The organism is Pseudomonas sp. P2S-1 (assembly GCF_057197725.1).
Genome location: NZ_CM170068.1, coordinates 4,972,310 through 5,027,769, shown reverse-complemented (window position 1 = coordinate 5,027,769; position 55,460 = coordinate 4,972,310). Strand labels below are relative to the sequence as shown.

Below are 55,460 nucleotides of genomic sequence, written 5' to 3'. Positions count from 1 at the left end.
CCGATTGCGTCGTGCTGAACATGGTCCTGCACCACTTCAGCGACCCGGCCGCCGCCCTCGGGCAACTGGCCGAACGCGTCAAACCAGGCGGCAGCCTGTTGCTTACCGAGTTATGCAGCCACGACCAGGGGTGGGCCCGCGAAGCCTGCGGCGACCTCTGGCTGGGCTTTGAACAGGACGACCTGCTTCGTTGGGCGTGCGCTGCGGGACTGGCTCCCGGAGACAGCCTCTATGTGGGCCTACGTAATGGTTTCCAGCTCCAGGTTCGCCATTTCCAGCGACCGACTGGCAACACTCACCATCAGTAAATTCAGGAACCCGTCGAGATGAGCGAATACTCCCTTTTCACCTCCGAGTCCGTATCTGAAGGGCATCCGGACAAAATCGCCGACCAGATTTCTGACGCGGTGCTGGACGCCATCATCGCGCAAGACAAATACGCCCGCGTGGCCTGCGAAACCCTGGTCAAGACCGGTGTCGCCATCATCGCCGGCGAAGTCACCACCTCGGCCTGGGTCGACCTGGAAGACATCGTCCGCAACGTCATCACCGACATCGGCTACAACAGCTCCGACGTCGGTTTCGACGGCGCCACCTGCGCGGTGATGAACATCATCGGCAAGCAGTCCGTGGACATCGCCCAGGGCGTTGACCGCAGCAAGCCTGAAGACCAGGGCGCCGGCGACCAGGGCCTGATGTTCGGCTACGCCAGCAACGAGACCGACGTGCTGATGCCAGCACCGATCTGCTTCTCCCACCGCCTGGTCGAGCGCCAGGCCGAAGCGCGCAAGTCCGGCCTGCTGCCGTGGCTGCGTCCGGACGCCAAGTCCCAGGTCACCTGCCGCTACGAAGGCGGCAAGGTCGTGGGGATCGACGCGGTCGTCCTGTCGACCCAGCACAACCCTGAGGTCTCGCAAAAAGACCTGCAGGAAGCGGTGATGGAGCTGATCGTCAAGCACACCCTGCCGGCCGAACTGCTGCACAAGGGCACCCAGTTCCACATCAACCCGACCGGCCAGTTCATCATCGGCGGCCCGGTGGGCGACTGCGGCCTGACCGGTCGCAAGATCATCGTCGACAGCTACGGCGGCATGGCCCGTCACGGTGGCGGCGCGTTCTCCGGCAAGGACCCGTCCAAGGTTGACCGTTCGGCCGCCTACGCCGGTCGCTACGTGGCCAAGAACATCGTCGCCGCCGGCCTGGCCGAGCGTTGCGAAATCCAGGTCTCCTACGCCATCGGCGTGGCCCAGCCGACCTCGATCTCGCTGAACACCTTCGGCACCGGCAAGATCTCCGACGAGAAGATCGTCCAGCTGGTGCGCGAGTGCTTCGACCTGCGTCCGTACGCGATCACCACCATGCTCGACCTGCTGCATCCGATGTACCAGGAAACCGCGGCCTACGGTCACTTCGGCCGTACCCCGCAGCAGAAGACCGTCGGCGACGACACCTTCACCACCTTCACCTGGGAACGTACCGACCGCGTTGACGCCCTGCGCGCCGCTGCTGGCCTGTAATACCCGGTAAAGGCTTCAGGAAAGCCCCGGCCAGTGCTCTGGCCGGGGCTTTTTCGTGGCTGCGAAACACCGCCTGACAAAGCTGGGCGAGCCAGTTCGGGCGTGCCTTCCTAGGCTGTGGCGACCTTTCCGAAGAGCAAGGACGCTCCAGATGTCACGACTCACTGCCCTGCTGTTGTGCTGCTTCACCCCCTTCGTCTTCGCCAGCGACTGCCCCGACTGGTCCGAAGCCACTGCCACCCTGCGCATTGCTGAACTGCAAGCACGCGTTGCCGAGTGGGACCGCCAGTACCACGGCACTGGCCAATCACCGATCAGCGACGAACTGTACGACCAGTACGCGGCTCGCCTGCGCCAACTGCACGAGTGTTTTCCGCAAACCAGCCTTGCCCCGGCCAACCCACTGGCTGCAGCGGCCGGACCGGTCCGTCATCCGGTGCCACATACCGGGCTCGACAAGCTCGCCGACGAACAGGCCGTTGCCGCCTGGCTGCAAGGGCGCACGGACCTGTGGGTCCAGCCCAAGGTCGATGGCGTGGCCGTGACCCTGGTGTACCGCAGCGGCAGGCTGATCCAGTTGACCAGCCGCGGCGACGGCCTTCACGGGCATGACTGGAGCCGGCATATCCCGGCCTTGCCTGCCGGCCTGCGCGAACTCGCCAGCCCGCGCCACCTGACCCTGCAAGGGGAGCTGTTCTGGCGCCAGGACGGCCATGTCCAGGCCCAGGCCGGCAGCCTCAACCTGCGCAGCCGGGTGGCCGGACTGATGGCGCGCCAGGCGATCGACGCGGCGGAGGCCGACGGCCTGGACCTGTTCATCTGGGCCTGGCCGGATGGCCCGAAGGATCCCCGCCAGCGCTTTGCCTTGCTCACCGCCCTCGGCCTGGCCAATACCGAAAGGTTCAGCCAGCCGGTCGCCGACCTTGCCCAGCTCGCTCATTGGCGCCAGCACTGGTACCGCTCGCCGCTGCCTTTCGCCAGCGACGGCGTGGTCCTGCAACAGAGCCGGCAGCCACCAGCGGCGCGCTGGCAGGTCGGTTCATCGCATTGGAGCGCCGCCTGGAAATACCCCTTTGCCCAGGCCCTGGCGGAGGTGCGCGGGGTGGAGTTCCGTGTCGGGCGGACCGGGCGCATCACCCCGGTAGTCCAGCTCGACCCGGTGCGCCTCGATGATCGCCTGGTCCGCCAGGTCAGCGCCGGCTCGTTGCAGCGCTGGCAGGCGTTGGACGTCCAGCCCGGCGACCAGGTTGTCCTGAGCCTGGCCGGGCTGACCATTCCCCGTCTCGATCGCGTGGCGCAACGCGGGCCACGGCAAAACGTGGTACAGCCGCCTCAGGCGGACAGCTATCACCCGTTGAGCTGCTGGCAGCCGACAGCCGGTTGCGAAGGGCAATTCGTCGAGCGCCTGGAGTGGCTGGCGGGCAAGGGCGGCCTGAACCTGCGCGGCGTCGGCCCCGGAACCTGGCGCAAACTGGTGGAGGACGGGCAACTGAACAGCCTGGTGGACTGGATCATCCTGCAGCCGGAGGACCTGCTGGGGGTCGACGGCATCGCCGGGCGTCGCAGCGGGCAGTTGCACCAGGCCTTCCAGCAAGGCAGGGAAAAGCCCTTCCAGTACTGGGTGCGGGCACTCGGTGTACCCGCCCCCCGCGGACTGGACCTGGGCGCTTCATGGGCCGAACTGGCAGTGCGGGACGCGTCGCAATGGCAGCAGGAGGCGGGTATCGGACCGCTGCGGGCGCAGCAGTTGGTGGCGTTTTTCCAGCATCCACAGGTCAGAAGCCTTGCCGCCAATCTGGGTGAGGAAGCAATCCAGGGTTTCTAAATCCACAGGATCAGGGCAGCATCACGGGTTCTGCATGCCCGATAACGGAGCTTTTCATGAAATCGATTTCCCCATTGGCCCTGTTCGCCCTCTGCGCCGTAATGGCCGCACCTGTCATGGCCATCGAGGACCAACCGGGCCTGACCGGCTGCGCCGCCAAGCAGCAGAGCATCACTGCCCAGATCGAGCAGGCCCGCCTGCATGGCAATGCCGAACAGCAGGCCGGCCTGGAGCGGGCCCTGAGCGAAGTGCAGGCCCACTGCACCGACGCCGGGCTGCGCAAGGAGCGGGAACAGAAGGTGCTGGATGCCCGCCATGAAGTGGCCCAGCGCAAGAAGGACCTGGACAAGGCCATGAAGAAAGGCGACGCCGAGAAGATCAACAAGCGCAAGGACAAGCTGGCCGAGGCGAACAGGGAGCTTCAGGCGGCTGTTGAAGAATTGGAGAAATAGGCTGGTCTTCAGGGCCCTATCGCTGGCAAGCCAGCTCCCACAGTGACCGCGTGCACCGCCGGACCTGTGGGAGCTGGCTTGCCAGCGATGAGGCCCTCAGAAACAAAAGGAATCAATGATTCCTGAACTCGGTATGACAGGCTTTGCAAGCCGCCTCCACCTTGTCCATCGGCGCTTGCACCGCCGCAGCCTGCAAAGGCTGGGCCCTGCTCGCCTCGACCAATTCCCCCGTCGCCCCTTCCAACTGTCGCGCCAGCTCCTGGAATCGCGCCTGTTTCTCCCAGACATCCGCCCGCGCGCTGGTATCATCCGTCTCCTTGACCTGTGGGAAATGTTTCCACGGCTCGTGGGACAACGCATCGAGCTTGACCGCCCCTTCCGCGAATTTCTGTCCGTCGAATGCCAGGCGGCCACGCAGCATGCCGCCCATGTCCTCGCTGGTCTTGAGCATCTGTTTGAAAATGGCCTTGCGCTGGCCCAGCGGCGAGTTCGGATCGACACCGCCACAGGCGGTCAGGGTCAGGCAGGCCAGCAGTACGACGGAACAACGTTTGAGCAACATGGTCATTCGGCTCACGGGAAAAAAGGCGGCCAGTATCCTCGCCTGACCGGCAAAGACCAATACCCTCAAGAAAACCAAGGTTGTTCGCCCGCCGTCAGCACCGCGACCAACACCAAGGAAATACTGCATGAAACTGCCCCTGCGCCGCCTCGGCTGGACCCTTTCCCTTTGCGCCCTGCTCGCCGGTTGCAACGGCAGCGCCCCGGAACAGTCCAGGCCGCACCCGATCGCCACCTACACCCACGCCACCTGGAAAGACCTGCCGACCGTCAGCGACAGCGACCTGGTGGCCGGCTTCGAATCCTGGCGCAGCGCCTGCGAGCGGCTCAAGCGCGATCCGGTCTGGGCCGAGACCTGCGCCGCCGCCGCCAACGTGCCGGCGGATGCCCGGCAGATCGGCGAATTCCTCGGAGCCCGGCTGGAGGTCTACAGCCTGCGCAACGGCGACAACAACGCCAGCGGCCTGATCACCGGCTATTACGAACCGGTCTATCCGGGCAGCGTCACCCGCACCGAGCAGGCGCATGTGCCGGTCTATGGCATTCCTGACGACCTGATCGTGGTCAACCTCGACAGCATCTACCCGGAACTCAAGGGCAAGCGCCTGCGCGGTCGTCTCGAAGGCCGGGTGCTCAAGCCCTACGACACCGCCGAAGTGATCCAGCGCCAGGGCGTAAAAGCACCGGTAGTGGCCTGGCTGACCGACCCGATGGACCTGCAGTTCCTGCAGATCCAGGGCTCGGGCCGGGTGCAACTGGAGGATGGCCGGCAACTGCGCCTGGGTTATGCCGACCAGAACGGACACCCCTATCGTCCGATCGGGCGCTGGCTGGTGGAGCAGGGTCAGTTGAAGAAGGAAGACGTGACCATGGGCGCCATCCATGCCTGGGCCATGGCCAATCCGGCGCGGGTGCCGGAACTGCTGGCGAGCAACCCGAGCTATGTGTTCTTCGGCGCGCGGCCGGACAGCAACGAAGGGCCGCGTGGGTCGCTGAACGTGCCGCTGACGGCGGGCTACAGCGTGGCGATCGACCGCAAGGTGATTCCGCTGGGCAGCCTGCTGTGGCTGTCCACCACCCGTCCCGATGGCAGCCCGGTGGTGCGGCCGGTGGCGGCGCAGGACACTGGCGGGGCGATTACCGGCGAGGTGCGCGCGGACCTGTTCTGGGGAACGGGTGAAGCGGCGGGCAAGCTGGCCGGGGATATGAAGCAGGCGGGGCAGATCTGGTTGTTGTGGCCGAAGGGGGCGGCGTTGCCTGCTGTTCCTCAGACTGAAGCCAAGTAATAGGTTGCTCTTTAGGGCCCTATCGCTGGCAAGCCAGCTCCCACAGGGTTCGCGGTGCCTGTGGGAGCTGGCTTGCCAGCGATAGGGCCCTAAAGATCACACAGAAGCGATAAAGAACCCCGCAATCAGCCCGATCCCCACGAACCACACCAACGACCTCAGCGCCGCCCAGTCCGCCAGGTAGCAGATGATGAACAGCAACCGGCTGGTGATGAACAACACCGCCAGCACATCCTGGGTCACCTGCTCGGCATTGCCGACGATATCCGCGATCAGCACCGCCGCGATAAACGCCGGGAGAATCTCGAAACTGTTCATCTGCGCCGCATTGGCGCGCTTCGGCAAACCCTCCAGCCCGGCCAGATAGGTACGCGGATCATGGTTGTCGCGCAGATTGAAGCCAGTGGTGAACTTGGCAATGCTCACGCAGACGTAAGGCAGGATCAGGGCGATCAGCACGCACCAGAAAGCGACGGTCATGGGTTCAGGTCCTTGTCAGGGTCGAAAAAAATTAGGGTCAGAGCTTCATCACCAGCATGCCGACCAGCACCAGCGCACAGGCTAAGAGCCTGGGGCCGCCGAAAGGTTCTTTGAGGTAGCGCATGCCCATCAGCACCACGAGGATCACGCTGACCTCGCGCAACGCCGCCGCCTCCGCCACCGAGCCCAGTTGCATGGCCCACAGCACCAGAGCGTAGCTGAGCAAAACGCACACGCCGACCGTCAGCCCGAGCTTCCACTGGGTACGCCAGAACGCCACGAAGGGCGCGCGGCGGGCAACGCCGGCAATCACCGGGAACGGCAGGGAACAGGCCAGGGTCAGCCACACCAGGTAATCCAGTGGCTGGGCCCAGCGGCGGATTGCCTGGCCATCGAGCCAGGTGTAGCAACCGATGCACAGGCCGATCAGCGCCACCACCGGCAACATGCTCCAGGGCAGGCGATCACCACCGCCACCCCGCCACAACAGGCAGGCCATGCCGCAGGGGATCAGGAGAATGCCGATGATCTGCTGGCTGCTCAGGTCCTCGCCGGCAAACACCAGGGTCAGGGCCAGCACCACCAGCGGCGACAAACCGCGCATCAGCGGGTAGACCAGGCCGAGGTCGCCGACCTTGTAGGCCTGGATCAGCAGGAAGCGATAGACCAGTTCGAAAAACGCCGACGCCAGCAACCAGGGCCAGATTTCAGCAGGCGGAGGCTGCACGAACCCCACCATGACCAGGGCGAACAGCAACGCCACGCTGTCCATGCTGGCGATCATCAGCAGGCGCTCGCCGCTGAACTTGACCAGGGTGTTCCAGGTTGCATGCAACAGTGCCGCGACAAGCACCAGGGAGGTCGCTACCACGTCTCGATTCCTTCGCCTTCCACGGACCGGGTCCGCTCACCAGAGGGCGGAGTTTCAACCACCCGCAACAAAACAGCCAGCGCGCTGTCAATCGCGGCATTGAAAAAAACTGTGTCTTGAGGCAATCAAAAAGCCATCAAACATTGTGCCCGTCGTGAGCGGGCACCGACATTGGAAGCTGTTACAGGAATCAGGATGCTCGAATTAGTTGCCGCGTTTATCTGCCTCACCACCCTCCTCACCTACGTGAACTACCGCTTCATCGGCCTGCCCCCGGCCATCGGCGTGATGGTCACCGCCCTGCTGTTCTCCCTGATGCTCCAGGGCTTGAGCCTGATCGGCTTCCCCGGCCTGGAAGAGCGGGTCGAAGGCCTGATGAACCAGATCGATTTCAATGACCTGCTGATGCACTGGATGCTGTCGTTCCTGCTGTTCGCCGGCGCCCTGCACGTCAACCTCACCGACCTGCGCAGCTACCGCTGGCCGATCGGCCTGCTGGCCACCCTTGGCGTGCTGATCGCCACCGTGGTGATCGGCTTCCTGGCCCACTGGGTCTTTGCCATGTTCGGCTGGAACGTCAGCCTGATCTACTGCCTGCTGTTCGGCGCGCTCATCTCGCCGACCGACCCGATCGCGGTGCTCGGCGCCCTGCGTACCGCCAATGCCTCGAAACCGCTGAAGACCACCATCGTTGGCGAGTCGCTGTTCAACGACGGCACGGCGGTGGTGGTGTTCACCGTATTGCTCGGCATCATCCAGCTCGGCGAGACCCCGAGCGTGTCCGACACCGCCCTCCTGTTCGCTCGCGAGGCGGTCGGCGGCGTGGTCTTCGGCGCGGTGATCGGCTATGCCACCTACCGCATGATCAAGAGCATCGAGCAGTACCAGGTGGAAGTGATGCTGACCCTGGCCCTGGTCATCGGTGGCTCGGCGATGTGCTACGAACTGCACGTGTCGGCGCCGATCGCCATGGTGGTGGCCGGCCTGATCATCGGTAACCTGGGGCGCAACCTGGCGATGAACGACATGACCCGGCGCTACATGGACGGTTTCTGGGAACTGATCGACGACATGCTCAACGCCCTGCTGTTCGCCCTGATCGGGCTGGAACTGTTGCTGCTGCCGTTCAACTGGTTGCACCTGGCGGCGGGTGGCGTGCTGGCGGTGGCGGTGCTGGCGTCGCGGCTGCTGACCGTGGCCCCGGCGATCGTCCTGTTGCGGCGCTGGCGCAGCGTGCCGAAAGGCACCATCCGGGTACTGACCTGGGGTGGGTTGCGCGGAGGTGTTTCGGTGGCCCTGGCGCTGTCGCTGCCGGTGGGTGAGGAGCGCGACCTGCTGCTGTCGATCACCTACATCGTGGTGCTGTCGTCGATCCTGGTGCAGGGGTTGACGGTGGGTCGGGTCGTGAAGGGTGTCAGCGAGCAACCCGCAACCTGATAGACCGCAATCGCTGGCAAGCCAGCTCCCACAGGGTCCGAGTCGCTGCAAAACCCTGTGGGAGCTGGCTTGCCAGCGATGAGGCCCTCAAGTCAGTCACTCGACGGCGCTGTCCGGAAACTGGTCCTGGATATACTTGATCTCGGTCCGCCCATGAGCCGCCGGCAGTCCATCCTCACCGAGGTTGACGAAGACCATCTTGTCCACGGTCAGGATCGCCTTGCGGGTAATCTTGTTGCGCACTTCGCAGCTGAGGGTGATGGACGTGCGCCCGAACTCGGTGGCAGTGATGCCCAGTTCGATGATGTCGCCCTGGCGCGAGGCACTGACGAAGTTGATCTCGGAAATGTACTTGGTCACCACACGCTGGTTGCCCAGCTGGACGATCGCGTAGATCGCCGCTTCCTCGTCGATCCAGCGCAGCAGGCTGCCACCGAACAGGGTGCCGTTGGGGTTGAGGTCTTCGGGTTTTACCCACTTGCGGGTATGGAAATTCATGCGTGCTCCTGGAACGGCCTGGCGTGTCAAGAATGGGCCCTGGCGGCCCTGCCTGTACATCCTAGACCTATTTGCCAGCACCTTGACCATGAGCTTTGTAGGCCCATTTCCCCGTCACCGGTCGCGCACGCCGTTTTTGTCCTTGGGCCGACACAAAAGCCCGGCTATAATCCCCGCGTTTTTACCCGGCGAGGGTCCACTGCGGCCGTCGCTCCCGCCACCCGACCGAGGGGCGCTGCAGCAGGTTCGATCCTGTCAGGCTCGGTCGGGGCGTTGTCCGCAGGCAGCCTTGCGGACTCTCAACGCACAACGGCGCCCATTCGCACACTACGAATGGAGGCTCTCAATGAGCGCTGTAAACACGCCTGCAGGTTTTAACGACTACAAGGTCGCCGACATCTCCCTGGCCGCCTGGGGCCGTCGCGAAACCATCATCGCCGAGTCGGAAATGCCTGCGCTGATGGGCCTGCGCCGCAAGTACCAGGAAGAGCAGCCTCTGAAGGGCGCGAAAATCCTCGGCTGCATCCACATGACCATCCAGACCGCCGTGCTGATCGAAACCCTGGTTGCCCTGGGTGCCGAAGTGCGCTGGTCGTCCTGCAACATCTTCTCCACCCAGGACCAGGCCGCAGCCGCCATCGCCGCCGCCGGCATTCCTGTGTTCGCCTGGAAAGGTGAAACCGAGGAAGAGTACGAGTGGTGCATCGAGCAGACCATCCTCAAGGACGGTCAGCCATGGGACGCCAACATGATCCTCGACGACGGCGGCGACCTGACCGAAATCCTGCACAAGAAATACCCGGCAATGCTGGACAAGATCCATGGCGTCACCGAAGAGACCACCACCGGCGTGCACCGCCTGCTGGACATGCTGGCCAAGGGCGAGCTGAAGATCCCGGCGATCAACGTCAACGACTCGGTCACCAAGAGCAAGAACGACAACAAGTACGGCTGCCGTCACAGCCTGAACGATGCCATCAAGCGCGGCACCGACCACCTGCTGTCGGGCAAGCAGGCCCTGGTGATCGGCTACGGTGACGTGGGCAAGGGCTCGGCCCAGTCCCTGCGTCAGGAAGGCATGATCGTCAAGGTCACCGAAGTCGACCCGATCTGCGCCATGCAGGCCTGCATGGACGGTTTCGAAGTGGTCTCGCCGTTCAAGGACGGTATCAACGACGGTACCGAAGCCAGCATCGACGCCGCCCTGCTGGGCAAGATCGACCTGATCGTGACCACCACCGGCAACGTCAACGTCTGTGACGCGAACATGCTCAAAGCGCTGAAAAAACGCGCCGTGGTCTGCAACATCGGTCACTTCGACAACGAAATCGACACCGCCTTCATGCGCAAGAACTGGGCATGGGAAGAGGTCAAGCCGCAGGTCCACAAGATCCACCGTACCGGTGCCGGTGACTTCGATCCGCAGAACGACGACTACCTGATCCTGCTGGCCGAAGGCCGCCTGGTGAACCTGGGCAACGCCACCGGTCACCCGAGCCGGATCATGGACGGTTCCTTCGCCAACCAGGTACTGGCGCAGATCTTCCTGTTCGCCCAGAAGTTCGCCGACCTGAGCGCCGAGAAGAAAGCCGAGCGCCTGACCGTCGAAGTCCTGCCGAAGAAACTCGACGAAGAAGTGGCCCTGGAAATGGTTCGCGGCTTCGGCGGCGTGATCACCCAGCTGACCCCGAAACAGGCCGAGTACATCGGCGTGACCGTCGAAGGTCCGTTCAAGCCTCACGCCTACCGCTACTAACAGCAGCTGCAAGCGGCCAGTAGCAAGGTTCAAGCAGAAGCGGTTCGCGCCGCTCCTGCTTTTTTCTTGCCGCTTGCCGCTTGAGGCTTGCGGCTGAAAGGAACGTCAAATGACTCAGGAACGCCGTTACAGCTTCGAGTTCTTCCCGACCAAGACCGACGCTGGACATGAAAAACTGCTCGCCACCGCTCGCACGCTGGCCAGCTACAACCCGGATTTCTTCTCCTGCACCTACGGGGCCGGCGGTTCGACCCGTGACCGCACCCTGAACACCGTGCTGCAGCTGGAAAGCGAAGTGAAGGTCCCGGCTGCGCCGCACCTGTCCTGCGTCGGCGACAGCAAGGAAGACCTGCGCGCCCTGCTGGCCCAGTACAAGGCCGCCGGGATCAAGCGCATCGTCGCCCTGCGCGGTGACCTGCCCTCCGGCATGGGCATGGCCAGCGGCGAGCTGCGCTACGCCAACGAGCTGGTGGAATTCATCCGCGCCGAAACCGCCGACCAGTTCCATATCGAAATTGCCGCCTACCCGGAGATGCATCCGCAGGCGCACAACTTCGAGGACGACCTGGCGAACTTCGTGCGCAAGGCCAAGGCCGGCGCCGACAGCGCCATCACCCAGTACTTCTTCAACGCCGAAAGCTACTTCTACTTCGTCGAACGCGTGCAGAAGCTGGGGGTGAAGATCCCGGTGGTCCCGGGGATCATGCCGATCACCAACTACAGCAAGTTGGCACGCTTCTCCGACGCCTGTGGCGCCGAGATCCCGCGCTGGATCCGCAAGCAACTGGAAGCCTACGGCGACGACGCCAAGAGCATCCAGGCGTTTGGCGAAGAGGTCATCACCCGCATGTGCGAACAACTGCTGCAAGGCGGCGCACCGGGCCTGCACTTCTACACCCTGAACCAGGCCGAACCTAGCCTGGCGATCTGGAACAACCTCAAGCTGCCCCGTTGATCCAGATGGCGATGGTGTCCATGCGTTGTGGCACCATCGCCTTCTTTTTGCCCCTCCGGCCTGTCCGCCAATGCCCAGATTCGCCTACCTGCTGACCGCCCTGCTGTTGAGCTGCATGAGCCTGCTGGCCCGTGCGGAACAGTTGCGCATCGTCAGCGACCCCTGGGCGCCCTATGTCTATGAGGAAAACGGCGAGGCCAAGGGCATCGATTACGAAGTCACCGCCGAGGTGTTCAAGCGCCTGGGCGTGGAAGTGCGCTGGGAGTTCATGCCGTGGAAGCGCTGCATGCTGATGGTCGACCAGGGCCTGGCCGACGGCGTGATCGACATTTTCCAGAACGCAGCACGCAGCAGCCAGCTGTATTACCCCAGCGAGCCGCTGTCGGTGGTGGAGTTCGTGCTGTTCCAGGCCAATGACCGGCCCCACGACGTCGAGTCGCTGGAAGACCTGAAGGACCTGACCGTCGGCACCTCCGCCGGCTACGACTATGGCGCCGGTTTCCTGCAATCGCCGCTGTTCCGCCGCGAGGCGGCGCCGACCCAGGAAGCCAACTTCGGCAAGCTGCTGCGCGGGCGCATCGACCTGCTGATCACCGACCGCCGGGTTGGCCGCTACATGCTCGACCAGCTGGGCCTGCAGGACCGCATCAGCGAGCTGCCGCTGGTGGTCAGCCGGCAGAAACAGTACCTGGCGGTGCGCCGCAACGCCGGCATGGACCTTTTGGCCCAGCGTTTCGCCGCCGAACTGCGGCGTTTCAAGCAGGAACCGGCCTACGCCGAGCTGCAGGCGCGCTATGGCCATGTAATAACGACGAATACAGAAGCCGTTGAGCAGCAGGAACGCAGCACTCCCTGATTGCTCTGTTATACTCGGGCCTTTCCGCCAGGCTTACGCCCGGACGCTGGCCCCTGAACAACGCATCCCGACCTTCGAATGCACAGGCAGACCAGCAGGACCGGACGCGACAGCATCGCCCCCGATGCCCTTCGCGCCAGGCACGATCATCCCATCGGGCACAGCCCTTACTAGAACAGGATTTCTCATGTCCTTTGCTTCCCTCGGTCTCTCCGAGGCTCTAGTCCGCGCTATCGAGGCTGCGGGCTACACCCAGCCGACTCCGGTGCAACAGCGGGCGATTCCCGCCGTGTTGCAAGGACGCGACCTGATGGTCGCGGCACAGACAGGTACTGGCAAGACCGGCGGTTTCGCCCTGCCGATCCTCGAGCGCCTGTTCCCGGGTGGTCACCCGGACAAGTCGCAGCGTCACGGCCCGCGCCAGCCGCGCGTACTGGTCCTGACCCCGACCCGCGAACTGGCTGCCCAGGTCCACGACAGCTTCAAGATCTACGCCCGTGACCTGAAATTCGTCAGCGCCTGCATCTTCGGCGGCGTCGGCATGAACCCGCAGGTCCAGGCCATGTCCCGTGGTGTCGACGTGCTCGTCGCCTGCCCGGGTCGCCTGCTGGACCTGGCCGGCCAGGGTAGCGTCGACCTCAGCCACGTCGAGATCCTGGTGCTGGACGAAGCCGACCGCATGCTCGACATGGGCTTCATCCACGATGTGAAGAAGGTCCTCGCCCGCCTCCCGGCCAAGCGCCAGAACCTGCTGTTCTCGGCGACCTTCTCGAAAGACATCACCGACCTCGCCGACAAGCTCCTGCACAACCCCGAACGCATCGAAGTCACCCCGCCGAACACCACGGTGGAGCGTATCGAGCAGCGCGTGTTCCGCCTCCCGGCCAGCCACAAGCGCGCCCTGCTGGCGCACCTGATCACCGCTGGCGCCTGGGAACAGGTGCTGGTCTTCACCCGCACCAAGCACGGCGCCAACCGCCTGGCCGAGTACCTGGAAAAGCACGGCCTGACCGCCGCCGCGATCCACGGCAACAAGAGCCAGAACGCCCGCACCAAGGCCCTGGCCGACTTCAAGTCGGGCGCCGTGCGGATCATGGTCGCCACCGATATCGCCGCCCGCGGCCTGGATATCGACCAACTGCCGCACGTGGTCAACTTCGAGCTGCCGAACGTCGAGGAAGACTACGTCCACCGTATCGGCCGTACCGGTCGTGCGGGCCGCTCCGGCGAGGCCATCTCGCTGGTCGCGCCGGATGAAGAAAAACTGCTCAAGAGCATCGAGCGCGTCACTCGCCAGAAGATCCCGGATGGCGACCTGATGGGCTTCGACATCTCCGCCGTCGAGGCCGAGAAGCCGGAAGTGCGCGAGCCACGCCCGCAGAACAACCAGCGCCGTGGCCAGCGCGCCGACGGCAGCAATGCCGGTGGCCGCAAGGACAAAGGCAAGGACAAGGGCAAAGAGAAAGACAGCAACAAGGACGCCAGGCCGGCGGGCGAGAAGCCTGCCGAGAAGTCCGCTGGCGGCCGCCAGGAACAGCGCAAGCCACGGGATCGCAAGCCGCGCCAGCAGCAGAACGCCCAGCAGGGCGCACCGGCTGCTCCGGCCAATCGTGATCCGGAAGAGTTCCTGGATGACGACGTGGACAACTTCGGCAACCGCGCCGACTACGTCAGCCCCTACCAGAACAAGGGCGGCCAGGGTCGCAATCGTCGTCCGGGCGCCCAGGCCGGTGCCGGCAACGGTGGCGGCCAGGCTCGTGGTGGTCAGCCGCGCAGCAATGGCGGTGGTTCGGGTCAGCCGCGCAGCAACAACGGCGGCGGTGCCAATGGCGAGAAACGTGGCGGCGCGCGCAGCAATGGTGGCGGCCAGGCGCGTCGCGATGGCAGCAACAACCGCCGTCCGGCCCGTGACGATCGTCAGGAGCCGGCCGTACGCAGCCCGCGTGAAGGCCAGCCGCAGCAGAACCAGCCGAAGATCATGCACAAGGAATCGAAGATCGATCGTTTCCCGTCCATGGAACAGCTGGAGCAACTGCCGAGCCGTCCTCGGGGTGAGAAGCCAGCGTTGCTGACCCGCAATCGCTGACTCACAGCCCCAAGCTCCAAGCTCCAAGCTTCAAGCTGCAAGAAAAAGCAGGCAAGCATCACGCCCGCTCTTACTTGCAGCTTATGACTTGCAGCTTACAGCTAAAAAAAACGCCGCCCCTGAGGGCGGCGTTTTTGTTGGCAAGGCAGAAATTACTTCTGCTTCACACCTTCGACCGAGATATCCAGGTCCAGGGTCTGGGAGGACGGGCCTGGGCCTTTGATGCCGAAGTCGTTCAGGTTCAGGGTGGTGGTGGCGTTGAAGCCGGCACGCTCGCCGCCCCATGGATCCTTGCCTTCACCGTTGAAGGTGGCCTTGAAGGTGACCGGCTTGGTCACGCCGTGCAGGGTCAGGTCGCCGGTGACGTCAGCGGTTTTCTCGCCGGTGGATTTCACCGCGGTGGAGACGAACTTGGCGTCCGGGTATTTCTTCACGTCGAGGAAGTCGGCGCTGGCGATGTGCTTGTCACGCTCGGCGTGGTTCGACCAGACGCTGGCGGTCTTCAGGTCGACGCTGATCTTGCTCGCTTCAGGCTTGGCGGCATCCCAGGAGAAGGAACCGTCGAAGTCCTTGAAGGTACCGTGGATGAAGCTGTAGCCCAGGTGGCTGATCTTCCAGTCGACGAATGCGTGCTGGCCTTCCTTGTCGATCTTGTAGTCGGCGGCCATTGCCTGGCCAGCCGAGAGCAGAGCGGTACCCAGTGCCAGAGCGGCAAAAGTCTTTTTCAACATTCTTTCGATTCCTTTGAGTGGAGGTTGAACATCAAGCCTTGCGGCCCAGCATGCGCGTCAGGGTCGCATCACGGTCGATAAAGTGGTGTTTCACAGCGGCCAGCCCGTGCAGGACGGCGAACACCACCAGTCCCCAGGCCAGATAGAGATGAATCACGCCAGCGATATCAGCCTGATCGGGCAGGCCGGAAACCAGTGCTGGCACTTCGAACAGACCGAATACCGGGATTCCCGCGCCATCGGCGGTGGAAATCAGGTAGCCGGCGATCAAAACGGCGAACAGACCGACATACAGCAGCAGGTGCCCAAGCTTGGCGGCCACGCGGGTCAGCGTGCCGTGGTTGGCCGGCGCCGGTGGCGGCGGGCTGACGAAACGCCAGACCACCCGCAGCAGCATCAGCGCCAGCACGGTCAGGCCGATGCCCTTGTGCAGTTCCGGCGCGGTGTGGCGCCAGGTGCTGTAGTAATCCAGACCGACCATCCAGAGCCCCAGCCCGAACAGCCCGAACACTGCCAGGGCAATGCCCCAATGCAGGAACATGCTGATCAGGCCATAGCGAGAAGATGAATTGCGAAGCTGCATTTGCCGGGATCCCCGTAAGAATTGCTGCCAAGACTAACCGGTTATTTATCGATAGGAAGCGGAAAATTTCGCTATTAACTATCGGAAAAATAGATGCTTAGTCTGAGCAAGAGGCGTTAAGGAAACATTAAGGCCGGGGGGAAGACTGTAGACGGGGTTTTGGAGGATTGCGAAGGGCTTTGGAAATGAGGTGTTGCAGAGGGCCTCATCGCTGGCAAGCCAGCTCCCACAGGTACTGCACAAGTCTTGAGGCCTGTGCTGAACCTGTGGGAGCTGGCTTGCCAGCGATTGCGGCAGTCAGCCCGCCTTGGCCTTAGTGTCAGCCGCCGGTTTCTTGGCCGGCGCTGCTTTCGCTTCAGTCTTCTTGGCTGGCGCATGAGTAGCAGCAGGCTTCTTCGGAGCCGGCTTGGTCTCAGCCTTCTTCACCGGCGCCGGTTTGGCCGCCGGAGCAACCTTGACCGGCTCTTCCTTCACCACCGGAGCCGGAGCAACGGGAGCCGCCGGGGCCGGGGCTGGAGCAACAGGCGCCACCGCCGTTTCCGCCGCTTTGGCCGTTTCCGCAGCAGGCTTCTCATCCCCACCACCGAACAGCCGCGAGAAGAACCCGCCCTTCTCTTCCTTGCCCTTGCCCGCCGCCGCTACCGCAGCACCCGCCGCCGCAGCCGCCACGACCGGCTTGGCATCGAACGACTTGCCCGCCGCCAGGTCCTGCACCTGCCCCGCCGCGCGCTGGCCGCTGCGCAGCGCGCCTTCCAGGGTGCCGGGATACAGGGCGTCGGTGTGCTCGCCGGCAAAGGCGATGCGCTGCACCGGCGTCTCCCACAGGCGCCAGTACTTGCTGATCTGGCCGGGGCCGTAGGCCAGGTAGGAACCGCCGGTACCGGCATCGGTGCTGTAGCGGCGAATCTCGTAGCCGCTGAACGAGCCTCGCGCCTGTGGATAGAAGGCATGCAGGCGGATCAGTACCTGGTCGACCATCTGCTTGTCACCGAACGCCTGCATCACCCGGGCGTTGTCGCCGGACAGGTTGATCACCACGTTGGCGCCACCCTTGAGCGCCGGTTCGATCCACAGCATGCCGAGGCCGGCGTTGCTGTAGATCTCGCCGGACATGCGCGCGCGGCTTTCCCAGACCGGGGTCTTGAACTTCAGCATCAACTGGTCGCGCCAGCCGTAGTTGGTGCCCTTGAGGGCCGCAAGGTGCTTGTCGTCCAGGCCCGGGGTCAGCTGGATCTTCGCCAGCGCACGCAGCGGCACGGCCAGTACCAGGTAGTCGGCCTGGTAGCCAACGCCACCGACCTTGACGGTCACGCCGTCCTTGTCCTGGCTGATGGCGGTGACCGGCGAACTGGTCTTGATGGTTTTCAGTTGCTTGACGAAGGCCTGGGCCAGTACCGGGCTGCCGCCGGGCAGACGGGCGGCGCGCAGGTCACGGTCATTGACGCCACGGTAGACGCGGCTCTGCTGGGCGAAATACAACAGCGACAGGCGCGACGGCTCGTCATAGCGGGTACGGATCTGCTGGTTGACCAGTTGCCGCGCGGTGGCCGGCAGTTGCAGCTTGTCCAGCCAGGCGGAAACGGTGATCTGGTCGAGGGCGAACAGGGTGCTGGTCGCCTTCGGGTTTTCCGGGTCGCTGACGGACGCGGCGAGGTCATCGAGGGTTTTCTCGTAGCGTTTCAGCGCCTCGGCGGTGGCCGGCTGCTTGGTCGCCAGGTCGGCGGCGCTGAAATATTCGCCGTCGATCAGGTAGCTCGGGGTCCGCACGAACTCCGGCGCCGGCAGGGTGGTGAGCTTGAAGTTGTCCAGGTACTTGTTCAGTACCGGCTGCACCTTGCTGTTGCCGATCCACTCGCTGGTGGCCAGGCCCGAGCGCCCGCCGATGCCGGGCTTGGCCTCCAGCAGGGTGACCTGCCAGCCCTTGTTCTGCAGCTCATAGGCCGCCGTGAGCCCCGCCAGTCCGCCGCCGACCACGATGGCCGTGGGGGTCTTGGTCGCCGCCATCGCCCCCGCGCTGAACAACCCGATAAACACCAGCGCGCAGCCGCGCAGCCAACCAGCAGACATTCGTCGAACTCCGGATTTCAAGGCAGAAAAAAACGGGGAAGAATCCCCGCTGAACATGACGCCGAAGAATACGTCACGCCACGTAGGCCCGCCAGCAGCAGGGGCCGAACTGTCTTGCTGCGAAACGGCAGAAAACCTAAACCGACATTGTCCTGATCCCATCCTTTGCTTAGGCTTGTCCGGGTTTCCCACCCCGCGACGCCAGGAGTACAAGCCGATGGGCCTCAATCAACAGTGGATGGACCGCGACCTCAAGGTCCTGTGGCATCCCTGCACCCAGATGAAAGACCACGAGCAGCTGCCGCTGATCCCGATCAAGCGCGGCGAAGGCGTGTGGCTGGAGGACTTCGAGGGCAACCGCTACCTGGATGCGGTGAGCTCCTGGTGGGTGAACGTGTTCGGCCACGCCAATCCGCGGATCAACCAGCGCATCAAGGACCAGGTTGACCAACTGGAACACGTGATCCTTGCCGGTTTCAGCCACCAGCCGGTGATCGAGCTGTCCGAACGCCTGGTGAAGATCACTCCGGATGGCCTGAACCGGGTGTTCTACGCCGATAACGGTTCGTCGTGCATCGAAGTGGCGCTGAAGATGAGCTTCCACTACTGGCTGAACAAGGGCCGCCCGGAGAAGAAGCGCTTCGTCACCCTGAGCAACAGCTACCACGGCGAGACCATCGCGGCGATGTCGGTGGGCGATGTGCCGCTGTTCACCGAGACCTACAAGGCGCTGCTGCTGGACACCCTCAAGGTGCCGAGCCCGGACTGCTACCTGCGCCCCGAGGGCGTGAGCTGGGAAGAACACTCGCGGACAATGTTCGCGGCCATGGAACAAACCCTGGCGGAACACCACGAAAGCATCGCTGCGGTGATCGTCGAGCCGCTGATCCAGGGCGCCGGCGGCATGCGCATGTATCACCCGGTGTACCTCAAGCTGCTGCGCGAGGCCTGCGACCGCTATGAGGTGCACCTGATCCACGACGAGATCGCCGTGGGCTTCGGCCGTACCGGGACCATGTTCGCCTGCGAGCAGGCCGGCATCCGTCCGGACTTCCTGTGCCTGTCCAAGGCCCTGACCGGCGGTTACCTGCCCCTGGCCGCCTGCCTGACCACCGACGAGGTGTACGGCGCCTTCTACGACGATTACCCGACCCTGCGCGCCTTCCTGCACTCCCACAGCTACACCGGCAACCCGCTGGCCTGTGCGGCGGCGCTGGCGACCCTGGATATCTTCGAGCAGGACAACGTGATCGAGGCCAACAAGGCCCTGAGCCAGCGCATGGCGACCGCTACGGCCCACCTGGTGGATCATCCGCACGTGGCCGAGGTACGGCAGACCGGGATGGCCCTGGCCATCGAGATGGTCCAGGACAAGGCGAGCAAGACCGCCTATCCGTGGCAGGAGCGCCGTGGCCTGAAGGTCTTCGAACATGCCCTGACCCGTGGTGCGCTGTTGCGTCCGCTGGGCAGTGTGGTGTATTTCCTGCCGCCCTATGTGATTACCCCGGAGCAGATCGATTTCCTCGCGGAAGTGGCCAGCGAGGGGATTGATATCGCGACCCGGGACAAGGTCAGTGTGGCGGTGCCGGCGGATTTCCATCCGGATTTCCGGGATCCGGGCTGATAGCCCTGTATTGACCTTCAGGGCCCTATCGCTGGCAAGCCAGCTCCCACAGGTATCGCGTGCACCGCTGAACCTGTGGGAGCTGGCTTGCCAGCGATGAGGCCCTAGAAAACACCCAATTTTTCATGTCGAGCCCCCAATGAGACTCTCCCGCTTTTTCATCGACGCCCCGCTGAGCCTCGGCGAGCACGATCTGCCTGAAGCCCAGGCCCATTACATCGGCCGTGTCCTGCGCATGAACGCCGGCGACGCGGTACAGCTGTTCGACGGCAGCGGCCAGGAATACCTCGGCCAGTTGCTCGAAGTCGGCAAGAAAACCGTGCGCGTCGTCCTCGCCGAAGCCCTCCCCGGCCAGGCCGAATCACCGTTGCACACCCACCTCGGCCAGGGCCTGTCCCGCGGCGAGCGCATGGACTGGGCGATCCAGAAGGCCACCGAGCTGGGCGTGAATGTGATCACCCCGATCGTCAGCGAGCGCTGCGAAGTGCGCCTGAAGGACGAACGCGCCGACAAGCGCCTGGCCCACTGGCGCCAGGTGGCGATCAGCGCCTGTGAGCAATGCGGTCGCTCCAGCGTGCCGCAGATCAACCCGCCGGTAACCCTGGCCGAGTGGCTGGCCGCCAGTAACGAAGACCTGAAACTAGTCCTGCACCCGGTGGCCGAACCCCTGGTCAGCCACGAACGCCCCGCCAGCCTGGCCTTCCTGATCGGTCCGGAGGGCGGCCTGTCGGACGCCGAAGTGGAACAGGCCAAGGCCAGCGGTTTCCATTCCGCCCGCCTCGGTCCACGGGTCCTGCGCACGGAAACCGCGCCGGTGGTGGCGCTGGCCGTGGCCCAGCAGCTGTGGGGCGATTTCTAGACCTCGGGCAGCAGCTTCTCCAGCGCTACCAGGTCCGGCACCCGGGCGACCTGCTCGCCCACCTGCACCGCCGCCAGCTCCAGCTCGGCCAGCGGTACATCGACGTAGTTGAGCTGGCTGTCGAGCTTGCACGAGCGCGGAATGCCCTGCACCAGCAGGGCAAAGAAACTGCGCGAGGTGCCGCCGAGGGCATTGAGCACGACGATCCGCGCCCGTTCACCAACCCGAGTCTGCCCGCCGCAGGCCGCCTCGAAGCTCAGCAACGGCAAGCGCTGGCTGCGCCAGTCGATCCAGCCCAGCAGCCAGGCCGGCTGGTCCGGCGCCGGGGTGCAGGCCTGGTAGCCGATCAGCTCGGCCACCGCCACGTTGGGCAGCACCAGGCTGCGGTCGCTCAAGGGCAGCAAGAGCCCGGTGAGGCTGGTTCGACGCCCGCTACGGGCTCCCTGTTCAAGCATTCTGATGACTCCAGCGGGCGATGCTCTGCAGCAGCACCGATTCCTGGTACGGCTTGCCCAGGTAGTCGTTGACGCCGATGGCCATGGCGCGGTCGCGGTGCTTCTGCCCGGTGCGCGAGGTGATCATGATGATCGGCAGGTTTTTCAGTTGCGGGTCCTGGCGCACCTGGGTGGCCACTTCGAAGCCGTCCATGCGCGGCATCTCGATATCCAGCAGCAAGACATCGGGCCGGTGCTCGGCCAGCACCGCCATGGCATCGACCCCGTCCTTGGCGGTCAGCACGTTCATGCCGTGACGCTCCAGCAGACGCCCGGTGACCTTGCGCACCGTCACCGAATCGTCCACCACCAGCACCAGCAACGGTCGCGCCGGGCCACTGCCGGCAAGCGCCGGCACTTCCCGGTCCGCCCGTCCGGCCTGCTGGGCCAGACGCAGATGCAGCCCGCGCAGTTGCGCCAGCACATCGAGAATCAGCACCACCCGGCCATCGCCGAGCAAGGTCGCCCCGGCCAGGCCCTGCACCGCAGCGAACTGCGGCCCGAGGCTCTTGACCACGATTTCGCGGCTGGCCGACAGGCTGTCCACCTGCACGGCAAACTGCTGGTCGTGGGCATGCACCAGGATCACCGGCAGCGGCAGGCTCTGGCCCAGCAACCGTGGCTGACGCTGGCCCTGCAGCAGCTCGCCGAGATAGCGCAGCTCGTAGCGCCGCCCGGCGTATTCATAGCGCGGCGGATCGAGGCGATAGCAGGCCTCCAGCTCCGCCGGCGGCACCCGCACCACGCCGTCGATGGCGTTCAGCGGCACCGCGTACTGTTCTTCGCCGCAATGCACCATCAGCGCGCGGTTGACCGACACGGTGAACGGCAGGCGGATCAGGAAGCGCGCGCCCTTGCCCACCACCGAGCTGATCACCATCGACCCGCCCAGTTGCTTGACCTCTTCATGGACCACGTCCATGCCCAGGCCGCGCCCGGAAATCTGGGTGATCTTCTCGGCCGTGGAGAACCCCGGCTGGAGGATGAACTGCATCACTTCGTGATCGCTGAGTTCACTGCGCGGGTCCAGCAGGCCACGCTTGATCGCCTTGTTGCGCACCGCTTCCAGCGGCACCCCGGCGCCATCGTCGAACATCTCGATGACGATGTCGGCGCCTTCGTGCAGCAGGTTCAGGGCGATCATGCCCTGCTCCGGCTTGCCCGCTGCCAGGCGCACCTCGCGGCTTTCCAGGCCGTGGTCGACGGCGTTGCGCAGCATGTGCTCCAGCGGCGCGACCATGCGTTCGAGCACGCTGCGGTCCATCTCGCCTTCGGCGTTGCCCACCACCAGCTCGACCTGCTTGCCCAGTTCGCTGGCGGTCTGCCGCACCACCCGCTGCAAGCGCGGCACCAGGCGCTCGAAGGGCACCATGCGCGTGCGCATCAGGCCTTCCTGCAGCTCGCTGTTGACCCGTGCCTGCTGCGACAACAGGCTCTGCGCCATCTGCGTGCGGCCGGTCAGGGTTTCCTTGAGGTCGAGCAGGTCGGAGGCGGATTCGGACAGGGCCCGGGACAGCTGCTGGAGCTGGGAATGGCGGTCCATCTCCAGCGGGTCGAAGTCCTCGTAGGCATCGCCATCGGCCTGCAAGCGGCTGAGCAGCCCGCCCTGGGTTTCGGTATCCAGACGCCGCAACTGGTCGCGCATGCGCTCCAGGGTGGTTTCCATCTCGTTGAGGGCGACCTGGGCGTCGTTGATCTGCTGCTCCAGGCGTCCGCGCAGGATCGAGGTTTCCGCCGCCTGGTTGCCCAGGTCGTCGAGCAGCTCGGCGTTGACCTTGACCATGTCCAGCGCCGCACGCTCCGGCGCGGGTGCTGGTGCTTCCGCCGGGGCCTCGGCGGGCGCGGCGGCGGCGCTGTCGCTAAGGGCCGCGCTGCTGAAGTTGCGGATGTAATCGATCAGCGCCGTGGCCGCATGCAGCGGCTGCTGCAGACGCACCGCGTCGAGCATGTGGGCCAGGCGGTCGTGACAGTTCTGCAACAGGCTGAACAGCGCCGGGCTGGCCTGTAATTGGCCGGCGGCTAGGTGTTCGTAGAGGAATTCCAGCTCGTGGGCCAGATCGCCGATCGGGCCGATTTCCACCATGCGCGCGCCACCCTTCAGGGTGTGCAGGTCGCGCAGCAGGTTTTCCACCTCGACTGTGTTGCGCGGGTCGGCCTGCCAGCGGGTCAAGGCGCCGGCAGCGCTTTCGACGATATCCACGCCTTCTTCAAGGAAGATCTCCAGCAGCTCCTTGTCGCCTTCCTGCTCCGGTGCCTCGGCCTTGACCGTGGTCCCCGCCGGCTGGGCGTGATGGCGGAGTTCGCGCAGGGCGGCAAGGCTTTCCACCACCGACTCCAGTGCCTGGCCCTGGCTCAGTTGCGCCAGCAGCCGGGCCAGCAGGGCATGGCTGCCGCGCAGCAGGCTGACCAGCTCCAGGGACGGACTATAACGCCGATCCACAAGCCCTTCGTAAAGCAGCTCCAGTTCATGAGCGAGCACATCCAGCGCACCGATGCCGGCCATCCGCGCACCGCCCTTGAGGGTGTGCAGATCCCGTTGCAGCGAAGACAGCGTCGAGGCGTTGTCGGGATCGTCGGTCCAGCGCCGGAGGGCCTGGTCGGCGCTGTCCAGCACATCGATGGCTTCTTCGAGGAAGATCGCTACCATCTCGTGGTCCACCTCCTGCCCGGCCAGCTCGCGGGTGACGTCGCCCAGCTCGGCGATGCTCGACGTACCGTCGCCCTGGCGACTTACCAAACCCATCGCGCCAGGGTCCAGCCCCTCTTCGAGCAATTCGCGCAAGGCCAGCAAGCGCTCGGGGCAAGGCTCGACCTCCTGCCCGGCGGCGATCTGGTCAAGCATGTTGATCAAGGCTTCGTGCGCCTGCTGCGCTTCTTCAAAAAAGCGCGTGTCAGCGGCCAGGCTGCTTTCCTCGACGGCGCCATACAGGTCCAGCAGCGCCTCGCACAGCTCGTCCACCTGCCACAGATTGGCGAGGTGGGCGCTCTGGCCGAGGGTGGTGAGTTCGTCGAGCAGCGAGTTCAGTTCCTGGCGCTCGCCGGGGTGCTCCTGCCAGCGCAGCAGCAGGGATTCGGCGTCCAGCAGGATATCCATGCCCTGTTCGAGGAAGCTGGCGATCAGTTGCGGGTCGCGCTTGATCCGCAGGCTCTGGTCCGGGGAGTCGAGCAAGGCCTGGAGCCGCGCGCTGACCACTTGGTCGACCTGTTCGATCAGGATGTCGGCGCCCTTGATCGGCGCCAGCGGCGTGCTGCCGAGCTGCTCCAGGCCGCGACGCAGCAAGGGTTCGGCGGTTTGCAGCAGATAGATTTCATCGAGGTCGAAGCCCACCTGGTGGGCCTTGAACTCGCGGGCCAGCAGGTCCAGGGCGGTGGCCAGCTCGGCGATCGGCGTGACCCCGGCCATGGCCGCGCTGCCCTTGAGCGTGTGCAGCGCCCGTTGCAGATCGTCGCTGACCGGCGCCGGGAGATAGACCTCGGCATTGGCCAGGAAGGCGTCGAGCCCGGCCAGGTGGGTCTGTGCTTCGTTACGGAAGATCTCCAGCAATTGCGGGTCGAGGGGCTCGGCGTGCTCGCCATCGGCGTCGGCGTCGTTCATCGCCAGGGCGTGCAGATGGCTGGCGAGGTGTTCGACATGGGCGTGAGCATGCACCTCGCCGGTGGCGAACTCGTCGACCAGCGGGGTCATCAGGGTCATCGCCTGGCCAATCGCCTTGAGTACCTCGGCGCCGCTGCCGACGCGGCCTTCGAGCATACGGTTGAGCAAGTGCTCGCCGGCCCAGGCCAGTTCGGCCAGGACCGTGGCGCGGACCATCCGCCCGCTGCCCTTGAGCGTATGGAAACCACGGCGCAGCTCGATCAGCGCCTCGCGCGGATGGCCTTCGCCGCGCCAGCGCAGCCAGTCCTCGTCCATCTGGCCGAGGACTTCCTCGGCTTCTTCGAGAAAGACTTCGCGCAGTTCATCGTCCACCGGCTCCGGCGCAGCGATCGTGATCGGTGCCGGGTGCAGCGGCCGCGCCAGGACCGGAAAGCCCAGCGCCCCGAGTGCCCGCCGGGCACGGGCCAGCAGCGGCTCGACCTCGGCCTGGAGATCGATGCTCAGGGACTGCAACGCATATTCCAGGCTGCCGATCACCTCGGCGAGGTGCTCCAGCGCGGCGCTGTCGGGCAGGCTCTCGGCCTGCAGCACATGGGCGCGAAGGTAATCGGTACAGCGCTGCACCACGGCGGCCGGATGCGGCAGCATCAGCATGGCCAGGGCGCCACGGATCTGTCCGAGCAGGTCGGGGAGCGGTTGCAGACGCACCCGGTCCCAGCCGGCCTCGAGGCAATCGGCGATCAGGTCGCGGGCCTGCAGCAGCACGCCGTGGGCCTCGTCCAGCACCAGTTGGCGGATCTCGTTGATATCGGTGCCGGTAGGCGGGGTCTGGCTGCTGGTTTCGATGGCGCCGACCATGCCGCTGAGGGTCGCCTCGGCGTACTGCAAGGCGGCGGACACGTCGATCAGCGGCGCCTCCTGCGGCGCTTCCTTGAGCATCGACTGCAACACCGCAACCTGGTCGAGAATCACCCGGCGCGGCTGGTTGAAGCCGAGTACGGCGAGGGTATCGGCGATTTGTCGCAACGGCGCCAGCAAGGGCTCCAGGCTTTGGCCCTCACCGCGTGCGTATTGCTCGACGCGCTCCTTGATCCGCAGCAGGTCTTCGCTCAGTGCCGCCACCACCGAGCGCATGCCGTCACGGTCGGGCAGGCGGCCTTGCAAGGCATCCAGCGACAGTTCGAAGTTTTCCCCGCTACCGGGAGCGATAACCCCCAGTGCGCTTTCGCCCAGGGCCTCGACGCCGCGGGCGGCACGCAACTGGTTGAGCAATGGCAGGGCCAGCAACGGCAGGTCGCGCCGGGCAATCCGCAGGCGCTCCAGATACAGCGGCAACTGGCTCAGTGCGCGGAACAGCGCCCCTTGGGCGTTCGCCTGGCCGTCGGCCAACGCGCGGGCCAGCGCTTCCATTTCCTGGGCCAGCAGGGCCGCGCCCTTGAGCTCCAGGATCACCAGGCTGCCGTGCACCTGATGCAGCGCCTCGACACAGGCGCCCAGCCCCTCGCCTTCGCCAATGGCGAACTGCTCAAGTGCCTGGCGCGCCTGGGCCAGGCTTTCATCGATCGCCTCCCTGACCCAGGCCAGGGCGACGAAATCATGCCGGTCAGCCATGTTTACTTCCAACACATCATTCATGGGTTTGGCACGGACCCTGTGGGAGCTGGCTTGCCAGCGATTGCGATGGTGAATTCACTACAGCAATCGCTGGCAAGCCGGCTCCCACAGGGTGTCCGCGTGACGCTTTGATCAGCGCGACTCAGGCAAGGTAAAGCCCGACACCGACCGGCGCATCTCGCTGGCCATCCGCGCCAGGTTGCCGATGCTTTCCGCCGTGGCCGTGGAGCCGGACGAGGTCTGCGAGGTGATCTGCTGGATGATCGCCATGGTGTGGGAGATCTGCCCGGCCGACGAGGTCTGCAATTGCGCCGCATCGGAAATGCTCAGGATCAGCTCGGCCAGGGTCTGCGATACCCCCTCGATCTCCGCCAGGGCCACCCCGGCATCCTGGGCCAGACGCGCCCCGCGCACCACCTCGGCGGTAGTCTGCTCCATGGAAATGACCGCTTCGTTGGTGTCCACCTGGATCGCCCGCACCAGCGCCTCGATCTGCCGCGTCGCCGAGGACGAACGCTCGGCCAGGCGCTGCACTTCGTCGGCAACCACCGCAAAACCACGCCCGGCCTCGCCGGCCATGGACGCCTGGATCGCCGCATTGAGGGCCAGAATATTGGTCTGGTCGGCAATGTCGTCGATCAGGTTGACGATATCGCCGATCTCCTGGGACGACTCGCCCAAACGCTTGATCCGCTTGGCGGTGTCCTGGATCTGCTCGCGAATGTTGTCCATGCCGTGGATGGTGTTGTGCACCACCTCGTTGCCCTTGTTGGCAATGGCCACCGAGCGCTCGGCCACCTTGGCCGACTCGTAGGCGTGGTTGGACACCCGGTCGATGGACTCGGCCATGTCACCCACCGCCATGGACGCATCGGCGATCTGCTGGGCCTGGTGCTCGGAAGCCTTGGCCAGCAGGTGCGCGGTGTTCTGCGTGTCGTCCACGGCGGCGGCGACTTCCTCGGCGCTGTGGTTGATGGTCGCCACCAGGTCGCGCAACTGGTCGATGGAATAGTTGATGGAGTCGGCAATCGCCCCGGTGAAATCCTCGGTGACCGAGGCGGTGACGGTCAGGTCGCCATCGGCAAGGTCTTCGATCTCGTCGAGCAGGCGCATGATCGCCTGCTGGTTGCGCTCGTTCTTCTCGGCGGTTTCGCTGAGCCGGCGGTTGGTTTCGCGAACCATCACCGAACCAATCAGGATGATCGAGGCCAGCGCCAGCAGGCCCAGTACATAGCCACCGACGGTGTCCAGGGTGCGCCCGCTGGCGAGGTTCTCGAAGCCGTTGGCCAGGCGCGAGGCTTCATCCAGCAGGGTTTGCGACAGGCTGAAGATGTTCCCGGCCGCCTCGCGGACGCGGAACAGTTCAGGCGAGGTTTCGAGGATTTCGTCCACCGAGCCGGCAACGAACTGGAACAGCTCGGCGATTTCGCCCAGGCGCGCGCGGGCGTCGGGGTCTTCGACACGGGTCACCTGGATCGCCGGGTTACCACCGAGCATGCCTTCCAGCACCTGGCCAAAGCGGTTGGCATCGCGACCGAAGGCGTCGGCCGCCTGCACCGAGGTGTCGTCACCGGCCAGCACGGTATTCACCGAGCCGAGGATGCGCTCGGCCAGCAGCGCCTGGCGCTGGGCCACGGCGACCTGGGCGGCCGGGGCGCCGCTCTGCAGGAGAATTTCCACCACCTTCTCGTACTCGACCTGCAACTGCGGCACGGTCTCGGCCAGGGTTGCGGCGACCTGGTGCAGCGACAGCACGGTCTGTTCGCTGGCGAGGATCACATCGGTGTTCTTGCGCAGGGTCTCCCAGTCGCGCTGCACCGCGTCCATCTCGTTGCGCACTGCGGCAGGGGCCGACGGCAGGCCGGTGCTGTGGTCGCCCTTCTTCAGGTAGCCCCAGCGCTGCTCGAAGTCATTGCGCGCCTCGCTCAGCAGGCGGAAGGCCACGGTCTTGCCGGAAGCCGCCTCGGTGGCGTTCTTGGCGATACGCTGGGACAGCACGCGCAGCTCGCCGGCGTGGCCGATGTACTGCTTGTCGTGGTTGGCCTGGGTGTTCAGGTAGGCGAAGTTGGCGAACAACAGAATGATCGAGAGGATCAGCACGACGAACAGCGCCGCGATCTGCGCGCTGCTGCGCGATCCTTTGAGTGAAGTGGCGGGCTTGGGCTGGCTCACGGTTCTGGCGTTCCTTTACTACAGCGCGACATCGAGAAAGCCCGGGGCCTGGGCCAGGGCGAACGGGCTGAAAATCCCCCAGCAGTGCTCACGCTGGAAGTGTCCCTGGATAAAGGGCGCCGCGCTGCCCAGCAGGGGCGACGGCGGCGACAGTTCGAGGCCGTCGAGGGCGAAATGCTGGAGGCCGAGCACTTCGTCCACCATCAGGCCGGTGAACAGCTCATCGTGATCCACCACCAGGACCCGGCGCTGCTTGCGGGTCAGATTCGCTTCGAGGCCGAGAAAACCGCCGAGGTCGGTGACCGGCAGCAGTTGCCCGCGCAGGTTGGTGACCCCGGCCACCCAGGGTTTCACCCCGGGAATCCGGCTCAGGCGCGGCGCGGTGAGGACTTCGGCGACTTCACCCATGGGCGCCACGAAACAGTGCTCGCCGAGACGAAAACCGATGCCGCTCCAGGTCTGCAGGCGGGTTTCCTGCAAGGGCAGGTCGGCGGCGTGCAGGCGGCAGCGCCGGTCGATATCCAGCAGCAGCTCGAAGGCGGTCAGCGATTCGCCCATGGTGGCGCGGGTCAAGCGGTCAGGACGCTGTTGAGCACGCGGACCAGATCGTCTTCTTCCACCGGCTTGACCAGGTAGCTCTTGGCGCCCTGGCGGGTACCCCAGACCTTGTCGGTTTCCTGGTCCTTGGTGGTGACGATGATCACCGGGATGTCCTTGGTGGCCGGGTCCTTGCTCAGTTGGCGGGTGGCCTGGAAGCCGTTCATGCCGGGCATGACGATATCCATCAGGACGGCATCGGGCTTTTCCTGGACAGCCAGGGCCACACCGTCGGCGCCATTGTTCGCCTTGAGCACCTGATGCCCATGCCTTTCGAGCATTTCGGTGAATTTGTAGGTTTCGGTCGGCGAGTCGTCGACGATAAGAATTCGGGCCATGCTGTTCCCCATGAAAGGACAGACGCCAGCGCTGGTGGGCTGGCGTCAGGGTGCGTGTTGTTCTTCCGCCGTGAAGCCCGGCACATGGGCGCGGATGGCTTCCAGCAGTTCTTCCTTGCTGAACGGTTTGGTCAGGAACTGATCACAACCGACGATCCGCCCCCGGGCCTTGTCGAACAGGCCGTCGCGGGACGACAGCATGATCACCGGGGTGTCCTTGAAAGCGCTGTTGTGCTTGACCAGGGCGCAGGTCTGGTAACCGTCCAGGCGCGGCATCAGCACGTCGACGAAGATGATGCCGGGGCGGTGGTCGACGATCTTGGCCAGGGCATCGAAACCGTCGATGGCCGTGATCACCTCGCAGCCCGCTTCGGCGAGCAGCATCTCGGCGGTGCGGCGAATCGTCTTGGAGTCGTCGATCACCATCACTTTCAATGCCGCGTCGGGCTGAACCATATTCGCTCTACCATTGCTGTCGGATAGCGCCATGCCGGCCACCTGCCACGCATTTTTAGCACACTCAGGGGGTGCATTCCATCGAGCCGGGCCGGGGCCCGGCCGCGGTGCGTTTTTCCCTTGACCGGCGGCGTCGCGGGCGCCACCCTGAGCCACTTTTCTTTGGAACCACCGCGGCCCCGCGCCGCCGAGAGGATTTACCCCCATGAGCGTTCGCCTCGGCATTGTCATGGACCCCATCGCGTCCATCTCCTACAAGAAGGACAGCTCGCTGGCCATGCTGCTGGCCGCCCAGGAGCGCGGTTGGGAGCTGTTCTACATGGAACAGAAGGACCTTTACCTGGGTGCCGGCCAGGCCCGTGCGAAAATGCGCGCGCTGAAGGTCTTCGCCAATCCCGAGCACTGGTTCGAGCTGGACGCCGAGCAGGACGCGCCCCTGGCCGACCTCAACGTGATCCTGATGCGCAAGGATCCGCCCTTCGACATGGAGTTCGTCTACAGCACCTACCTGCTGGAACAGGCCGAAGCCGAAGGCGTGCTGGTGGTCAACCGCCCGCAGAGCCTGCGCGATTGCAACGAGAAGCTCTTCGCCACCCGGTTCCCGCAGTGCATGGCGCCGACCCTGGTCAGCCGCCGCGCCGATATCCTGCGTGAATTCGCCGCCACCCACGGCGACGTGATCCTCAAGCCGCTGGACGGCATGGGCGGCGCCTCGGTGTTCCGTCACCGCCAGGGCGACCCGAACCTCTCGGTGATCCTCGAGACCCTGACCCAGCACGGCCAGCAGCAGATCATGGCGCAGGCATTCCTGCCGGCGATCACCGACGGCGACAAGCGCATCCTGATGATCGACGGCGAGCCGGTGCCTTATTGCCTGGCGCGCATCCCGGCCAGCGGCGAAACCCGTGGCAACCTGGCCGCCGGTGGCCGTGGCGAAGCCCGCCCGCTGACCGACCGCGACCGCTGGATCGCCGCCCAGGTCGGCCCGAGCCTGCGGGAAAAGGGCCTGCTGTTCGTCGGCCTCGACGTGATCGGCGACTACCTCACCGAAATCAACGTCACCAGCCCGACCTGCATCCGCGAGATCGACGCGGCCTACAACACCAATATCGGCGGGCAGTTGATGGACGCCATCGATCGCCAGCTCAAGGCACGCTGACCGACGACAAGAGGAAAGCCCGCGCAGTGGGTTATCATGCCAGTCCCTTTGGACCTGCTCACCCGCTTCGCCGGCCTTCCCCGGCTGCTGGACTCTAGATGACGCTTCCCGCCGACCTCCCCGCCGACTTCGCTCCGCCCCGCGTCCGCCCGGCGGATCGCCTCGGCTTTACCCTGTTCGTGGCGGCGCTGCTGCACCTGGCGCTGATCCTCGGGGTGAGCTTCAGCTTCGCCAAGCCGGAGGAGATCCGCCGTTCCATGGACATCACCCTGGCGATGTTCAAGAGCGAGGTGAAACCCAGGCAGGCCGATTTCCTCGCCCAGGACAACCAGCAGGGCAGCGGTACCCTGGACAAGGCCGAAGTGCCGAAGACCACCGAAGTGGCGCCGTTCCAGGACAACAAGGTGAACAAGGTCTCCCCGCCGCCGGTGTCGCGCAAGGAAGAAGTGCCCCCGCCACCCGCCAAGGCGGCAGTCACCACCGTCGCACCCAAGCCGCAGAAGGTGCAGAACGCGCCCAAGGAAGCCAAGCCACAGCCGGCGCCGAAGGCCGAGACCCCGGATTTCGACAGTTCGCAGCTGTCCAGCCAGATCGCCAGCCTTGAAGCCGAACTGGCCAACGAGCAACAGCTGTATGCCAAGCGCCCGCGCATCCACCGCATCAGCGCCGCCTCCACTGCCCGCGACAAGGGCGCCTGGTACAAGGACGAATGGCGCAAGAAGATCGAGCGCATCGGCAACCTCAACTACCCCGACGAAGCCCGGCGCCAGCAGATCTACGGCAGCCTGCGGCTGATGGTGTCGATCAACCGCGACGGCTCGCTGTATGAAGTGCTGGTGCTGGAATCGTCCGGCCAGCCGCTGCTGGACCAGGCCGCGCAGCGCATCGTGCGCCTTGCCGCGCCGTTCGCGCCGCTGACCGGCGACCTGAACGATGTCGACCGCCTGGAAATCGTCCGCACCTGGCGCTTTGCCCGGGGCGACCGCCTGTCCAGCAATTAACGACGCCGCAGCTTGTCAGCCCGGCCCCTCGCCGCCACACTAGCCGCTATGAAAAATTTCAGCCCGAGTTACCTCAAGCATCAGTTCCTGATCGCCATGCCCCACATGGCCGACCCGAACTTTGCCCATACCCTGACCTACATCGTTGAACACAACGAGAGTGGCGCCATGGGCCTGGTGATCAACCGTCCACAGGAGCTGAACCTGGCCGATATCCTCGAGCAGTTGCGCCCCGAGGAAGAACCGTCGCCGCTCAGCGTCAACGTGCCGATCTATATCGGCGGGCCGGTGCAGACCGATCGCGGTTTCGTCCTGCACACGCCGGAGCAGTCCTACCAGGCCACCATCCAGCTCGACGGCCTGGCCCTGACCACCTCCCAGGACGTGCTGTTCGCCATCGCCGAGGGGCGCGGCCCGCAGCAGAGCCTGATCACCCTCGGCTACGCCGGCTGGGAAGCCGGGCAACTGGAAGCGGAACTGGCCGACAACGCCTGGCTGAACTGCCCGTTCGACGCCCAGATCCTCTTCGGCACCGACACCGAGCTGCGCCTGAACGCCGCCGCCGCGCGTCTGGGCATCAACCTGAGCCTGCTGACCAGCCAGGCGGGGCACGCCTGATGGCCGAGCTTCGTCTGCTGCTGGGTTTCGACTACGGCAGCAAGCAGATCGGCGTCGCCGTCGGCCAGGTCATCACCGGCCAGGCCCGCGAACTGTGCACGCTGAAAGCGCAGAACGGCGTGCCGGACTGGAACCAGGTGGAAAAACTCATCAAGGAATGGAAGCCCGATGCCATTGTCGTCGGCCTGCCGCTGAACATGGACGGCACGCCCAGCGAAATGAGCGAGCGCGCCGAAAAGTTCGCCCGCCGCCTGAACGGCCGCTTCAACCTGCCGGTACACACCCACGACGAGCGCCTGACCACTTTCGAGGCCAAGGGCGAGCGCATGGCCCGTGGCGGCCAGCGCGGCAGTTACCGCGACAACCCGGTCGATGCCATCGCCGCCGCCCTGCTCCTGCAAGGCTGGCTGGAGGCCAATACCGCGCAGTCGTAACCCCCGATCATCGGTTACAAGCCGGGCCAGCCTCACTGCCCCGGCCTTTTGAGGAGCAAGCATGAGCCTACCCAATCCCGCCGACCTGATCCGGCAGATGGCCGTCGACCTACGCGCCCACCTGAGCCGGCGCAACATCGCCGAGCCGCGCTATATCGGTATCCGTACCGGTGGCGTCTGGGTGGCCCAGGCCCTGCTCGACGAGCTGGGCAGCCAGGAACCCCTCGGCACCCTCGACGTCTCCTTCTACCGTGACGATTTCAGCCAGAACGGCCTGCACCCGCAGGTGCGCCCGTCGGAGCTGCCGTTCGAGATCGAAGGCCAGCACCTGGTGCTGGTGGACGACGTGCTGATGAGCGGCCGGACCATCCGCGCCGCCCTCAACGAACTCTTCGACTATGGCCGTCCGGCCAGCGTGACCCTGGTCTGCCTGCTCGATCTGGATGCCGGCGAACTGCCGATCCGTCCGAACGTGGTCGGCGCGACCCTGTCCCTGGCCGCCCATGAACGGGTAAAATTGACCGGCCCCGCGCCGCTCGCCCTCGAGCGCCAGGACCTCGCCTCCGCTTCCGCCCTTTAAGAGTCCCCCGCGATGACGCCAATCGACGCCAAGCGCCCGCTGCAGCTCAATGATCAGGGCCAGCTGCGCCACTTCCTCTCGCTCGACGGCCTGCCCCGCGAGCTGCTCACCGAAATCCTCGATACCGCCGACTCCTTCCTCGAAGTCGGCGCCCGGGCGGTGAAAAAAGTCCCGTTGCTGCGCGGCAAGACCGTGTGCAACGTGTTCTTCGAGAACTCCACCCGCACCCGCACCACCTTCGAGCTGGCTGCCCAGCGCCTGTCGGCGGACGTGATCACCCTGAACGTGTCGACCTCCTCGACCAGCAAGGGCGAGACCCTGTTCGACACCCTGCGCAACCTCGAGGCCATGGCCGCCGACATGTTCGTGGTGCGCCACGCCGACTCCGGCGCTGCTCACTTCATCGCCGAGCACGTCTGTCCTGAGGTGGCGATCATCAACGGCGGCGACGGCCGTCACGCCCACCCGACCCAGGGCATGCTCGATATGCTCACCATCCGTCGGCACAAGGGCGGCTTCGAAAACCTCTCGGTGGCCATCGTCGGCGACATCCTGCACTCGCGGGTGGCGCGCTCGAACATGCTCGCCCTGAAAGCCCTGGGTTGCCCGGACATCCGCGTGATCGGCCCGAAAACCCTGCTGCCGATTGGTATCGAGCAGTACGGCGTGAAGGTCTACACCGACCTCGCCGAGGGTCTCAAGGATGTCGACGTGGTGATCATGCTGCGCCTGCAGCGCGAGCGCATGGCCGGTGGCCTGCTGCCGAGCGAAGGCGAGTTCTACCGCCTGTTCGGCCTGACCACCGCGCGCCTGGCCGGAGCCAAGCCGGATGCCATCGTCATGCACCCGGGGCCGATCAACCGTGGCGTGGAAATCGAGTCGGCGGTGGCCGACGGCGCCCACTCGGTGATTCTCAACCAGGTCACCTACGGTATCGCCGTGCGCATGGCGGTACTGTCCATGGCCATGAGCGGGCAGAACGCCCAACGTCAATTCGAGCAGGAGAACGCCCAGTGACCCTCAGCATCCTCGGCGCCCGGGTCATCGACCCCAACAGCGGCCTGGACCAGGTCACCGACCTGCATGTCGAAGGCGGCAAGATCGTCGCCATCGGTGCCGCCCCGGCCGGTTTCAAGGCGGCGCGCAGCATCGACGCCGCCGGCCTGGTCGCTGCACCCGGCCTGGTCGACCTCAGCGTCGCCCTGCGCGAGCCCGGCTACAGCCGCAAGGGCACCATCGCCAGCGAAACCCGCGCCGCCGCTGCCGGTGGCGTCACCAGCCTGTGCTGCCCACCGCGCACCAAGCCCGTGCTGGACACCTCGGCCGTGGCCGAACTGATCCTCGACCGTGCCCGTGCCGCCGGTCATGCCAAGGTGTTCCCGATCGGCGCCCTGAGCAAGGGCCTGGAAGGCGAGCAACTGGCCGAGCTGGTGGCCCTGCGCGATGCGGGCTGCGTGGCCTTCGGCAACGGTCTGGAAAGCTTCCGTAACACTCGCACCCTGTGCCGGGCGCTGGAATACGCGGCGACCTTCGACCTGACCGTGATCTTCCACTCCCAGGACCGCGACCTGGCCGCTGGCGGTCTCGCCCACGAAGGCGCCATGGCCAGCTTCCTCGGCCTGCCGGGCATCCCGGAGACCGCCGAAACCGTGGCCCTGGCCCGTGACTTGCTGCTGGTCGAGCAGACCGGCGTGCGCGCCCACTTCAGCCAACTGACCAGCGCCCGTGGCGCCCAGCTGATCGCCCAGGCCCAGGCCCGTGGCCTGCCGGTGACCGCCGATGTGGCGCTGTACCAACTGATCCTCACCGACGAAGCGCTGGTGGACTTCTCCAGCCTGTACCACGTGCAACCGCCGCTGCGCACCCGCGCCGACCGCGACGGCCTGCGCGAGGCGGTGAAATCCGGGGTGATCCAGGCGATCTCCAGCCATCACCAGCCTCACGAGCGCGATGCCAAGCTGGCGCCGTTCGGCGCGACCGAGCCGGGGATCAGCAGCGTGGAAGTGCTGTTGCCGCTGGCGATGACCCTGGTGGCGGATGGCCTGCTGGACCTGCCGACCCTGCTCAAGCGCCTCTCGGCCGGCCCTGCCGCAGCCCTGCGCCTGCCGGTAGGCGAGCTGAAGACCGGCGCTGCTGCCGACCTGGTGCTGTTCGACCCGCAAGCCTCCACCGTGGCGGGCGAGCAATGGCGCTCGAAGGGCGACAACTGCCCGTTCATCGGCCACTGCCTGCCGGGTGCCGTGCGTTACACCGTGGTGGATGGGCATATCAGCCACGAGAACTGAGTCTCTAAAAGCATCGCTGGCAAGCCAGCTCCCACAGGTTCACTGCAAGGCTCAGGCCTGAGGTGATCCCTGTGGGAGCTGGCTTGCCAGCGATTGGGGCACCGCGGTCTGCGACCAAGGTCGCACCACCCGTCCCCCAAGGTTGAAATCCTTCCCCCCACCCCCATATCAGTCTGCACAGGCATTTTCGCCCCGCTGCGTGGAGACTCTCCCTTGACCACCATCGTTTCAGTTCGTCGCCACGGCAAAGTCGTCATGGGCGGCGACGGCCAGGTTTCCCTCGGCAACACCGTGATGAAAGGCAACGCCAAGAAGGTCCGTCGCCTGTACCACGGCCAGGTCATCGCTGGCTTCGCCGGCGCCACCGCCGACGCCTTCACCCTCTTCGAGCGCTTCGAAGGCCAGCTGGAAAAACACCAGGGCCATCTGATCCGCGCCGCCGTCGAGCTGGCCAAGGAATGGCGTACCGACCGTTCCCTGAGCCGCCTGGAAGCCATGCTCGCGGTCGCCAACAAGGACGCCTCGCTGATCATCACCGGCAACGGTGACGTGGTCGAGCCGGAAGACGGCCTGATCGCCATGGGCTCCGGCGGCGCCTTCGCCCAGGCCGCCGCCCGCGCCCTGCTGAACAAGACCGACCTGTCGGCCCGGGAAATCGCCGAGACCGCCCTGAACATCGCCGGCGACATCTGCGTGTTCACCAACCACAACCTGACCATCGAGGAGCAGGACCTGGCCGAGTGATTCAGCTGATCTGGCGCCCGGATACACCGCCGGGCTTTTCCACGCTGAATGCATTGCCACGGGACCACCACATACCATGTCCATGACCCCCCGCGAGATCGTCCACGAACTCAACCGCCATATCATCGGCCAGGACGACGCCAAGCGCGCCGTCGCCATCGCCCTGCGCAACCGCTGGCGGCGCATGCAGCTCCCCGCCGAGCTGCGCGCCGAGGTGACGCCGAAGAACATCCTGATGATCGGCCCGACCGGCGTCGGCAAGACCGAAATCGCCCGTCGCCTGGCCAAGCTGGCCAACGCGCCGTTCATCAAGGTCGAAGCGACCAAGTTCACCGAAGTCGGTTATGTCGGTCGCGACGTCGAGTCGATCATCCGTGACCTGGCCGACGCCGCGATCAAGATGCTCCGCGAGCAGGAAATGGTCCGCGTGCGCCACCGCGCCGAGGACGCCGCCGAGGACCGCATCCTCGACGCCCTGCTGCCACCGGCCCGCGCCGGCTTCAACGAAGACGCCGCGCCAAGCGCCGACTCCAACACCCGCCAGCTGTTCCGCAAGCGCCTGCGCGAAGGCCAGCTGGACGACAAGGAAATCGAGATCGAAGTGGCCGAGGCCGTGGGTGTCGACATTTCCGCGCCGCCGGGCATGGAAGAGATGACCAACCAGCTGCAAAGCCTGTTCGCCAACATGGGCAAGGGCAAGCGCAAGAGCCGCAAGCTGAAGGTAAAAGAAGCCCTCAAGCTGGTGCGTGACGAAGAAGCCGGGCGCCTGGTCAACGAGGAAGAGCTCAAGGGCAAGGCCCTGGAAGCGGTCGAGCAGCACGGCATCGTGTTCATCGACGAGATCGACAAGGTGGCCAAGCGCGGCAACGTCGGCGGCGCCGATGTGTCCCGCGAAGGCGTGCAGCGCGACCTGCTGCCGCTGATCGAAGGCTGCACCGTCAACACCAAGCTGGGCATGGTCAAGACCGACCATATCCTGTTCATCGCCTCCGGCGCCTTCCACCTGAGCAAGCCGAGCGACCTGGTCCCCGAGCTGCAAGGCCGCCTGCCGATCCGTGTCGAACTCAAGGCCCTGAGCCCGGAAGACTTCGAGCGCATCCTCAGCGAGCCACATGCCTCGCTGACCCTGCAGTACACCGAGCTGCTGAAGACCGAGGGCCTGCACATCGAGTTCGCCCCGGAAGGCATCAAGCGCCTGGCCGAGATCGCCTGGCAGGTCAACGAGAAGACCGAGAACATCGGTGCCCGTCGCCTGCACACCCTGCTCGAGCGCCTGCTCGAAGAAGTGTCGTTCAGTGCCGGCGACCTGGCGGCCGCCCACGACGAAGCGCCGATCCGAATCGACGCCGAGTACGTCAACAGCCACCTCGGTGAACTGGCGCAGAACGAAGACCTGTCGCGCTACATCCTCTAACCCCAGCTGCAAGCTTTAAGCCGCAAGCTGCAAGCGACCTGTGTCGCCTTGCAGCTTGCGTTCTTTCAGGAGAGCAGCAAACGCAAGCTCGACACCGCCCTCTTGCAGCTTGTAGCTTGAAGCTTGAAGCCAAGGAGCCCCGTCGAAATGCCCCGCCTGCCCACCGCGATCAACCTGCACAAAGCCTCGAAGACCCTGAGCCTGACCTACGGCCCGGGCGAGGTGTACCAACTGCCCGCCGAGTTCCTGCGCGTGCACTCCCCCTCCGCCGAGGTCCAGGGCCACGGCAATCCCATCCTGCAATTTGGCAAGATCAACGTCGGCCTCGACAAGATCGAACCCGCCGGCCAGTACGCACTGAAACTGACCTTCGACGACGGCCATGACAGCGGCCTGTTCACCTGGGAATACCTCGAGCAGCTGTGCCTGCGCCAGGATGAGCTGTGGGCTGAATATCTCGCCGATCTCGCCGCCGCCGGCAAATCCCGCGACCCTTCCGAGTCTGTCATCAAGCTGATGCTCTAGTCCGGCACTCTGCTGTTTTAGAGCGCATTTTCTAACCCGATCTGCTTGAATGCCCACGGCAGCGGCCATCATCTGGCCGGCTTGCGCATTGATGGAAAGTCGGGTAACCAATGGGTCTGGCAGGTTCCCTGCATCCTTCAGCACGAAGGCAGGGAACGGGCCGGCAGGTAGAGAACGCGAGCGAAAGCAGGCTGTCTTCACGCGCACACATAAAGTCCGCAACGCTCAGCGCCCCTCTCGGCCGGCCGCAGGATCGCAACTCGTTTATCACTGGTCACCCGAGCAGCAGTACCGGCATTGGTCTGTGCATTACCAGTCGCCGAACCGGTACTCGTCTCAGGACAACGGAGCGTCGTAGATGAGCAACAAGAGTAACGATGACCTGCAGCGCCAAGCCTCGGAAAACACCCTGGGTCTGAACCCGGTCATAGGCTTGCGCCGCAAGGATTTGCTGACTTCTGCCCGCATGGTGCTGCGCCAGGCCATCCGGCAACCGCTGCACAGCGCCAAGCACGTCGCGCACTTCGGCATGGAGCTGAAAGACGTGATCTTCGGAAAATCCAGCCTGCAGCCGGAAAGCGACGACCGTCGTTTCAACGATCCGGCCTGGAGCCAGAACCCCCTGTACCGCCGCTACCTGCAGACCTACCTGGCCTGGCGCAAGGAGCTGCATGACTGGGTCGGCGACAGCAGCATGTCCGACACCGATATCAGCCGCGCCCACTTCGTCATCAACCTGATGACCGAAGCCATGGCCCCGACCAACACCATGGCCAACCCGGCGGCGGTCAAGCGCTTCTTCGAGACCGGCGGCAAGAGCCTGCTCGACGGCCTGTCCAACCTGGCCAAGGACATGGTCAACAACGGCGGCATGCCCAGCCAGGTGAACATGGAAGCCTTCGAGGTCGGCAAGAACCTCGGCACCAGCGAAGGCTCGGTGGTGTACCGCAACGATGTGCTGGAGCTGATCCAGTACGGCCCGATCACCGAGCAGGTCCACGAGCGGCCGCTGCTGGTGGTGCCGCCGCAGATCAACAAGTTCTACGTCTTCGACCTCAGCCCGGAAAAGAGCCTGGCGCGCTTCTGTCTGCGCTCCACCGTGCAGACCTTCATCGTCAGTTGGCGCAACCCGACCAAGGCCCAGCGCGAGTGGGGCCTGTCGACCTATATCGACGCGCTCAAGGAAGCGGTCGACGTGGTCCTGGAAATCACCGGCAGCGACGACCTGAACATGCTCGGCGCCTGCTCCGGCGGCATCACCTGCACCGCGCTGGTCGGCCACTACGCCGCACTGGGCGAGCGCAAGGTGAATGCCCTGACCCTGCTGGTCAGCGTGCTCGACACCACTCTCGATACCCAGGTTGCGCTGTTCGTCGACGAGCAGACCCTCGAGGCGGCCAAGCGCCATTCGTACCAGGCCGGGGTCCTGGAGGGCCGCGACATGGCCAAGGTGTTCGCCTGGATGCGCCCCAACGACCTGATCTGGAACTACTGGGTCAACAACTACCTGCTGGGCAACGAGCCGCCGGTGTTCGACATCCTGTTCTGGAACAACGACACCACGCGCCTGCCCGCCGCCTTCCACGGCGACCTGATCGAGATGTTCAAGAACAACCCGCTGACCCGTCCCGATGCCCTGGAAGTGTGCGGCACGCCGATCGACCTGAAGCAGGTAACCACCGATATCTTCTGCGTCGCCGGCACCGCCGACCACATCACCCCTTGGCAGTCCTGCTACAAGTCGGCGCAACTGTTCGGAGGCAACGTCGAGTTCCTGCTGTCCAACAGTGGACACATCCAGAGCATCCTCAACCCGCCGGGCAACCCCAAGGCGCGCTACATGACCAGCAAGGAGATGCCTGCCGACGCCAACGAGTGGCAGGAGAACTCCAACAAGCACACCGATTCCTGGTGGCTGTACTGGCAGAACTGGCTGAGCGAGCGCTCCGGCGAGCTGAAACCGGCGCCGGGCGTACTCGGCAACAAGGCCTACCCGGCAGGCGAGGCGTCGCCGGGCACTTACGTCCACGAGCGTTGAAAGCGCCGCGCCGCCGGCCTGAAACCGGCGGCGCCTTATTAGCCAACAGGGTCCGCGCATGCCGCAACCGTACGTTTTCCGAACCGTCGACCTGGATGGCCAGACCATCCGTACCGCGGTTCGTCCCGGCAAGCCGCACTTGACGCCGCTGCTGATCTTCAACGGCATCGGCGCCAACCTTGAGCTGGTCTTCCCCTTTATCCAGGCCCTCGACCCGGACCTCGAAGTCATTGCCTTCGACGTACCCGGGGTCGGTGGTTCCTCGACGCCCAAGCATCCTTATCGCTTCCCCGGCCTGGCCAAGCTGGCCGCGCGCATGCTCGACTACCTCGACTATGGCCAGGTCAATGCCATCGGCGTGTCCTGGGGCGGCGCCCTGGCCCAGCAGTTCGCCCACGACTACCCGGAGCGCTGCAAGAAACTGGTGCTGGCCGCCACCGCCGCCGGTGCGGTGATGGTGCCGGGCAAGCCCAAGGTGCTGTGGATGATGGCCAGCCCGCGACGCTACGTGCAGCCGTCCCACGTGATCCGCATCGCCCCGCTGATCTACGGCGGCGCCTTCCGCCGCGACCCGGACCTGGCCCTGTCCCATGCTTCCAAGGTGCGCTCCGGGGGCAAGCTCGGCTACTACTGGCAACTGTTCGCCGGCCTCGGCTGGACCAGCGCCCACTGGCTGCACAAGATCCAGCAACCGACCCTGGTGCTGGCCGGCGACGACGATCCGCTGATCCCCTTGATCAATATGCGCTTTCTCGCTTGGCGAATTCCCAATGCCCAGCTACACATAATCGACGATGGACATTTGTTTCTGATTACCCGTGCCGAGGCCGTGGCGCCGATCATCATGAAGTTCCTGCAGCAGGAACGGCAACGCGCGGTCATGCATCCCCGGCCCGCCCCGAGCGCCTGAACCGCCCCTCATCGCCCGCACTTTCGACAGGAGCGTCGAAGCATGCGGGCGCGCTGGACGAGGTGGGGTCGCTCATGAATCCAGGTTCAGTTTGTCGATGGCTCGACGACGGAGTGTTGCCCGATGAAAGACAAACCCACGAAGGCCGTGGCGCCCACCCCCGCCACCTATATCAACGTGCAGAGCGCGATCACCGGCGTGCGCGGCCGCGACCTGATCTCGACCCTGCGCAGCGTCGGCCGTCACGGGCTGCGGCATCCGTTCTATACCGCCCGGCACATGCTCGAACTGGGCGGGCAACTCGGCCGTGTGCTGCTCGGCGATACGCTGCATCAACCCGGCTCGCGGGACAACCGCTTCAGTGATCCGGCCTGGAGCCACAATCCCTTCTACCGGCGTGGCCTGCAGGCGTACCTGGCCTGGCAGAAACAGACGCGTCGATGGATCGAGGAAAGCAGCCTGAGCGAGGACGATCGCACCCGCGCGCATTTTCTCTTCACATTGCTCAATGACGCCGTGTCGCCGAGCAATACCCTGCTCAACCCGCTGGCGGTCAAGGAAGTCTTCAACTCCGGCGGCCTGAGCCTGGTGCGCGGCCTCGGCCACCTGCTCGACGACCTGCGCCACAACAACGGCATGCCGCGCCAGGTCGAGAAGGACGCCTTCGAGGTCGGCCGCAACCTGGCCACCACCCCCGGCGCGGTGGTGTTTCGCAACGAGCTGCTGGAGCTGATCCAGTACAAGTCGATGAGCGAAAAGCAGTACGCCCGGCCGCTGCTGATCGTGCCGCCGCAGATCAACAAGTTCTATGTGTTCGATCTCAACCCGACCAACAGCTACGTGCAATACATGCTCAAGCACAACCTCCAGGTGTTCATGATCAGTTGGCGCAATCCGGACCCGCGCCACCGCGAATGGGGCCTGTCGAGCTATGTGGCGGCGCTGGAAGAAGCGATGAACGTCTGCCGCTCGATCACCGGCAGCCGCGACGTCAACCTGATGGGCGCCTGCGCCGGGGGCCTGACCATGGCCGCCTTGCAGGGCCATCTGCAGGCCAAGCGGCAACTGCGCCGGGTGCACAGCGCCACCTACCTGGTCAGCCTGCTGGACACCCAGCTGGAAAGTGCCGCCAGCCTGTTCGCCGACGAGGAGACCCTCGAATCCGCCAAGCGCCGCTCCTATCAGCATGGGGTGCTGGATGGCGCCGAGATGGGGCGGATCTTTGCCTGGATGCGCCCGAACGACCTGGTGTGGAACTACTTCGTCAACAACTACCTGCTCGGCAAGACGCCGCCGCCGTTCGACATCCTCTACTGGAACAACGACACCACGCGGCTGCCGGCCGCCTTGCACGGCGACCTGCTGGACTTCTTCAAGTACAACCCGCTGGCCCACCCGGCCGGGCTGGAGGTCTGCGGCACGCCGATCGACCTGGGCAAGATCACCGTCGACAGCTTCCACGTGGGCGGGCACAACGACCACATCACCCCGTGGGACGCGGTGTACCGCTCGGCCCTGCTGCTGGGGGGCGAGCGGCGTTTCGTGCTGTCCAACAGCGGCCATGTGCAGAGCATCATCAACCCGCCGGGCAACCCCAAGGCCCACTATGTGCTCAACCCCAAGCTCAGCGGTGATCCGCGGGCCTGGTACTACGACGCCGAGAAGACCGAGGGCAGCTGGTGGCCGCTATGGCTGGACTGGATGCAGGCGCGTTCCGGCGCCCTGCGTGAAACCGGCACCACCCTGGGCAGCGCCAGCTACCCGACCATGGAGCCCGCACCTGGCAACTACGTGCTGGTGCGCTGATCAGAGGACTGGATGAAAACCCGCGACCGTATCCTCGAATGTGCCCTGCTGCTGTTCAACGCGCAGGGCGAGCCGAATGTCTCGACGCTGGAGATTGCCAACGAACTGGGGATCAGCCCGGGCAACCTGTACTACCACTTCCACGGCAAGGAGCCGCTGGTGCTGGGGTTGTTCGAGCGCTTCGAGGAGGAACTGACGCCGCTGCTCGATCCGCCGCTGGAGGTCAGGCTGGATGCCGAGGATTACTGGCTGTTCCTGCACCTGATCGTCGAGCGCATGGCGCAGTACCGGTTTCTGTTCCAGGACCTGTCGAACCTGACCGGGCGTTTGCCGAAGCTGGCGCGGGGGATGAGGAACCTGCTGAATGCGCTGAAGCGCACCCTGGCGACCTTGCTGGCCAATCTCAAGGCGCAGGGGCAGGTGGTCAGTGATACCCGGGCGCTGGGGCAACTGGTGGAGCAGATTACCCTGACCTTGTTGTTCTCCCTGGATTACCAGCGGGTGCTGGCCAGGGAGGCCGAGGTGGGGGTAGTGGTGTACCAGATCATGATGCTGGTGGCGCCGCACCTGGAGCTGCCGTCGCGGCATGCGGCGGAGCAGTTGGCCTTGAGGTATCTGGAAGGCTGATGGCCTCATCGCTGGCAAGCCAGCTCCCACAGGGTCACCACTGCCCTTGAGAGCGGCACTGTACCTGTGGGAGCTGGCTTGCCAGCGATGAGGGCCTAAAGGACAAAACAAAACGCCCGGCACTGAGCCGGGCGTTTTGTTTGCAGCAGCCGCCTGTGATCAGGTCTGGCTGGTCGGCGTTGCCGGTGCCGATGGCGCCGGGGCGCTGCTGGCGGCCGGTGCAGCACTGGCCGCTGGCGCTGCGCTGACCGCCGGAGCGGCTGGCTTGGCAGCGGCAGGTTTCGGCGCTGCTGGCTTCTTCACTGCCGGCTTCTTCGCCGCAGCAGGCTTGGCTGCCGGCTTGGCGGCTGCAGGTTTCGCAGCTGGCTTGGCCGCCGGTTTGGCCGCAGCGGTTTTCGCCGCCGCAGGCTTGGCCGCTGGTTTGGCAGCAGCTGGTTTCGCCGCCGCAGTCTTGGCTGCCGGTTTCGCCGCTGCAGTTTTCGCCGCAGGCTTGGCCGCCGCCTTCGGTGCCGCCTTGGCCAGCGGCTTGGCAGCAGCCGGCTTGGCCGCAGCACGGGAAGAAACCGGGGTAACCGACTGCCCGGTGAGCTTCTCGATCTGCTTGGTCAGCTTGTCGACCTGGCTGTGCAATGCCTTGACCTCATTGCGGCTCGGTACACCGAGACGCGAGATGGCACTGTTCAGGCGCTTGTCGAACGCTTCCTCCAGCTCACTCCATTTGCCCAGCGCACGGTCCTTCACATCGCCGACGCGGGAGGTCGCCGATTTGGCGGTCTCCTTGGCAGTGTCGACGCTGCTCTTGGCCTGCTTCTCGGCTTTCTCGCCATCCTTGACCAGATCGTCGAAGAGCTTGGTGCCGTCCTTGTCGATCTTGGAGTAGATACCCAGGCCCGCCAGCCAGATCTTGCGGGAGTACTTCTCGATCCCGCCGACCCAGGAGCTGCCTTCTTTCTCAGTAGTCTTCTTGCCAGCCATCCCGCTCTCCTTATTGTTTGCCCGCGACACGTTCGAGCAATGCCGTCAGCTCATCGAGCTTGGCGGAAAGTGTCTCCACGTCATGTTTAGACGGAATGCCGATACGATTCAAGGCGCTGGCGACCCGCGCGTCGAAAGCCTTTTCGATTTTATCGAGCTGAACTTCGACCTTGCCCTTCACGCTGCGCAGTTCCTGCTTGGCGGAATCGAGCTCGCTGTTGGCCGCATCGAGCTCGCGATCGATGGTTTTCTTGCCGCGTTTTTCCACGGCTTCACCGGCCTTGATCAGGTCTTTCACATAATCGGCGCTCTCCTGGCCGACACGGGCGTAGGCACCCAGGCCAGCCAGCCAGATCTTGCGCGCATAGCCGCGCACTTCGCCCAGGCTGCTCTGGACTTCGTCTTTTTTCTTCAGGATCACTTTGGCCATGTTCTGCACCTCGCACTCATTAAGGGAATGGAAGAACTACCCACGGATCGGGGATTGCAGGCCAAGTTACGGAGAAAAATTAGAATCGACACCCTAATGGAGCCACAAGCTTCAAGCTTTAAGCTGCAAGAGGACCGAGGTGATCACACGATCTGCGCAACACCACAGGTTACTTGCAGCTTGTGGCTTGAAGCTTGAAGCGGGTCAAGCCAGCGCCTTGTCCAGCGCCCGTTCGATCTCGGCCTTGATGGTACCGCCCATCATCGACAGCATCATGCCCAGTTTCAGTTCGACGCGGATGGTGTCGTCGCCGATCTCGACGCTGCCATTGGCGCCGCTGCGCTTGACCTCGACCCGGTCGCCCTTCCATTCGGCCTTCAGGTCGTACTCGCGGGAGAGCTTGTCGACCAGGGCCTGGGCCTTCTGACGGGCGGCCTCGCGGCCGAGGCTGTGTTTACGTTCAACGCTGATCTGGGTCATTCATGAAGTCCTGGCTGCAAGGGCATACTCGCGCATTATGCCCCCGCCTCCAGCCGCGACAACCCCGCCAAGACAAATGCAGTCGCACGCCCTAGAATGGCGAGTAATTTTTCCCGGTGAAGCGATATGAACGAGCAGCGCAAAGGCGATAACGCCGAACCCACCACTCATTTCGGTTACCAGAGCGTTCCTGAAAGCCAGAAAGCCGACAAGGTCGCCGAGGTCTTTCATTCGGTAGCCGCCAAGTACGACCTGATGAACGACGTGCTGTCCGTGGGCATGCACCGCCTGTGGAAACGCTTCGCCATCGAGCTGTCCGGTGTGCGCAGCGGCAACCGGGTGCTGGACATTGCCGGCGGTACCGGCGACCTGACCCGCAAGTTCTCCCACCTGGTCGGCCCTACCGGCCAGGTCGTGCTGGCCGATATCAACGCCTCGATGCTCAAGGTCGGCCGTGACCGCCTGCTCGACCTGGGCGTGGCCGGCAACGTCGAGTTCGTCCAGGCCGATGCGGAAAAACTGCCGTTCCCGGACAACCATTTCGACTGCGTGACCATCGCCTTCGGCCTGCGCAACGTGACCCACAAGGACGAAGCCCTGCGCTCCATGCTGCGCGTGCTCAAGCCCGGTGGCCGCCTGCTGGTGCTGGAGTTCTCCAAACCCACCAGCACGCTGATGTCCAAGGTCTACGACGCCTACTCGTTCGCCTTCATGCCGCTGGCCGGCAAGCTGATCACCAACGACTCGGAAAGCTATCGCTACTTGGCCGAATCGATCCGCATGCACCCCGACCAGGAAACCCTCAAGGCCATGATGGTCGACGCCGGCTTCGACCGCGTCACCTACCACAACATGACCAACGGCATCGTTGCCCTGCACCGCGGTATCAAGCCCTGATGCTCATCGCCGGCCTTCTCGCCAGCGTCGAACACGGCCTCAACCGTGTCCTGCGCCTGGACAGCACCGCGCTGCCGCGCCTGGCCCCGCTCGATGGCAAGGTGATTGCCATCGACTGCCGCCAGCCGGCCCTGCAACTGTTCGTCCTGCCCAGCGACGAAGGCCTGCTCCTGGCCAGCCAGTGGGCCAGCCCCGCCGACTGTACCCTGCGTGCCCCGGCCAGCAGCCTGGTGCAACTGGCCCTGAGCCAGGACAAGACCGCCGTGCTGCACAGCCCGCAGGTCGAGCTGGACGGTGACAGCACCGTGCTGCTCGACCTGTTCGGCGTGCTCCAGGACCTGGAGCTGGACTGGGAGTACGAAGTCTCCCGCTGGCTCGGCCCGGTGGCCACCCAACTGCTCGGCAGCCACCTGCGCAGCCGCGCCCGCTGGACCCGCGACAGCCTGTCCAGCCTGGGCCGTACCGCCTCCGAATACCTGGCCGAAGAGTCGCGCACCCTGGTGGGCCTGCGCGAAGCCGAAGCCCGCTTCGAAGAGCTCGACAGCCTCAAGCTCGACATTGAACGCCTCGAGGCGCGCCTCGAGCGCCTTGCCCGATCCCTTGAATCCAGCGATAACGCATGAAGCTGCTCGCCGTCCGCCGTCTGTTGCGCATCCAGCGCGTCGTAATCCGCTACCGTCTCGATGACCTGCTGTTCGACCTGCCCCTGCCCTGGTGGCTGGCCTCCCTGCGGCTGCTGATGCCGTGGCGCTGGCTGCCGCGCAAGAAGCTCGACCTCAGCCGTGGTGCACGCCTGCGCCTGGCCCTGCAGGACCTCGGGCCGATCTTCATCAAGTTCGGCCAGTTGCTCTCCACCCGCCGCGACCTGCTGCCGGCGGATATCGCCGACGAGCTGATGCTGCTGCAGGACCGCGTCCCGCCCTTTGACCCGCAAAAGGCCGTGGCGCTGATCGAAGAGCAACTGGGTGCCAAGGTCGGCGAAGTGTTCGCCCGCTTCGACGTCGAGCCATTGGCCTCGGCCTCGGTGGCCCAGGTCCACGCCGCCCGCCTGAAAAGCGGCGAGGAAGTGGTGGTCAAGGTGGTGCGTCCCGGCCTCAAGCCGGTGATCGCCCAGGACCTGGCCTGGCTGTTCCTGATTGCCCGCGGCGCCGAGCGGGTCTCGGCCGATGCCCGCCTGCTGCACCCGGTGGACGTGGTCAGCGACTACGAGAAGACCATCTACGACGAGCTCGACCTGCTTCGCGAGGCGGCCAACGCCAGCCAGTTGCGGCGCAACTTCGAAGGCTCGGACATGATGTACGTGCCCCAGGTCTACTGGGACTGGTGCCGGCCGAAGGTGCTGGTGATGGAGCGCATCTACGGCATCCAGGTCACCGACCTGGAGACCCTCGCCGACCAGCGCACCGACATGAAGATGCTCGCCGAGCGCGGCGTGGAGATCTTCTTCACCCAGGTGTTCCGCGACAGCTTCTTCCACGCCGACATGCACCCCGGCAACATCTTCGTCAGCACCGTGAAGCCGTGGAGCCCGCAGTACATTGCCATCGACTGCGGCATCGTCGGCAGCCTGACCCCGGAAGACCAGGACTACCTGGCGCGCAACCTGTTCGCCTTCTTCAAGCGCGACTACCGCCGCGTGGCGCAGCTGCACATCGATTCCGGCTGGGTCCCGGCGCAGACCAAGCTCAACGAGTTCGAAGCGGCGATCCGCACCGTGTGCGAGCCGATCTTCGAAAAACCGCTGAAGGACATCTCCTTCGGCCAGGTATTGATGCGCCTGTTCCAGACTGCGCGGCGCTTCAACATGGAAGTGCAGCCGCAACTGGTGCTGCTGCAGAAGACCCTGCTGAACATCGAAGGCCTGGGCCGCCAGTTGTATCCGGACCTGGACCTGTGGAGCACCGCCCAGCCGTTCCTCGAACGCTGGATGCGCGACCGGGTCAGCCCGAAAACCCTGCTGCAGAACCTGCACAGCCAGGTCGAGCAGGTGCCGCACCTGGCCAACATGACCCGCGACCTGCTCGAGCGCATGTCGCAGCCGCACCTCAACGACCCGCCGGCCCCGTGGAAGCAGCAGGACCACTGGGCCCTGCGCCTGCTCGGTGCTGCCCTGCTGGGCGGTGGCGCGGTGCTCGCCACCGGCGCGGAAAACTTCGTAGCCACCAGCGTCTGGCCGGCCTGGCTGATGCTGGCGGCGGGGCTCTACCTGGTGGTTCGCCGATAGCCACGACGGCCAGCGGCTGGCACACTAGCCGCCGGCATCGGCGCGGGGCCGTGGCCTGATTTGGGAGTCGAACATGAAAGACTGGCTGGACGAGATCAAGTGGGACAGCAACGGCCTGGTACCGGCCATCGCCCAGGACCACAAGACCGGGCGCGTATTGATGATGGCCTGGATGAACCGCGAATCCCTGGCCCTGACCGCCGCCGAGCAGCGCGCCATCTACTGGTCGCGCTCCCGTGGCAAACTGTGGCGCAAGGGCGAGGAGTCCGGCCATGTGCAGAAACTGCATGAGCTGCGCCTGGACTGCGACGCCGACGTGATCATCCTGATGGTCGAGCAACTGGGTCATATCGCCTGCCACACCGGCCGCGAAAGCTGCTTCTACCGCGTCTTCGAAGACGGCCAGTGGAAAATCGTCGACCCGGTCCTGAAGGACCCGGACGCCATCTACAACGCAGGACACTGAACATGAGCGACACCCTGAGCCGCCTGGCCGAAGTACTGGAAGCCCGCAAGGGCGCGGCCCCCGACAGTTCCTACGTCGCCAGCCTGTACCACAAGGGCCTGAACAAGATCCTTGAGAAGGTCGGCGAAGAATCGGTGGAAACCATCATCGCCGCCAAGGACGCCGCCGTCAGCGGCGACTGCAGCGATGTCATCTATGAAACCGCCGACCTGTGGTTCCATAGCCTGGTCATGCTCAGTGCATTGGGCCAACACCCGCAGGCCGTGCTGGCCGAGCTGGAACGCCGCTTCGGCCTGTCCGGCCATGACGAAAAAGCCGCTCGCCAGCCATCGGCCTAACTGACACTACATTCGAGGAAAGCACCATGGGTATTTTTGACTGGAAACACTGGATCGTCCTGCTGGTCGTGGTCGTGCTGGTCTTCGGCACCAAGAAGCTGAAGAACTTCGGCAGCGACCTGGGCGAGTCCATCAAGGGCTTCCGCAAGGCCATGAACGAAGAAGAGAAGCCGGCGGACCCGAACGTCCAGGCCGCGCAACCTTCCCAGCCGGTACCACCGCAGGGCGCCCCGCTGAACCAGCCGCAAACCTTCGACGGCCAGGCGCAGAAGGTCCAGGACCCTGCAAGGAAAGAGTGATCCCATGTTCGGCATCAGCTTCAGCGAGTTGCTGCTCGTCGGCCTGGTCGCCCTGGTGGTGCTCGGCCCCGAGCGCCTGCCCGGCGCGGCGCGCACCGCCGGCCTGTGGATCGGGCGGCTCAAGCGCAGCTTCAATTCCATCAAGCAGGAAGTGGAGCGCGAGATCGGCGCCGACGAGATCCGCCGGCAACTGCACAACGAGCACATCCTCTCGATGGAGCAGGAAGCCCGGCGCATCCTCAATCCACAGAGCGTGACCCCGGACCCGGCCACCACGCCCGGTAGCGAGCCGGTGCCCCCGGTGGCAGCCGAGCCTGCCCCCGTGGCGCCTGTTGCGCCCGTACCGCCGGTAACCCCTGTCGTCACTCCTGAACCGGCCCCCGTCACCCCGCCGCCCACCGAACCGACCCAACCGCCGCGAGCCCCATGAGCGAGATCCCGGAACACGACCAGCCGATGCCGCTGGTGTCGCACCTCACCGAACTGCGGACCCGCCTGCTGCGCTGCGTGGCGGCGGTCTTCCTGATCTTCGCCGGGCTGTTCTCCTTCGCCCAGCAGATCTACACCCTGGTCTCGGCGCCGCTGCGCGCGCACCTGCCGGCCAACGCGACGATGATCGCCACCGACGTGGCCTCGCCGTTCCTCACGCCGTTCAAGCTGACCATGATCGTTTCGCTGTTCCTGGCGATCCCGTTCATCCTCTACCAGATCTGGGGCTTCATCGCGCCCGGCCTGTACCGCCATGAAAAGCGCGTGGCGATCCCGCTGCTGGTGTCCAGCATCCTGCTGTTCTACGCCGGCATGGCCTTCGCCTACTTCCTGGTCTTCCCGCTGATCTTCGGCTTCTTCGCCAGCGCCACGCCCGAAGGCGTGTCGATGATGACCGACATCGCCAGCTACCTCGATTTCGTCATGACCCTGTTCTTCGCCTTCGGGGTGGCCTTCGAGATCCCGGTGGCCGTGGTCCTGCTGGTGTGGATCGGTGTCGTGGACGTGCAGTACCTGCGCAAGATCCGCCCGTACGTGATCATCGGCTGCTTCGTGGTCGGCATGATCCTGACTCCGCCGGACATCTTCTCGCAGACCCTGCTGGCCGTGCCGATGTGGATGCTGTTCGAGATCGGCGTGCTGTTCGGCGGCCTGGTGCGCAAGCGCCGCCAGGAAGAACAAGCCAGCGACGACACCCCGGACGACCAGCCGCCAGCGACCCAGCCGTGAACCTGTTGCTGCTCGAGGAGGCCGATTTCATCTCGGCCGACCGTGCGGTCCTGAGCGACCGCCGCTTCACCCATATGCAGGAGATCCACCGCGTGGCCGTGGGCGACAGCCTGCGGGTCGGGCGCATTGGCGGGCGGATGGGCCAGGCCCGGGTCGAGCGCCTGGAAGGCCATGAAGCCGAACTGTCACTGAGCTTCGACCAGGCTCCGCCGGCCAAGCTGCCGCTGACCCTGGTGCTCGCCCTGCCGCGACCGAAAATGCTCCGCCGGGTGTTCCAGACCATCGCCACCATGGGCGTGGCCAGGCTGGTGCTGGTCAACAGCTACCGGGTGGAAAAGAGCTTCTGGCAGACGCCGTTCCTCGACCCGGAGAACATCCGCGAGAACCTGATCCTCGGCCTGGAACAAGCCCGTGACACGGTGCTGCCGCAAGTCATCATCGAGAAGCGCTTCAAGCCCTTCGTCGAGGACCGCCTGCCGGCCATCGCCGCCGGCACCCTCGGCCTGGTCGGCCACCCTGGCAATCACCCGCCCTGCCCGCGCGGCGTCGATGAGCCGGTGACCCTGGCCATCGGGCCGGAAGGCGGCTGGATTCCTTACGAGATCGACCTGCTGGGCAAGGCCGGGCTCGCCCCGGTGCAGCTCGGTGATCGCATCCTGCGCGTGGAAACAGCCGTCACCGCCCTGCTCGCCCGTCTTTTCTAAGCGCTTTCCCACACGGTCTATAGGACTATTGGCTACCTCTTTAGCCCCGGTTTAGACGCTTTTGCCATCTTCAGTTTTGTCACGGCGAGCCGATTCAGGAACACAGCCTAGAAATCTGCCTCGCCTGACAGAACCGGAGTGACCGTATGTACCGTTGGATGGCCCTGCACCTGGGCAATGTGAGCGTCAATCGCAAACTGGGGATCGGCTTCAGCATCGTGTTGCTGCTGACCCTCGCCATCACCTTCACCGGCTGGCAAGGCCTGAGCGGCGTGATCGGCCGGGGTGACAAGCTCGGCGAGATCTCAGAGGTGTACCAGGGCACCCAGGTCCTGCGTATCGCCCGGCAGAGCTACGAGCACAACCGTGACGCCGCCTCCACCGCCCAGGTGGAACAGGCCCTGGCGTCGCTGGCCACGACCCTGCAACGGGTCAGCAAGGGCGTCAAGGAGCCTCAGGACAGCAAGCGTCTCGCTGACCAGGAGCAGACGGTCCGCGCCTATGAAAGCGCCTTCGCCGACCTCAAGCGCGCTGCAGACGCCCGCGAGGCCGCCCGTGCCATTCTCGGCAGCAGCGCCGACCAGGCTGCCGCGCTGCTCGACCAGGTCCAGCAAGCCCTGCTGCAGGACGGTGACATCGTGGTGTTCAACAACGCGGTCGAGACGGCAAAGCTGCTGCAACAGGCGCGTTTCCAGGTACGCGGCTACACCTACAGCGGCAAGGATGAGTTCCAGGCCACCGCACTGACCGCCATCGACGAGGCGCTGGCGCTGATCAAGTCGCTGCCGGGCAAGGTGCCGGCGCAACATCAGGCCAGCCTGGTCGCGACTGCCGAGGCCCTGAATGCCTACCGCGGCGCGGTGGTCCAGGTAGGCGCCGCCCAGTCAGCCGGCGAGAAGGCCTTGGCCGAGATGGGCAAGCTGGGCACCCGCCTGCTCGACCTGAGCAGCGAGCTGACCCAGTCCCAGACCAAGATTCGCGACACCGAAACCGAGCATGCCAAGTCCATGCTTGGCCTCGCCACCCTGCTCGCCCTGGCCTTCGGCATCCTGGCCGCCTGGGCGATCACCCGGCAGATCGTCATCCCGCTGCGCCAGACCCTGACCGCCGTGGACCGCATCGCCAGCGGCGACCTCAGCCACGACCTCCACGAGCAGCGGCGTGACGAGCTGGGCCAGTTGCAGCGCAGCATGCAGCGCATGACCCTGAGCCTGCGGGAGCTGATCGGCGGGATTGGCGATGGCGTCACCCAGATCGCCAGTGCTGCCGAGGAACTGTCCGCAGTGACCGAGCAGACCAGCGCCGGGGTCAACAACCAGAAGGTGGAAACTGACCAGGTCGCCACCGCCATGAACGAAATGGCCGCCACCGTGCATGAAGTGGCCCGCAATGCCGAAGAGGCTTCCGAAGCCGCGAAGATGGCCGACAACCAGGCCCGCGAAGGTGATCGCGTGGTGGCCCAGGCCATTGCCCAGATCGAGCGCCTGGCCAAGGAAGTCGGTAACTCCAGCACCGCCATGAATGACCTCAAGGCCGAAAGCGCGAAGATCGGCAGCGTACTGGACGTGATCAAGTCGGTGGCCGAACAGACCAACCTGCTGGCGCTCAACGCGGCCATCGAAGCGGCCCGGGCCGGTGAAGCGGGTCGCGGGTTTGCCGTGGTCGCGGATGAAGTACGCAGCCTGGCGCAGCGCACCCAGCAGTCCACCGAAGAGATCGAGCAATTGATCGCCGGGTTGCAGAACGGCACCCAGCAGGTGGCGGCGGTGATGGACAACAGCCGGAACCTGACCGACAGCAGCGTGCAGTTGACCCGCAGTGCCGGGGTTTCGCTGGAGACCATTACCAGGACCGTGTCGTCGATCCAGGCGATGAACCAGCAGATCGCGGCGGCGGCGGAACAACAGAGCGCGGTGGCGGAAGAGATCAACCGCAGCGTGATGAATGTGCGGGATGTGTCGGATCAGACGGCGTCGGCGAGTGAGGAGACGGCGGCGTCCAGCGTGGAACTGGCGCGCTTGGGGACGCATTTGCAGTCGCTGGTATCGCGGTTCCGCCTGTAACCCATCGGTGTGGCTGATGGCCTCATCGCTGGCAAGCCAGCTCCCAGAGGTATCGCGTGCACCGCTGAACCTGTGGGAGCTGGCTTGCCAGCGATAGGGCCCGGAAGAGCGATAGAGCTTAGAGAACCTGGCGGAGGAAGGCCTGTGCCCGCAGGTCCTTGGGAGCAGTAAAGAACGCCTCCGGCGGCGAATCCTCCAGCAGCTTCCCGTGATCGAAGAACAACACCCGGTCCGCCACTTCCCGGGCAAAGCCCATTTCATGGGTCACGCAGACCATGGTCATGCCTTCCTGGGCCAGGGTCTTCATCACATCCAGCACTTCGCCGACCATTTCCGGGTCGAGCGCCGACGTCGGCTCGTCGAACAGCATCACCTTCGGGTCCATCGCCAGCGCCCGGGCAATCGCCACGCGCTGCTGCTGGCCACCGGAGAGCCGCGACGGGTATTCGTTGGCCTTCTGCCCGATGCCCACCTTCTCCAGCAAGGCTTTCGCCTTGGCCTCGCGCTCGGCCTTGCCGCGCTTGCGCACGACCTTCTGCGCCAGGCACAGGTTCTCCAGCACGGTCATGTGCGGGAACAGGTTGAAGTGCTGGAACACCATGCCGACTTCACGGCGATAGGCGTTGATATCGGTCTTCGGGTCAGCCAGTTGCAGACCATCGATGGCCACGCTGCCAGAGTCGAAGGATTCCAGGCCGTTGAGGCAGCGCAGGAAGGTCGACTTGCCCGAACCCGACGGGCCCAGCACCACCAGCACTTCGCCACGGGCGACCTGGGTGGTGACGTTATCCACAGCCCGCACGACCATGCCGCGGGTGTCGAAGACTTTGGTCAGATCACAGACTTCAATCACTTTGCGCAAGCCTCCGCTCGAGCCGGCTGGCGAAGTGCGACAGCGGCAGGTTGATCAGCAGGTACAGCCCGGCGACACAGAACCAGATCTCGAAGGTGGAGAACGAGGTGGTGATCGCCTCGCGGCCGCTCTTGGTCAGTTCGGTGATGGCGATCACCGAGACCAGCGAGGTGTCCTTGACCAGGCTGATGAACTGCCCGGCCAGCGGCGGCAGCACGCGCTTGAACGCCTGCGGCAGAACCACGTGGCGCATCGATTGCGAGGCATTCAGGCCCAGCGAGCGCGCCGCTTCACTCTGGCCCTTGGCGATCGACTGCACGCCGGCGCGGACGATCTCGGCCACGTAGGCACCGGTGAACAGCGCCAGCGCCGCGACCCCGGCGAACTCCCGGGACAGGTTGAGCACCGTGCCGATAAAGAAGTAGAAGATGAAGATCTGCACCAGCAGCGGCGTACCGCGCACCAGTTCGACGTAGACCGTGGACAGGTCGCGCAGGGTCGGGTTGCTCGACAGGCGGCACAGCCCGGCGAACAGGCCGATCACCAGGCCGGCGATGCCCGACGCCACGGAGATCCAGATGGTGGTCCACAGACCCCAGGCCAGCGGGCCGGCGGCCCAGTGGTGGGTCAGGCCGATCACGTCGCCTTCGGCTACATCGTCG

At 65.1% G+C, this 55,460-nt stretch carries 54 protein-coding genes, 1 pseudogene and 1 riboswitch (2 of these 56 running past the window's edge); of the genes and pseudogenes, 37 read left to right on the top strand and 18 right to left on the bottom strand.

Translation table 11 applies throughout. The features are described 5' to 3' along the window. The 4 genes from AC2CQI_RS22585 to AC2CQI_RS22570 form a co-directional block, all read left to right on the top strand. A protein-coding gene (locus tag AC2CQI_RS22585) for an ArsR/SmtB family transcription factor (protein ID WP_484577925.1) crosses the window boundary here: on the top strand, nucleotides 1–308 show its 3' end. It extends 703 nt beyond the left edge of the window; only the last 308 of its 1,011 coding nucleotides appear in the window; its start codon lies beyond the left edge, outside the window; it ends in the stop codon at nucleotides 306–308. Nucleotides 309–326: 18 nt separating this feature from the next. After that, nucleotides 327–1,517 carry a methionine adenosyltransferase gene (metK, locus tag AC2CQI_RS22580; RefSeq protein ID WP_009399333.1) on the top strand — a complete coding sequence of 397 codons (1,191 nt, stop codon included), beginning with the start codon at nucleotides 327–329 and terminating at the stop codon, nucleotides 1,515–1,517. A gap of 151 nt (nucleotides 1,518–1,668) precedes the next feature. Then, on the top strand, nucleotides 1,669–3,342 hold the full coding sequence (gene ligB / locus AC2CQI_RS22575; protein WP_484577924.1) for an NAD-dependent DNA ligase LigB: 1,674 nt from the start codon (nucleotides 1,669–1,671) through the stop codon (nucleotides 3,340–3,342). Nucleotides 3,343–3,398: 56 nt separating this feature from the next. After that, a complete protein-coding gene (locus AC2CQI_RS22570; protein WP_075804839.1) occupies nucleotides 3,399–3,794 on the top strand; it encodes a DUF1090 domain-containing protein in 396 nt (131 codons plus the stop codon). Between the two features lie 112 nt (nucleotides 3,795–3,906). Here AC2CQI_RS22570 and AC2CQI_RS22565 read toward each other — a convergent pair whose 3' ends face one another. Then, nucleotides 3,907–4,356, bottom strand: a complete 450-nt coding sequence (locus tag AC2CQI_RS22565; RefSeq protein ID WP_075804986.1) for a c-type cytochrome — start codon at nucleotides 4,354–4,356, stop codon at nucleotides 3,907–3,909. A gap of 127 nt (nucleotides 4,357–4,483) precedes the next feature. On the opposite strand from AC2CQI_RS22565, the gene mltA reads away from it, so the two are divergent. Beyond that, nucleotides 4,484–5,641, top strand: a complete 1,158-nt coding sequence (mltA, locus tag AC2CQI_RS22560) for a murein transglycosylase A (RefSeq protein WP_484577923.1) — start codon at nucleotides 4,484–4,486, stop codon at nucleotides 5,639–5,641. Between the two features lie 96 nt (nucleotides 5,642–5,737). On the opposite strand, the gene AC2CQI_RS22555 is transcribed toward mltA, so the two are convergent. Further along, entirely contained in the window at nucleotides 5,738–6,121 is a 384-nt protein-coding gene (locus tag AC2CQI_RS22555; protein WP_075804841.1) for an MAPEG family protein, read from the bottom strand. A gap of 37 nt (nucleotides 6,122–6,158) precedes the next feature. Next, complete coding sequence (locus AC2CQI_RS22550; protein WP_075804842.1) at nucleotides 6,159–6,992, bottom strand: EamA family transporter; 834 nt, start codon at nucleotides 6,990–6,992, stop codon at nucleotides 6,159–6,161. 195 nt (nucleotides 6,993–7,187) lie between these two features. On the opposite strand from AC2CQI_RS22550, the gene AC2CQI_RS22545 reads away from it, so the two are divergent. Beyond that, nucleotides 7,188–8,429, top strand: a complete 1,242-nt coding sequence (locus AC2CQI_RS22545; protein ID WP_075804843.1) for a cation:proton antiporter — start codon at nucleotides 7,188–7,190, stop codon at nucleotides 8,427–8,429. 96 nt (nucleotides 8,430–8,525) lie between these two features. Here AC2CQI_RS22545 and AC2CQI_RS22540 read toward each other — a convergent pair whose 3' ends face one another. After that, on the bottom strand, nucleotides 8,526–8,927 hold the full coding sequence (locus AC2CQI_RS22540) for an acyl-CoA thioesterase (protein ID WP_075804844.1): 402 nt from the start codon (nucleotides 8,925–8,927) through the stop codon (nucleotides 8,526–8,528). Between the two features lie 221 nt (nucleotides 8,928–9,148). After that, nucleotides 9,149–9,252: riboswitch (S-adenosyl-L-homocysteine riboswitch) on the top strand. A 21-nt stretch (nucleotides 9,253–9,273) separates the two neighbouring features. On the opposite strand from AC2CQI_RS22540, the gene ahcY reads away from it, so the two are divergent. From ahcY to rhlE2, 4 genes are all read left to right on the top strand, one after another. Next, nucleotides 9,274–10,683, top strand: coding sequence for an adenosylhomocysteinase (gene ahcY, locus AC2CQI_RS22535; RefSeq protein WP_075804845.1), 1,410 nt, complete (start codon nucleotides 9,274–9,276; stop codon nucleotides 10,681–10,683). 109 nt (nucleotides 10,684–10,792) lie between these two features. After that, entirely contained in the window at nucleotides 10,793–11,638 is an 846-nt protein-coding gene (gene metF, locus AC2CQI_RS22530) for a methylenetetrahydrofolate reductase [NAD(P)H] (RefSeq protein ID WP_075804846.1), read from the top strand. 70 nt (nucleotides 11,639–11,708) lie between these two features. Continuing rightward, complete coding sequence (locus AC2CQI_RS22525) at nucleotides 11,709–12,494, top strand: substrate-binding periplasmic protein (RefSeq protein WP_484577922.1); 786 nt, start codon at nucleotides 11,709–11,711, stop codon at nucleotides 12,492–12,494. Nucleotides 12,495–12,681: 187 nt separating this feature from the next. After that, nucleotides 12,682–14,580, top strand: a complete 1,899-nt coding sequence (gene rhlE2 / locus AC2CQI_RS22520; RefSeq protein ID WP_484577921.1) for an RNA helicase RhlE2 — start codon at nucleotides 12,682–12,684, stop codon at nucleotides 14,578–14,580. 152 nt (nucleotides 14,581–14,732) lie between these two features. Here the strand turns inward: rhlE2 and AC2CQI_RS22515 are convergent, their stop codons facing one another. The 3 genes from AC2CQI_RS22515 to AC2CQI_RS22505 all read right to left on the bottom strand — a co-directional run bounded on the left by AC2CQI_RS22515 (nucleotide 14,733) and on the right by AC2CQI_RS22505 (nucleotide 17,961). Beyond that, nucleotides 14,733–15,311 carry a YceI family protein gene (locus tag AC2CQI_RS22515; RefSeq protein WP_075804848.1) on the bottom strand — a complete coding sequence of 193 codons (579 nt, stop codon included), beginning with the start codon at nucleotides 15,309–15,311 and terminating at the stop codon, nucleotides 14,733–14,735. Nucleotides 15,312–15,342: 31 nt separating this feature from the next. Next, nucleotides 15,343–15,894, bottom strand: a complete 552-nt coding sequence (locus AC2CQI_RS22510; RefSeq protein ID WP_075804849.1) for a cytochrome b — start codon at nucleotides 15,892–15,894, stop codon at nucleotides 15,343–15,345. A 297-nt stretch (nucleotides 15,895–16,191) separates the two neighbouring features. Continuing rightward, nucleotides 16,192–17,961, bottom strand: coding sequence for a flavin monoamine oxidase family protein (locus AC2CQI_RS22505; RefSeq protein ID WP_075804850.1), 1,770 nt, complete (start codon nucleotides 17,959–17,961; stop codon nucleotides 16,192–16,194). Nucleotides 17,962–18,178: 217 nt separating this feature from the next. Here AC2CQI_RS22505 and AC2CQI_RS22500 point away from each other — a divergent pair, with 217 nt between their 5' ends. Further along, on the top strand, nucleotides 18,179–19,585 hold the full coding sequence (locus tag AC2CQI_RS22500) for an adenosylmethionine--8-amino-7-oxononanoate transaminase (protein ID WP_075804851.1): 1,407 nt from the start codon (nucleotides 18,179–18,181) through the stop codon (nucleotides 19,583–19,585). 139 nt (nucleotides 19,586–19,724) lie between these two features. Beyond that, a complete protein-coding gene (locus tag AC2CQI_RS22495; protein ID WP_484577920.1) occupies nucleotides 19,725–20,444 on the top strand; it encodes a 16S rRNA (uracil(1498)-N(3))-methyltransferase in 720 nt (239 codons plus the stop codon). Here the strand turns inward: AC2CQI_RS22495 and AC2CQI_RS22490 are convergent. The 6 genes from AC2CQI_RS22490 to pilG form a co-directional block, all read right to left on the bottom strand. Then, entirely contained in the window at nucleotides 20,441–20,899 is a 459-nt protein-coding gene (locus AC2CQI_RS22490; protein ID WP_484577919.1) for a chemotaxis protein CheW, read from the bottom strand. The two genes, AC2CQI_RS22495 and AC2CQI_RS22490, sit on opposite strands and share 4 nt — an antisense overlap. Beyond that, a complete protein-coding gene (locus AC2CQI_RS22485) occupies nucleotides 20,892–26,144 on the bottom strand; it encodes an Hpt domain-containing protein (RefSeq protein WP_484577918.1) in 5,253 nt (1,750 codons plus the stop codon). Before AC2CQI_RS22485 ends, AC2CQI_RS22490 begins: the two co-directional genes overlap by 8 nt. A gap of 135 nt (nucleotides 26,145–26,279) precedes the next feature. Further along, a complete protein-coding gene (locus tag AC2CQI_RS22480; protein WP_075804855.1) occupies nucleotides 26,280–28,319 on the bottom strand; it encodes a methyl-accepting chemotaxis protein in 2,040 nt (679 codons plus the stop codon). An 18-nt stretch (nucleotides 28,320–28,337) separates the two neighbouring features. After that, a complete protein-coding gene (locus AC2CQI_RS22475; protein WP_075804856.1) occupies nucleotides 28,338–28,877 on the bottom strand; it encodes a chemotaxis protein CheW in 540 nt (179 codons plus the stop codon). Nucleotides 28,878–28,888: 11 nt separating this feature from the next. After that, nucleotides 28,889–29,254, bottom strand: a complete 366-nt coding sequence (gene pilH, locus AC2CQI_RS22470; RefSeq protein ID WP_075804987.1) for a twitching motility response regulator PilH — start codon at nucleotides 29,252–29,254, stop codon at nucleotides 28,889–28,891. 45 nt (nucleotides 29,255–29,299) lie between these two features. After that, nucleotides 29,300–29,710 (bottom strand): twitching motility response regulator PilG, encoded by a 411-nt coding sequence (gene pilG, locus AC2CQI_RS22465; protein WP_075804857.1) that lies wholly within the window; start codon nucleotides 29,708–29,710, stop codon nucleotides 29,300–29,302. A gap of 205 nt (nucleotides 29,711–29,915) precedes the next feature. Between pilG and gshB the strand changes: the two genes are divergently transcribed. The 14 genes from gshB (at nucleotide 29,916) to AC2CQI_RS22395 (ending at nucleotide 43,851) form a co-directional block, all read left to right on the top strand. Continuing rightward, nucleotides 29,916–30,869, top strand: a complete 954-nt coding sequence (gene gshB / locus AC2CQI_RS22460) for a glutathione synthase (protein ID WP_075804858.1) — start codon at nucleotides 29,916–29,918, stop codon at nucleotides 30,867–30,869. Between the two features lie 98 nt (nucleotides 30,870–30,967). After that, nucleotides 30,968–31,870 (top strand): energy transducer TonB, encoded by a 903-nt coding sequence (locus AC2CQI_RS22455; protein WP_075804859.1) that lies wholly within the window; start codon nucleotides 30,968–30,970, stop codon nucleotides 31,868–31,870. A 48-nt stretch (nucleotides 31,871–31,918) separates the two neighbouring features. Beyond that, nucleotides 31,919–32,488 (top strand): YqgE/AlgH family protein, encoded by a 570-nt coding sequence (locus tag AC2CQI_RS22450; protein ID WP_075804860.1) that lies wholly within the window; start codon nucleotides 31,919–31,921, stop codon nucleotides 32,486–32,488. Then, nucleotides 32,488–32,922: a Holliday junction resolvase RuvX gene (gene ruvX / locus AC2CQI_RS22445; protein ID WP_075804861.1), complete on the top strand. Its 435-nt coding sequence runs from the start codon at nucleotides 32,488–32,490 to the stop codon at nucleotides 32,920–32,922. Before AC2CQI_RS22450 ends, ruvX begins: the two co-directional genes overlap by 1 nt. A 61-nt stretch (nucleotides 32,923–32,983) precedes the next feature. After that, a complete protein-coding gene (gene pyrR / locus AC2CQI_RS22440) occupies nucleotides 32,984–33,502 on the top strand; it encodes a bifunctional pyr operon transcriptional regulator/uracil phosphoribosyltransferase PyrR (RefSeq protein WP_075804862.1) in 519 nt (172 codons plus the stop codon). A gap of 12 nt (nucleotides 33,503–33,514) precedes the next feature. Beyond that, nucleotides 33,515–34,519: an aspartate carbamoyltransferase catalytic subunit gene (locus AC2CQI_RS22435; protein ID WP_075804863.1), complete on the top strand. Its 1,005-nt coding sequence runs from the start codon at nucleotides 33,515–33,517 to the stop codon at nucleotides 34,517–34,519. Next, nucleotides 34,516–35,787 (top strand): dihydroorotase, encoded by a 1,272-nt coding sequence (locus AC2CQI_RS22430; protein ID WP_484577917.1) that lies wholly within the window; start codon nucleotides 34,516–34,518, stop codon nucleotides 35,785–35,787. Before AC2CQI_RS22435 ends, AC2CQI_RS22430 begins: the two co-directional genes overlap by 4 nt. Before the next feature lie 213 nt (nucleotides 35,788–36,000). Next, complete coding sequence (gene hslV, locus AC2CQI_RS22425; protein WP_075804865.1) at nucleotides 36,001–36,531, top strand: ATP-dependent protease subunit HslV; 531 nt, start codon at nucleotides 36,001–36,003, stop codon at nucleotides 36,529–36,531. 76 nt (nucleotides 36,532–36,607) lie between these two features. Beyond that, nucleotides 36,608–37,945 carry an ATP-dependent protease ATPase subunit HslU gene (hslU, locus tag AC2CQI_RS22420; RefSeq protein ID WP_075804866.1) on the top strand — a complete coding sequence of 446 codons (1,338 nt, stop codon included), beginning with the start codon at nucleotides 36,608–36,610 and terminating at the stop codon, nucleotides 37,943–37,945. A gap of 147 nt (nucleotides 37,946–38,092) precedes the next feature. Next, complete coding sequence (locus tag AC2CQI_RS22415; RefSeq protein ID WP_075804867.1) at nucleotides 38,093–38,470, top strand: gamma-butyrobetaine hydroxylase family protein; 378 nt, start codon at nucleotides 38,093–38,095, stop codon at nucleotides 38,468–38,470. A 358-nt stretch (nucleotides 38,471–38,828) separates the two neighbouring features. Then, a complete protein-coding gene (phaC, locus tag AC2CQI_RS22410) occupies nucleotides 38,829–40,508 on the top strand; it encodes a class II poly(R)-hydroxyalkanoic acid synthase (RefSeq protein ID WP_484577916.1) in 1,680 nt (559 codons plus the stop codon). A gap of 58 nt (nucleotides 40,509–40,566) precedes the next feature. Further along, the gene (gene phaZ / locus AC2CQI_RS22405) at nucleotides 40,567–41,418 is read left to right on the top strand and encodes a poly(3-hydroxyalkanoate) depolymerase (protein ID WP_075804869.1); all 852 of its coding nucleotides are present in this window, start codon (nucleotides 40,567–40,569) and stop codon (nucleotides 41,416–41,418) included. Nucleotides 41,419–41,541: 123 nt separating this feature from the next. Continuing rightward, on the top strand, nucleotides 41,542–43,224 hold the full coding sequence (gene phaC, locus AC2CQI_RS22400; protein ID WP_484577915.1) for a class II poly(R)-hydroxyalkanoic acid synthase: 1,683 nt from the start codon (nucleotides 41,542–41,544) through the stop codon (nucleotides 43,222–43,224). Between the two features lie 12 nt (nucleotides 43,225–43,236). Continuing rightward, the gene (locus AC2CQI_RS22395) at nucleotides 43,237–43,851 is read left to right on the top strand and encodes a TetR/AcrR family transcriptional regulator (RefSeq protein ID WP_075804871.1); all 615 of its coding nucleotides are present in this window, start codon (nucleotides 43,237–43,239) and stop codon (nucleotides 43,849–43,851) included. Between the two features lie 159 nt (nucleotides 43,852–44,010). Here AC2CQI_RS22395 and AC2CQI_RS22390 read toward each other — a convergent pair whose 3' ends face one another. The 3 genes from AC2CQI_RS22390 to AC2CQI_RS22380 form a co-directional block, all read right to left on the bottom strand. Continuing rightward, a complete protein-coding gene (locus tag AC2CQI_RS22390; RefSeq protein WP_075804872.1) occupies nucleotides 44,011–44,826 on the bottom strand; it encodes a phasin family protein in 816 nt (271 codons plus the stop codon). Nucleotides 44,827–44,836: 10 nt separating this feature from the next. Next, nucleotides 44,837–45,256 (bottom strand): phasin family protein, encoded by a 420-nt coding sequence (locus AC2CQI_RS22385; protein ID WP_075804988.1) that lies wholly within the window; start codon nucleotides 45,254–45,256, stop codon nucleotides 44,837–44,839. A 204-nt stretch (nucleotides 45,257–45,460) separates the two neighbouring features. Next, the gene (locus tag AC2CQI_RS22380; protein ID WP_075804873.1) at nucleotides 45,461–45,736 is read right to left on the bottom strand and encodes a polyhydroxyalkanoic acid system family protein; all 276 of its coding nucleotides are present in this window, start codon (nucleotides 45,734–45,736) and stop codon (nucleotides 45,461–45,463) included. Between the two features lie 126 nt (nucleotides 45,737–45,862). Here AC2CQI_RS22380 and ubiE point away from each other — a divergent pair, with 126 nt between their 5' ends. The 11 genes and pseudogenes from ubiE (at nucleotide 45,863) to AC2CQI_RS22325 (ending at nucleotide 53,945) form a co-directional block, all read left to right on the top strand. Further along, nucleotides 45,863–46,633, top strand: a complete 771-nt coding sequence (gene ubiE, locus AC2CQI_RS22375; RefSeq protein ID WP_075804874.1) for a bifunctional demethylmenaquinone methyltransferase/2-methoxy-6-polyprenyl-1,4-benzoquinol methylase UbiE — start codon at nucleotides 45,863–45,865, stop codon at nucleotides 46,631–46,633. Then, nucleotides 46,633–47,256, top strand: coding sequence for a ubiquinone biosynthesis accessory factor UbiJ (locus AC2CQI_RS22370; protein ID WP_075804875.1), 624 nt, complete (start codon nucleotides 46,633–46,635; stop codon nucleotides 47,254–47,256). The genes ubiE and AC2CQI_RS22370 overlap by 1 nt, the downstream gene beginning before the upstream one ends. Further along, nucleotides 47,253–48,857, top strand: coding sequence for a ubiquinone biosynthesis regulatory protein kinase UbiB (ubiB, locus tag AC2CQI_RS22365; RefSeq protein ID WP_484577914.1), 1,605 nt, complete (start codon nucleotides 47,253–47,255; stop codon nucleotides 48,855–48,857). The genes AC2CQI_RS22370 and ubiB overlap by 4 nt, the downstream gene beginning before the upstream one ends. 73 nt (nucleotides 48,858–48,930) lie before the next feature. Then, complete coding sequence (gene hisI, locus AC2CQI_RS22360) at nucleotides 48,931–49,323, top strand: phosphoribosyl-AMP cyclohydrolase (RefSeq protein WP_009397765.1); 393 nt, start codon at nucleotides 48,931–48,933, stop codon at nucleotides 49,321–49,323. Between the two features lie 2 nt (nucleotides 49,324–49,325). Continuing rightward, a complete protein-coding gene (locus tag AC2CQI_RS22355) occupies nucleotides 49,326–49,661 on the top strand; it encodes a phosphoribosyl-ATP diphosphatase (RefSeq protein WP_009397764.1) in 336 nt (111 codons plus the stop codon). 26 nt (nucleotides 49,662–49,687) lie between these two features. Next, nucleotides 49,688–49,960 (top strand): twin-arginine translocase TatA/TatE family subunit, encoded by a 273-nt coding sequence (locus AC2CQI_RS22350; protein ID WP_484577913.1) that lies wholly within the window; start codon nucleotides 49,688–49,690, stop codon nucleotides 49,958–49,960. A 4-nt stretch (nucleotides 49,961–49,964) separates the two neighbouring features. Next, nucleotides 49,965–50,390, top strand: a complete 426-nt coding sequence (gene tatB / locus AC2CQI_RS22345; protein WP_484577912.1) for a Sec-independent protein translocase protein TatB — start codon at nucleotides 49,965–49,967, stop codon at nucleotides 50,388–50,390. Then, entirely contained in the window at nucleotides 50,387–51,178 is a 792-nt protein-coding gene (gene tatC, locus AC2CQI_RS22340) for a twin-arginine translocase subunit TatC (RefSeq protein ID WP_075804879.1), read from the top strand. The genes tatB and tatC overlap by 4 nt, the downstream gene beginning before the upstream one ends. Next, complete coding sequence (locus AC2CQI_RS22335; RefSeq protein ID WP_484577911.1) at nucleotides 51,175–51,882, top strand: 16S rRNA (uracil(1498)-N(3))-methyltransferase; 708 nt, start codon at nucleotides 51,175–51,177, stop codon at nucleotides 51,880–51,882. The genes tatC and AC2CQI_RS22335 overlap by 4 nt, the downstream gene beginning before the upstream one ends. A gap of 146 nt (nucleotides 51,883–52,028) precedes the next feature. Beyond that, nucleotides 52,029–53,042, top strand: a pseudogene (locus tag AC2CQI_RS22330) (methyl-accepting chemotaxis protein); the annotation flags it as partial. Nucleotides 53,043–53,072: 30 nt separating this feature from the next. After that, nucleotides 53,073–53,945, top strand: a complete 873-nt coding sequence (locus AC2CQI_RS22325) for a methyl-accepting chemotaxis protein (RefSeq protein WP_484580656.1) — start codon at nucleotides 53,073–53,075, stop codon at nucleotides 53,943–53,945. 118 nt (nucleotides 53,946–54,063) lie between these two features. Here AC2CQI_RS22325 and AC2CQI_RS22320 read toward each other — a convergent pair whose 3' ends face one another. Continuing rightward, complete coding sequence (locus tag AC2CQI_RS22320; RefSeq protein ID WP_484580655.1) at nucleotides 54,064–54,798, bottom strand: amino acid ABC transporter ATP-binding protein; 735 nt, start codon at nucleotides 54,796–54,798, stop codon at nucleotides 54,064–54,066. Beyond that, on the bottom strand, nucleotides 54,791–55,460 hold the 3' portion of the coding sequence (locus AC2CQI_RS22315) for an amino acid ABC transporter permease (RefSeq protein WP_484577910.1). 293 nt of this gene lie beyond the right edge of the window; only the last 670 of its 963 coding nucleotides appear in the window; the start codon falls outside the window, past its right edge; it ends in the stop codon at nucleotides 54,791–54,793. Before AC2CQI_RS22315 ends, AC2CQI_RS22320 begins: the two co-directional genes overlap by 8 nt.

Excerpts from the sequence above, each read along its gene's own strand:
- metK (WP_009399333.1), top strand. The coding sequence starts at position 327 with ATGAGCGAATACTCCCTTTTCACCTCCGAGTCCGTATCTGAAGGGCAT.
- ligB (WP_484577924.1), top strand. The coding sequence starts at position 1,669 with ATGTCACGACTCACTGCCCTGCTGTTGTGCTGCTTCACCCCCTTCGTC.
- AC2CQI_RS22570 (WP_075804839.1), top strand. The coding sequence starts at position 3,399 with ATGAAATCGATTTCCCCATTGGCCCTGTTCGCCCTCTGCGCCGTAATG.
- AC2CQI_RS22565 (WP_075804986.1), bottom strand. The coding sequence starts at position 4,356 with ATGTTGCTCAAACGTTGTTCCGTCGTACTGCTGGCCTGCCTGACCCTG.
- mltA (WP_484577923.1), top strand. The coding sequence starts at position 4,484 with ATGAAACTGCCCCTGCGCCGCCTCGGCTGGACCCTTTCCCTTTGCGCC.
- AC2CQI_RS22555 (WP_075804841.1), bottom strand. The coding sequence starts at position 6,121 with ATGACCGTCGCTTTCTGGTGCGTGCTGATCGCCCTGATCCTGCCTTAC.
- AC2CQI_RS22545 (WP_075804843.1), top strand. The coding sequence starts at position 7,188 with ATGCTCGAATTAGTTGCCGCGTTTATCTGCCTCACCACCCTCCTCACC.
- AC2CQI_RS22540 (WP_075804844.1), bottom strand. The coding sequence starts at position 8,927 with ATGAATTTCCATACCCGCAAGTGGGTAAAACCCGAAGACCTCAACCCC.
- ahcY (WP_075804845.1), top strand. The coding sequence starts at position 9,274 with ATGAGCGCTGTAAACACGCCTGCAGGTTTTAACGACTACAAGGTCGCC.
- metF (WP_075804846.1), top strand. The coding sequence starts at position 10,793 with ATGACTCAGGAACGCCGTTACAGCTTCGAGTTCTTCCCGACCAAGACC.
- AC2CQI_RS22525 (WP_484577922.1), top strand. The coding sequence starts at position 11,709 with ATGCCCAGATTCGCCTACCTGCTGACCGCCCTGCTGTTGAGCTGCATG.
- rhlE2 (WP_484577921.1), top strand. The coding sequence starts at position 12,682 with ATGTCCTTTGCTTCCCTCGGTCTCTCCGAGGCTCTAGTCCGCGCTATC.
- AC2CQI_RS22515 (WP_075804848.1), bottom strand. The coding sequence starts at position 15,311 with ATGTTGAAAAAGACTTTTGCCGCTCTGGCACTGGGTACCGCTCTGCTC.
- AC2CQI_RS22510 (WP_075804849.1), bottom strand. The coding sequence starts at position 15,894 with ATGCAGCTTCGCAATTCATCTTCTCGCTATGGCCTGATCAGCATGTTC.
- AC2CQI_RS22505 (WP_075804850.1), bottom strand. The coding sequence starts at position 17,961 with ATGTCTGCTGGTTGGCTGCGCGGCTGCGCGCTGGTGTTTATCGGGTTG.
- AC2CQI_RS22500 (WP_075804851.1), top strand. The coding sequence starts at position 18,179 with ATGGGCCTCAATCAACAGTGGATGGACCGCGACCTCAAGGTCCTGTGG.
- AC2CQI_RS22495 (WP_484577920.1), top strand. The coding sequence starts at position 19,725 with ATGAGACTCTCCCGCTTTTTCATCGACGCCCCGCTGAGCCTCGGCGAG.
- AC2CQI_RS22490 (WP_484577919.1), bottom strand. The coding sequence starts at position 20,899 with ATGCTTGAACAGGGAGCCCGTAGCGGGCGTCGAACCAGCCTCACCGGG.
- AC2CQI_RS22485 (WP_484577918.1), bottom strand. The coding sequence starts at position 26,144 with ATGGCTGACCGGCATGATTTCGTCGCCCTGGCCTGGGTCAGGGAGGCG.
- AC2CQI_RS22475 (WP_075804856.1), bottom strand. The coding sequence starts at position 28,877 with ATGGGCGAATCGCTGACCGCCTTCGAGCTGCTGCTGGATATCGACCGG.
- pilH (WP_075804987.1), bottom strand. The coding sequence starts at position 29,254 with ATGGCCCGAATTCTTATCGTCGACGACTCGCCGACCGAAACCTACAAA.
- pilG (WP_075804857.1), bottom strand. The coding sequence starts at position 29,710 with ATGGTTCAGCCCGACGCGGCATTGAAAGTGATGGTGATCGACGACTCC.
- gshB (WP_075804858.1), top strand. The coding sequence starts at position 29,916 with ATGAGCGTTCGCCTCGGCATTGTCATGGACCCCATCGCGTCCATCTCC.
- AC2CQI_RS22455 (WP_075804859.1), top strand. The coding sequence starts at position 30,968 with ATGACGCTTCCCGCCGACCTCCCCGCCGACTTCGCTCCGCCCCGCGTC.
- AC2CQI_RS22450 (WP_075804860.1), top strand. The coding sequence starts at position 31,919 with ATGAAAAATTTCAGCCCGAGTTACCTCAAGCATCAGTTCCTGATCGCC.
- ruvX (WP_075804861.1), top strand. The coding sequence starts at position 32,488 with ATGGCCGAGCTTCGTCTGCTGCTGGGTTTCGACTACGGCAGCAAGCAG.
- pyrR (WP_075804862.1), top strand. The coding sequence starts at position 32,984 with ATGAGCCTACCCAATCCCGCCGACCTGATCCGGCAGATGGCCGTCGAC.
- AC2CQI_RS22435 (WP_075804863.1), top strand. The coding sequence starts at position 33,515 with ATGACGCCAATCGACGCCAAGCGCCCGCTGCAGCTCAATGATCAGGGC.
- hslU (WP_075804866.1), top strand. The coding sequence starts at position 36,608 with ATGTCCATGACCCCCCGCGAGATCGTCCACGAACTCAACCGCCATATC.
- AC2CQI_RS22415 (WP_075804867.1), top strand. The coding sequence starts at position 38,093 with ATGCCCCGCCTGCCCACCGCGATCAACCTGCACAAAGCCTCGAAGACC.
- phaC (WP_484577916.1), top strand. The coding sequence starts at position 38,829 with ATGAGCAACAAGAGTAACGATGACCTGCAGCGCCAAGCCTCGGAAAAC.
- phaZ (WP_075804869.1), top strand. The coding sequence starts at position 40,567 with ATGCCGCAACCGTACGTTTTCCGAACCGTCGACCTGGATGGCCAGACC.
- phaC (WP_484577915.1), top strand. The coding sequence starts at position 41,542 with ATGAAAGACAAACCCACGAAGGCCGTGGCGCCCACCCCCGCCACCTAT.
- AC2CQI_RS22395 (WP_075804871.1), top strand. The coding sequence starts at position 43,237 with ATGAAAACCCGCGACCGTATCCTCGAATGTGCCCTGCTGCTGTTCAAC.
- AC2CQI_RS22390 (WP_075804872.1), bottom strand. The coding sequence starts at position 44,826 with ATGGCTGGCAAGAAGACTACTGAGAAAGAAGGCAGCTCCTGGGTCGGC.
- AC2CQI_RS22385 (WP_075804988.1), bottom strand. The coding sequence starts at position 45,256 with ATGGCCAAAGTGATCCTGAAGAAAAAAGACGAAGTCCAGAGCAGCCTG.
- AC2CQI_RS22380 (WP_075804873.1), bottom strand. The coding sequence starts at position 45,736 with ATGACCCAGATCAGCGTTGAACGTAAACACAGCCTCGGCCGCGAGGCC.
- ubiE (WP_075804874.1), top strand. The coding sequence starts at position 45,863 with ATGAACGAGCAGCGCAAAGGCGATAACGCCGAACCCACCACTCATTTC.
- AC2CQI_RS22370 (WP_075804875.1), top strand. The coding sequence starts at position 46,633 with ATGCTCATCGCCGGCCTTCTCGCCAGCGTCGAACACGGCCTCAACCGT.
- ubiB (WP_484577914.1), top strand. The coding sequence starts at position 47,253 with ATGAAGCTGCTCGCCGTCCGCCGTCTGTTGCGCATCCAGCGCGTCGTA.
- hisI (WP_009397765.1), top strand. The coding sequence starts at position 48,931 with ATGAAAGACTGGCTGGACGAGATCAAGTGGGACAGCAACGGCCTGGTA.
- AC2CQI_RS22355 (WP_009397764.1), top strand. The coding sequence starts at position 49,326 with ATGAGCGACACCCTGAGCCGCCTGGCCGAAGTACTGGAAGCCCGCAAG.
- AC2CQI_RS22350 (WP_484577913.1), top strand. The coding sequence starts at position 49,688 with ATGGGTATTTTTGACTGGAAACACTGGATCGTCCTGCTGGTCGTGGTC.
- tatB (WP_484577912.1), top strand. The coding sequence starts at position 49,965 with ATGTTCGGCATCAGCTTCAGCGAGTTGCTGCTCGTCGGCCTGGTCGCC.
- tatC (WP_075804879.1), top strand. The coding sequence starts at position 50,387 with ATGAGCGAGATCCCGGAACACGACCAGCCGATGCCGCTGGTGTCGCAC.
- AC2CQI_RS22325 (WP_484580656.1), top strand. The coding sequence starts at position 53,073 with ATGCAGCGCATGACCCTGAGCCTGCGGGAGCTGATCGGCGGGATTGGC.